The sequence below is a fragment of the Tatumella sp. JGM94 genome (genome assembly GCF_018257595.1).
Classification (GTDB): domain Bacteria; phylum Pseudomonadota; class Gammaproteobacteria; order Enterobacterales; family Enterobacteriaceae; genus Tatumella; species Tatumella punctata.
The window spans coordinates 1-47680 of sequence record NZ_JAERJN010000025.1; the positions used below are offsets into that span (position 1 = coordinate 1).

Genomic DNA, 47680 nt, shown 5'->3' on the forward strand with positions numbered 1-47680 from the left:
AAATACGTTTCATGTGTCACTCCATGCCCTCAGATTGATTTTTCAGAGGGGGTGACAACTATGCTGACACTGAGGGTCTGGCGCTTCACTGCGAATAGTTCTGTTTGCGTCAGAGAGCTACCCTGGCTTTTGTTATCCAGATGAGCGACAAGCTTGTTCAGCTTCTGTGAAATTTCGCTCAGAGATTTCCAGGCTTCTATGTTGATGGCAGGAACGGACAAAGGAAGCTTATCCAGGGACGCTAAGCGAAGCCACTCTCCCTTGCTTTTATCACCGCGTTTCGTGTTGAGAAGCTGTAGTTCTTCATGGTTGAATCGGGCGCTGACACAATGAGTACGCAATGATTTAGCTGGGACTTTGTTGTTTTTCTTACAGAATGGTAATCCTATAGTTTCTTTCATAGAAGCTCCTTTTCGTATATTAGGTTTTGTATTACTTTTATTGTGAGCAATTCCGTTGCAGCACTTTGTACATTTATATTTCAAAAATGTGATATGTCAATATTTTGAATTTGACCCGGATCTTCTTTTTCAACCGTAGGGCGAAAAACAAGGGAACTCAAAGAAGCGTAGCTTCGATGAGTTAGCCCTTGCTTTATTGACATTGATAAAATAAATGCTATTAAAGAGATGTTATTAATAAAAGGGGGCTGATATGAGAAGTTTGAAAGAATTATTAAGATCGAAAATAAAAAGGCTGAGTTTAATTCACTTGAGCTACATTTTACTATCTTTATTAACTATTATCTTGTTATTTTCGATCGTTAAATTGATGATAGAGCTAACGGTCTAATCGTTTATAAATACCTTGGTTAGTATCTGGATTCTCGGTTTTATGATTATCCATGTAAAAGACTATTGAGTGGATTAAAAAATACATTGGAATTGAAACGAAAAAAGCAAGTTTAGCTTTTTTATATTTATCATATTTGTCAAAATAGGAGAGGTTTTGTTTTTTAAAATGATTGTAAATAAGAAATATAAATAAAACAATCAAAGTTGTTATAGTGATGAGTGGCTTGTTTTCCGTAATGTAATTTACTAAATTATGGTGGGTAATGATTTCCATTTTTTAAGATCCAGAGTTTAGATTGCACTAATATTAATTTTAGCATAACGGCAAATCAATAATAAAAATAACACTCTTTTATACCAATTGATTATAAGATATAAAAATTAAACTCCTATTGGTTATTAGTGGCTGCTAAACTCTTTTGTTAGTTCGTTAAAAATTAAATTATTTAAATCCAAAGTGTTGACAAAATGAATAATAACACTGCTTTAGTTCTTCATTTCTATTGGGATTAGCCACAGATGAATAAAAAATATCGAAATACTTCGAAAATATTTTCTTGTCCTTTCTTAGATCTCCTGTCCAGTCATATTGTTCAGCAATACCATCTAATAATAGGTTAAATAGTTCATCATTCACTTCCTTCACAACATTATCACAGACAGATGCAATTGATTGGATAGCTTCATAACTAATTATAATTGGTTTTTCGAGGAATAGATGATGTCGTTCTAATCCTAACTTTAACGCATTTTTGGTTCCAAACAAACCAGATCTATGAACTATACAGTGTCTTAATTGGCATATTTGCTCATATTTTTGCAATGCGGCAATTACTGAAACTGATTTTTGTTTATCAATGCTTAATCCTGTAAATGTCTTGATAGTGTCAAGAATGTTTTTTTCCGAAATAAATGATGCGTCTTCAAGTAATGCCTCAGGCAAAATTTCTTTTTTATGATAAATAGCCGCAGCATAACTTACATTATTTTTAAAACTATATGACATAGCATTTTTATCAACAAGTAAAATTCTGCGGATAATACATCTGCAATAACTTTCAACAAGGGATACAAATCCTAACATAACCAAGTTAACTAAAAGCTTCCATTCGGAAGAGTCTTGAGGTTCACCCAGCAGCCTAAAATGTATATCTTTCTTTTGATTATAAATATCTATAGCCGTTATATTTGGTTCTTCGTAATGCTGATCAAAAAAATCAATAGTATTAATGTTTGGCGTTACTTTTGGACCTGATATGTTATAAGTAAATTTTTTGTTTGCCATTATGAAATCCACAATTAAGCTAAAAATTCGTTTACCCAAGTTCTAACTTTAAATTCAAGCATAGCTGCTCTTTTTTGCGCAACCTGTTTAACCTTCATAAATTCTGTTGCAGTATTTTTTGAGGAAATAACATCTTCTACTGTCTTAAAATTTGTTTGTTTAATAACTGACATTTGGAAATCTGTCAGTGGTAATTCCAACAGATTCTTCTTCATACACGACCTAAATGCGGATTCATCTATCAATTGATTTCCACATTGGTGGCAGAATTTCTGGTTGTTTGCTAATCTTTTCGCGCCACAATTAGAACAGTTTGGTAATGTGAGAGTGATAGCTTCAAGGTCTTCTTTGTTAATTAAAGAAAGTAATGTTCTCCTTAAAGGGTGTTTTTCCGAAGGTGAAGTCAAAATTTTTGCTAAATTGGTTGCGCTGAAACCTCTACTAATCGAAAAAACTTTCTCTTTTATGAGAAATGCATAGTGTGGAATGAATCTTCTTAAGGTTCTACCTACACCATGTGAAGTACTTGGAAGTTCGTATAATAAACCAGCCTCAATGAGAAAACTTACCACTCTTTCAATTTTGTCTGAATTTAAATCTTCAATGCCAATTGAAACTGTTTTTTTATAATTTAAACCATCTTTTCTGATGTTTGTGTGGTTGATCTCTTTTAATTCGGAAACTATTTTATGAAATATATTCCACCCAGATTTTATATATATGTTATATTGGGGGAGTTTGTCAATTATTGACATATACTCATCATTAAGATATTTACATCTTTCTTCTATTACGCTATTAAATTTAGCTTGCTTAGTTTTCATTGATGATTCTGTGTAAGCTCGAACTAAATTTATATATGCTCGTGGGATACCGAATGATGCATAAATAAGAAGTTGGTTTATTTCATTATCAACTTCAACAACCTTGTTAAATCGCTCTCTTACAAGTTCCTGCATGAAATTAATATAATCGTTTTGGTCAACATCCTGCCATATCATCACAGGTTCAGCATCTTGACCAACATGGAAACGTGGCCCGTATTGTGTAGTACCCGGATAAACTGAGGCCTTAGGAGAAATTCTGGCTGTTTTGATGCTTCTGAAGATATCAAAAAACTCAACCATATATTCTTTCGTAAGAGTCAGGGCTGCATCATCAAAAAAAAGCACACTGCGTTTTCTTCCTTCTTTGCTTGCACAAGAATCAATGAGGTTTTTAATTGACTCAATATTTAAGTTGGTTATGATTTTATCATGTTCTGATTTATAATTTTGCTTTTCAATATCTATAATAAATTGTTCGATTTCATTAATATCTATCGAATCATAAGTAAAAATATTATAATCGTCATTACATGCTAACACAATCTTCGCTAAAACCCAGGCGTGGAATATTTCAATTGCATTGGACGTTTCATGTATGTAGGTTTCAAGACGTAAATAATGATTGAATGAAATGTAAAGAGGAAGAGGTAAGTTTTTATCGCTCAAACAACTTTGATAAGCATGTCTCATGTAGTGAGTTTTACCCGCACCACGCGGCCCAATCAATAGCTTGGCACCTACTTGAGTAAGTTTTCTTTGGATAGCCCTAAAGTGCGCACTATCAGGGGACCATTTTGAAATTATTTCTAAAGGAAGATAGTCAGCGCGCTCTTCAAATTCGAATCCGTCGACTCCTTCAAAAAGTTCGGTAGATATCTGTTGCTTCATACTTTAATCCCATTGATTTTTAACGCTATTGACGATAACATACCACAACCTTTTTTTAAACGGTATAAGTTATTTAAGTGGTTGAATATAAACAGTTTTACACCGAGTTGGATGTTAGCGTCAAATTGTCCAATTCTATTGAAGCCACTAATCCTGAACGATGCCTGGAATTGAGTGCGGGGGAGGGGGCTTTGATAACCGCTATTTTGGATAAGTATCCTAAAATTAGCGTTACTGCTGTTGATATTGATAACAAAAATTCTTGTATTCTTGAAAGTAAATTTCGTGGAATTGAAGTTATCTGTGGAGATTCAACTTCGTCAGAAGTCTGTGAGTCTATCACAGATGAATCCTATGACGTCGCGCTTTGCAATCCGCCATTCAAAAATATACCCACTTCTGATTTTATTGATAGTGTGGTAAATGCAATGGTTGGTAGAAATAAAAAAAGTAAACACATTAGAGCTGAAATTGTATTTTTGCTAATAAACTTAAAAAAACTTAAACCACTAGGTGAGTTGGCTATAATTTTACCAGATATGTTCTTTACATCATTGAATTATCTGTGGCTAAGAAAGTATCTAATAAGTAATTTTAGCCTAATGAAAATAATTGAGTGTGAACATAACTCATTTAAAAAGACAGAAGCCAAAACACACATTTACCACATAATAAAAAAAAGACCAGAAGGTTTTTCATTGATTGATTTTTGCTCTGGAAATGAGTGTTCAAAGATTAGCTATGATGAGTTTATTTCCAACGAAAATAACAGTGGTATTTCTAAAGAATTTGACGATAAATTCTTTTTGTTTCGCGGGAAATTATCAGGAAAGGACTGCAAATTGTCAGGGTTGCCGTATTTCCATACTACCTCTTTTAACTCTATTACATATTTTCCTGATCCTAAGGTTCGGGAGTTTGATAGATGTGCAATTGAGGGAGATATATTAATTGCTAGGGTTGGAACGAGAGTTGTTGGAAAAACTTTCATTTATAACAGCACTCCTGCTTTGATCAGTGATTGTATCTTTTGTCTGAGAATTGAGAATGTAAAACTGAGAGAATTTTTTTTAATGCGTTGGAATGCTGACAAGGGAGACTGGCTTTTCAAAAATGCAAAAGGAACTTGTGCAAAAAATATTAGCTTGACGGCTTTCAGAGATTATATCAGGAATGTCTTGATGTTATTTTATTCTAAGCAAAAAATAGGATGAATGTGATGCCTATAATTTTATCAGTCATCACGATATTAATACCCCTCATAGTTTTATTTTGGGATTGGTTTAACGCCAATGCTAATGTTATAGGGACAATAACCACATCCTTGGCTTTTTTTGCGGCTATATGGACTGCTTTGGAAGGGCGAAAAAGTGCTAAGGCTGCATTCCTTGCGGTTAGGGCAGCAGAGAACTCTTTAGATGATTCACGGAAAAACTTTAAAAAAGAAGCCTTCAATCAAAGGTTTTCACTCCTTCTTGAACAGCATAATAATTACTTAAATAAGGTAAATGAGTATTTAAGAAGCGCTGATGGGTGGCAGTTTTTAAGCAAAGTATTTAATCACAGTATACATACTGAATCTTTTTACATGCTTAAAGGACACTTCGCGTTAAGTCCTTATATGAGAATACTTTATCATTTACTTAAGTCTATAGAAGATGATTATTATGGTGATAAAGAAGATTTTGTAGGAATGAAAAAGTATTCTTCACTCGTGCGATCACTGATAAGTAATGATGTCCTTTATCTTATCGCTGTTAATGCAAGTATTACATATGAGCAAGGAAAGCGAACTCAGTACGAAAGATATCAGAATTTATTACATCGATTTGATTTTTTCGAACATGCAGACTTCTATCGTATAAATGATCAAATTAACGCATCTAAAACTATAGAATGCCAATCCTCTTTCTATGATTTAGAAAGTGATATAAAGATGAGGTTTTCGAAATATTGCTTGGATGGAATATATAATATTCTAGATGATTATGAACCAACCCTTCCAGTGTCAACCATTTTATCGTATATGTATTCCTCCCCAAAAAATGAAATGGTTCATAAATATTTCGCGGACATTGATTTGAATATCAACAATCTGTTTGTCAATGAGGTTAATAAAAAATCTTATCAGGAATTATTTAAATCTTTTTTTAGCTTCAAATTCATTAATACCTATGTTATCAAAGAGTCATTGGATGAGCATGAAATGCCCGATGAAATCACTGAGGATATGTTGTTATCATACTCAATGATTAAGAGTATAATTCGTGGCATCAAAAGTAAGCGTTTAACAAAAATGGGTAATCCACAATTTAGATATGTAAGACTATCTGTAAATAATAATAAAGTTATTTTTCATTCCCTTTTCGAACAACTTTTCGATGCCGTCAATGAGTATTTGATTGAAGTTAATAGAAAAAATTATGTTTCTTTTATGAAAGAGCATCTCCCTGTAAACAGAGTAATTCTAAAAATTAATGAGATGGAAAAGCAGCTAAAGTCTCAAACAATCGAGAGTATTTAGCTGGGATACAGATCAGAAGTTGTGTGGATTATGTATCAATGATGCTACCATAATTTTTAATTTTTAATTTTTAATTTTTAATTTTTAATTTTTAGATGTGGTGTTTTTGTTTCGTTAGGCCTCTTTTAAATTTATCACAGAATGATGTTGTTTACTTTTGTTTAAGTCTTCTTAGCTTCATGCTTTCTAATGAGAATAACAAGAGAGTTGTGCTGTATATAAAACCAGAGTTAGTCAATAACTTTAAATTTAATGCTTCAGGGTTTTCACTGAGAAAATGAAAGGCATAAACCAAGTATACAGCTAAAGCAGCCGTTCCAATTGTTGGTCCAATATCGCCTTGATCATGAGGTTCGAGGTTTACATTGAACTTAAAAATTAGCCATTCAAATCCCCAAGTTAAAAAAACAACTAATATCATCGCAGCAAATAATTTGGCGATGTTATCTGCTGATGGATTCATTAGAACAGATTGTTCCTGAAAAAATTCACAAAGTGAGAGTCCAAAAAAAATAAAAAAGAGGGGTCTGGAACTAAATTTTTCAAAAACTTTGAATAAGGTTTCCATTTTCTGCACCTTCAGGATTATATTACATTAGCTATTATTATGCTTAGGCTACCAGAGCATTCAATCTTTGAGCTTGAACGTAATCACTCCACCATTGCATCAAACTCTGTCGCTCTATCAGATATTCTGCACGATTGTATGCTGCGATAATTTCATCTTTTTTAGAGTGAGCAAGTGCTGCCTCAAGAACTTCAGATCTGAACTTACCGGACTCTTCTGCCGCTGTTCTTGCAATAGAACGCATACCGTGAGCTACAAGCTCACCTCCAAACCCCATTCGGATGATAGCTGCATTGGCGGTTTGTTCATGCATATGATTAAGCGGCGCTTTAATGCTGGGGAAAACCCATTCTCTATGCCCACTTATTGATTTCATTGATTCAAGGATGCGCAAAGCTTCTTTACTCAAAGGAACTTTGTGAGGCTTTTTCATTTTCATGAAATCAGCAGGAATGTTCCAAATGCTGTTGGTTGTATCAATATCAGACCACCTTGCGCGAACGGCTTCACCCGGACGAACCCATGTCAACAATTGCCATTCAATTAGCATACGTGTTTCCAACCGGATTGACGCATTCGTCAAAGATTCCATAAACCTTGGCAATTCGCTTGGGGGAAGGGCAGGCATATTTTGCTTTTTTGGTTTACTGAATCTTTGGCCAAGGTTGTCAGCCGGGTTGAACTCAATAAGCTCTTCAGTGGCTGCCCACCGGAAGATTTCATTCAGACGGGAAATAATGCGGCGTAGAGTTTCCAATACGCCTCGTTGCTCAATAGGATCAAGGTGTTGTTTTAAGAGCTTAGGTCGGATCTCATTGATAGGAACATTACCCAAGGCAGAAAAGATATTTCTCTCCAGGCTTCGCCAGATGTCTTCTGCATGGTCTTGTGAGATACCTGAGGTCTTTACCTTCTCATCTAACCATTTCCTTGCCACGGCTTGGAGAGTGTGTTCAGTAGCATTCTTTAAGGCATTAGCTTTATCGTTATTATGGACTTGAGGATCGATGCCATTGGCAAGCAAAGAAAGGTATTCATCTCGCAAGGTTCTTGCTCTTGCCAGTGTAAGGTGAGGGTAGGTCCCAAGGCTCATTTTGGTTCTTTTCTTGCTCACTGGTACTGCATACCTGAAATACCAATTTTTCTTGCCTCCTTTCGCCAAAGGAGCGATTCGTAGAATCAGACCATCACCGTCAAACAAGTTGATTTCTTTATCGGCTGGCTTGGTGCTTTTGATTTCAGTGTCAGTGAGCTTCTTAGCGATTTTTGCCATTTTGGGACCCTCGGTTTTTGGACCCTTCTTAGTGGGTCCCATTCAGGGTGCCATAACTCGTAGTTCTCAGCAATTCTCACTGGACGACAATAGACGTAAAAAAGCCCGCAGAGCTTGTGCTGTGCGGGCTTAGTAGACTTCATTGAACTTCAAACAACTAAAAAGTGGTGGAGCTGGCGGGAGTTGAACCCGTGTCCGAAATTAAATAATAAGTTGATTAATAAGGAGAATTATTCATCTAAAATCATCGGGGCTCTTTTACGGCTCCTTTCATGTCCTGCTACTGGCTACGCGTGGTTTGTTTTCTGTGTTGCCGTCGTACTCTTTTAAATACCGACCGTAATGCCTGAAAAGCATTTCAGGTCCCTTATGGCCCATTTGAGAAGCAAGCCAAAACAGATTTGCGCCGCGGCTTATATGGCTGGTGGCAAATGTATGTCTGGTCTGGTAAGGATTCCGGTACCGGATCCCAGCTTTACGCAATGTGGGTACCCATGCTTTTTTTCTAATAGCATCGGCACTGGCCCATGGCCGACATGTTTTTGGGTCTTCAAAAATCATGGATTCTTTCATAAAGGTAAATGGTTTTTGATCTGCCAGAGCGATCATTGCCTCCGGTGTTAATTCTACCTTTCTGGTTCCGGCTTTAGTTTTTGTACCTTTGATAACCCCGACCACACTGGCACTCCTGACGTATGCTGTTTTCCCTATAAAATCTATGTCCTGCCATGTAAGGGCACACAGCTCAGAACTCCTTAAGCCTGTCTGTATTGCAAACCGGAATAAATTTTCCCACTGCTTGTTACCGGCAGATGACAGTAATGCAGACACCTCTTTAGGCGATAGGGGATCAACTATATAAGTGCTTCCTGAATCAGAAAGATCGCTCTGGTACCGAGAAGCAGTAACAAGTGATACGGGATTGATTGCCAGTAATCCATCAGTGACAGCTTCATCTAATGCAGAACGCAAAAATGAAAGTTGGTTACGTATAGTTTTTAGCGTGGTGGATTGAGCCTGGATCCAGTTTTTTATCAATGCAGGTGTCAGCTCATTAGCCGGTATATTGTGCAGGGCTGATAATGCGCTTTTACACTTTTTATAACCTCTGATGGTGGATGGTGATAATCGTCTTGTTTCGCAGATCACCAGGTAGTCATCAAGATATTTAGCGACCGTTTTACCGGCTGCTGCGTTACCAAAAACTTTTAGTCGGCTTGAACGAGGGAAATGCTCAGCATAGACAAATGTCCCTCTCTCAATTTTATTATGTATTTCACCGAGCGTACGCTCGGCGTATTTTATATTTTTCGCAGTCACATCCAGATTGGATAGTGGCTCACGGCACTTAATCCCACGAAAAGTAAAAGTGATATTAATTGTTTCACCCTGGCGGTGCTTACGAATGGTTACACCACGTGGGAGTTTTTGCGATTCTGTCTGGCCCATTTGGCCACCTCACTAAGATCAATCCATCTTTCCTTCACGCCTTCCACTTTAAGGACCTGTACTCCTTCCTGCCAAACACCACGCTGTACACGTTTAGTTATAGCATCACAGGTTTCCCCGGTTTCTTTGCAATAGGTTGAGATGGGAACACAATCGAGGCTCAGCATATTTTTCTCCACATAATCCGCTGCAACGGTCTAATTTAATCGCTGGTTGTATTTCATTGGGAGCTGGATCCTATTTCAGAATCAGTTGCCCATTAATCAGTGCATCCACTATTGCGGTGAACTCCGGGCACCATACGCGACTATCAACGAACACTCGTAGCCCGTCGGGGTAGTCGTGAGACTTTCGTTTAATAAACGCCTCGGCTGATTCACGGGTCAGATGAGAATTAACGTACTGCCAGTCCTCCTGGTAGCCATAGAGATTAAGATAATCCCGATCCCCTAAAAACTGCCATTGTCTATCCTCGGCTAAATCCAGAAAAAACTGCGCCTCTGACTCCAGGCATTCCTCATTCAGATGCTTTTTCTCATCCAGGTCCAGCGAGTCCCAATACTCTTTCGGGGAAAACCACTCAACCTCATGGTCTGAGTCGGTGAGCATACGCAGCGGATCAAATGAAAGGTCTATACCACTAACGCGCCGTAGCCGTTCAACGTTAAAGATGGCATCGCGCGTACAGTGATGTTCAGCCCCTTGACCTACCACGTCATGCTTTAAGCGGGTAAGGAAGTCAGCAAAGGTTTCCGGTGTTAATTTTGCACCCGTTGCCAGTGTCTCCAATTTATTCTCTTTCGCTTGCTCTATGGGATTAGTCATTGGAATTACTCCGGTGTTTAATCAGCTGCATAACACCTTGTTGTGCGCTACCGGCATTAATACCGGCTTCAGCCAGCTGGTGGTTTACGTTATCCAGCGAAATATGCATAACCTGCAGATCTGAAACATGCTGAGAATAGAGCTCATAGAAGCGGTTCAGGAACTGGCCCATTGCCTGGCGTGGTGACAGCGGACTGATCACACTGGCCAGTGGTTCTATACCGTCAAGGATCGGCCATGGGGTACCATCATCCATATCAAAATCCCTACGTTCGGTTGCCAGCAGAGTAAGGTCTGCATGTTTTACAACTGAGCTCATAACAACGGGCAGACCATAATTAGTCCGAATCACGATTTCAACGACACGCTCAATTTGTCGGTAATCCGGTAGCAGCCCTTTAAGAGGCGAGGACACATCACCCAGATACGCTTCAGCGGCATCATGCATTAGTGCTTCAAAGGCGAATTCCGGCGGTACGATATTGCTTGCCAGTACCGAGTGCTGAGCCACACTATAAAATTCATTGAGCTGGCCAGTGAACCGGCAAATATTCGATAGCCCACAGGCTATATCATCGATACAGATTTGCTCAGGTCTTGGGTTGATCAGGCTGAAATGTTTACCACTGTTCGTATTAATCCAGGACATAGTTAATTTCTCCACTAAACGACTGCAATCGTTGATTTTTGGTTGCACGAATCTCTCACCAGTCAGGTGATAAATTCAATCGGTTAAAAGTGGCTGGTGGACTACTGCAACAATCCACAGCCGGCGGTTCTCCACACTGGAGTAGGTTATGCCTGTCTTTTCACCACATCAGGCTCGGTGGATCCTGCTATTCCCCAACAACAAGGATCTGGTGTAATCTGGATATCCCCAACAACAAAGGAGCTGTTATGAAAAACGTTGACTATGAAGAGCGACACATGCCTCCCTACAAAAGGCCTGAACCGCCGCCAAAACCAAAAGACTAAGATTGAGGTAAAAATGAACCGACATGACATGATTTTTGATATTAATCACTCTTATCATCTTGAAAAAATGTTCGCGATACTGACTGGCCGAGTTGATCGCATCATGACCTATTTAATTATTCTCTCTGGATGTGGAGTGTTTGTTTCAATATCTGGTTATGTATGGTTTGGTGCACTTATTGCGGCTTTATCTATTAGCCAAGTTGTATATCAATTCTCAAAAGCTTCAGGGGTTGCAACCGAGCAAGCGCGCTTATATCTGGAATTAATAACAGATGAGCCTGAACTTGATGACAGTGAGCTATCTGAACGATTTAAAAATTTACAAAAATACGACTCTCAACCTTGGGCATGTTTGGCACTTCCCGCCCAAAAAATAGCAACTACTGCGCTAGGTCTCGAAGACACCACCAGAGAGCTCTGCTGGCAAGAAATTCTTGCCGCTCGAATTGTTGGATATTTACCGAGAAAAAAACATGACAGAAAAACCCGGCACTCATAGACCAATACACCCAAGACCTCCACAACCAGTTAGCCGATCGCCAAAAATCTAGTTGTTGATGGATATTCAAATTATTAAAGAGCATAGCGTCCAAAGGGCGTTTTTTTTGCCAGTTACGCTGGCAAGTCGGTGACATCTCAGAACGCTGAGGCCGTATGGATGAAGTCTATCACCGGCTGGGCATCATGGATTTTTTTGCTTAAACATAGTTTAACTAATCAAACCAAATAGTCAATATGTGTTTTGTTATTTAAACCTAAAAGGTTTGGATATGAAAAAACCAGCCGTAGCTGGTTTAAAAATATTTAGTAAAATGCTATGGGAGTGCCATTTCAAGCCTGACACATACCCCGACTATCTCGCAGTTAGTGTCTACAGGTATTGGCATATATAACGGGTTTAATGGCATTAAGTATGTATTAGGCCCATCAATAACTAGTTTTTTCACGGTGGCTTCGCTTGTGCCCCGCAGTCTTGCAACAACTATTTTCCCGTTAACAGGCTCAATCTGAGGATCAACGATTACTATAGATCCATTTGGAATGGAAATGCCGTGACCAGCAGGGCTAGACATGGAATCCCCACTGACCCGCAGTGCAAAAGAGTAGGAAGAGACTTTCGCAGTGGTATCTATCCATTCTGTGACATCACCTAATGTTCCATCAATCATTTCTCGCCAATGTCCTGCTTGAACTGTTGACAGCAAAGGAACACGCCTTCTTAAGTCAGGACCAGGATAAGCATTCGATGTCGTCTCTTCTATCAACCCACCATCATTAAGCCACCTCTCAGTTACACCGAGTACTTCGCATAATCGGCTTATGTATTTTGCCGACGGCTCAGTACCACCGTTAACCCATTGGCTAACAGTTCCTTTAGATGCTCCGGTCGCCGACGCAAGGTGACTGCTCCTCAAATTCAAAATCTTCATACGACTTTGAATTCGGTCACTCATAGTTTCGTTTTTCATGTTTAAAAACTTAAACCATATGCAGTTTAAAGTCTTGACTGTTTTTGGTTTGGAAGATTAAACTTAATTTATTGAGTCCGATGAGGGAATAACGTGAAAAAGTCAGAATTAATCTCCTATTTTGGAACTACTACAGCTGCTGCAAAAGCGCTTGGTGTTTCTAAATCAACAGTTTCACTTTGGAAAAAAGTAGTCCCTTGGCAGTACGCGCTATTGGCAGAAAAGGTTACCAATGGGGGGATTAAATGCTCAGAAAGTGAATACCCGAACATTACTCGAGTTAAGTAGTAAGAAATACCACAGAAAAGAGGCACTAACCGTGGATCAGAAAAACTGGAAAGTAGAAAAGCAACCTGATTGGTACATCCAGTCGGTAAAGAAAAGCATCACCGATTTACCCGGCGGCTATGCGGAAGCATCTGACTGGATAGGTGTCACGGAGAATGCACTGTTTAACCGGCTACGTCATGTTGGTGATCAGGTATTCCCGATGGGTTGGGCTAATGTGTTGCAAAAAGCTGGTGGCACTCACCACGTGGCACATGCAGTGGCCAGAGCTTCCGGTGGTGTGTTTGTACCAATGCCGGCGGATATCAGTGAAATCGACAACGCAGATATTAATCAGCGACTTCTTGAGGCTCTGGAACAGATCTCTGCGTATTCAAAGCAGGTCAGGGCAGCGATTGAAGATGGCGTTATTGAGCATCACGAAAAAGAAGCGATAGACGATGAACTTTACAGGGTTATCAGCAAGCTGCAGGAGCATACAACGCTTGTTTACAGGATTTATTGCGAGTCAGAAAGGTTGAACGCCCCAAGTTGCAGCTCAGGGCGTTCGGGTGCGACCAAAACTTGTGTGGAGAAATAATCGCATGAGCATTGTAACAGTAGATCGAAGACTCCCGCAACTAAGGGCGCTCCCCGTCACTGGAGGAAAGACTCCGGTTATTTACTGCTATGTGGTGATGGTACATGGCGAATGGGTACCGGTGAACCACAGCTTTGCGGAGTGGGCTGTGGGTGATGTGGCCAGCCTGAATAAGCAGGAGGTCGTATGTGGAAGACGAGATCATTAAACCATGGGTTGAGAATTATAAAGACTGGCGTGGTGCCGAGGTTAAAACAGTCGGTGTCGACATCGTCAATCAGCGGGTTATATACCGGCGCCCTGGTTATGAGTTTGAGTGCGTCTGTCCACGGCGTGACTGGTCAAAGAAGTTCAGGAAGGTAGAGCAATGAGCGTGAAATTAAGTTCGTACGTCTGGGATGGTTGTGCAGCATCTGGTGTAAAGGGTACTCAGTTACTGGTTATGGCCCGTCTGGCTGATTTTTCCAGCGATGAAGGGTCCTGTTTCCCGGGGATAGATACTATTGCTCGGCAAGTCGGAGCTGGGCGCAGTACTGTAATCACTGCAATCACCCAACTGCAAAAGGCTGGATGGCTTACTCGCAAGGAACGGCGCACCGGTAACCGCAATAAAACCAATATGTACTATCTGAACGTGAAGAAACTACGGACAGCAGCTACGGCTTACTGTCCTGATAGTCCGGAATCTGAACATTCAGAATCTGTACGTTCAAATCTGGAACATTCAGAATCTGAACGTACAGAATCCAGAGAAAACACCGGTTTTGACCGTTCAGAATCTGGAGGGGATCCATCAGTAACTTCAAAACAAGATCCATCAGTAAAATCAAAACCCATTTGTCAGGTTGCGCCGCAACCCGACCCGGATGTGGCGATTACTGACCAGGCCAAGGATATTTTAAAACACCTGAATCAGGTCACAGGTTCACGTTTCACAGCCTCGAATTCATCGCTGGAAAACATCAGGGCCCGCCTGCGGGAGAAATACACACCTGAAGAGCTGCAGCTGGTTGTCGATTACAAAACCGAGGACTGGCGGGGAACAGAGCAGGAGCAGTATCTCCGGCCGGCAACGCTGTTCATCCCTAAAAACTTCCCGGGCTACCTGCAGCGGGCGGGCAAATGGGATACGGCAGGGCGCCCACAGAAATTAAACGGTCGCTGGGCCAAGCCCGGGGATATCACCAAAATCGATACACCGGACAGTGCCACACCGGCTGGTTTCAGGGGGGCATGATGGAACTTGAAAACAGAATTATCACTGTGATTGCAGAGAAACACCCAGTGAAGTCCTGTGATATTTACGCCGCTGTGGGTGGGGCGTAAATTGGTGATGATGGCAACTTGTTGATATGGGCCTTGCTTCATCGTGCCCCAAACCTTTACTTACGTGGCTTTGTTGCTCTAATCGATGATGCCAATCAACAGATTGGTATCATCACCAATCACCCATGCAATACTCCTTAGTCATTAATTAAATTGATAAACAATCATTAGCCTATAACCCATTGATAGTTAAGACGCATTTAATTTATGGCAGTAATAATTATTTAAATAAACAATAATTTTCATTATATGTTGTGTGATTAGTGAGTAAGGCTTTCTTTGTGTTTTTTTTGCTGTTAGATATGTTTTAACCATAATTATTGGTGGTTTTTTGGATGATTTATGTTAAGCGCTCTAGATTAATTAATTCGCTATGTTGTATAAGATACGATACCTAAAAATCATGATTATGTAGCATCAGTGAAACTCTGATTTTTCTTAATTTTACTAACTCAGAGAATCTACTGATTGAGATATTTTTTAATTATTCTCGTTGTGAAATAGTGGTTCTGGCAATACTGGTGGGCTAGAATCCTCATAACGAAGCCAGTTTTGCCATTGGTTATGGATTCGGAGTTCAATCAGGGTGATTTCACGGCCAATAGCTTCAGAGCTACGAATAGTACCTTCTCCCCATTTTATATCGGTAGCGTGGGTTGCAGCATCAATCAAACTATCCCACGCTTTATTTTCTTCATCAAAAGCCTGAAGAGTCTGCTGATCCTGTGTCTCAGAGATACGGTTGCGAGCTGCATTTACATATTTCAACTCCACAGACTTAACTGCATCAAGTTTGGAACTCATACAATTGTCAATGTCAATTGTTGTCTGCTGGGGGTTTTTAGGGCAAGAAATATCAAAAGTTTCAGAATTACCCTTAAGTACACTGCTTGGCAGTGGAACGTCAGCGTAACTCTGAAACCCGTAGCCGAATAAAAGAGCTAGTGGGATAAGGTGATGATTCAGTTTTAACATACAATGGCTTATTGAGATTAATGAATATATCAATACTAACCGTACTTTTAGATTAAAAACAATTAGTTTCTGAATGTTCACTACCTCAGCGGCCCAGGTTCCCAGAGTGCTATTTTATGAGTGCTTGGAGTGTCAGTGGAGTCCGTATAGAAAGACCCAGCATCCACAATCAATTCCATCACATCTTTAAGATTCGGGAAATCAGCTCGCGTATTCCTGTCGCATTTTCAAATTCAGGCGCGGTATTTTCGTAGGCCTCAATTTTTTAATTGACATACTGAGTAGTAAATCTGCAACTCATTACTGTTAACGCTCATTTTTTCTATAAGTGATTTTTATGGCTTTAACTGATACACAACGCATGGGTGATGATGGCAACTTGTTGATATGGGCCTTGCTTCATCGTGCCCCAAACCTTTACTTACGTGGCTTTGTTGCTCTAATCGATGATGCCAATCAACAGATTGGTATCATCACCCGAAAATTGAATACAACCGAGCGATTAAGGCGCTGATCAAGACCGGCCGCATTGACCGTGACAAACAGCACTACTTTCCTGCAGAGGATCCGGCCGCTACAAGTCCGAATTATGTTGCTCATGCTGTGGCAGCGGAAGGCCTGGAGAAAAAACAGCTCTGGAACCGCGCCGCTACGGAATGGCTGACCGCATTTGATTCGACCAACAGTGATCACCTGCGCACGATTGCTGCCCGGCACCGGGAAGAGTGTCTGACCAAAAACAAATGCCGGTATTACGTATCTGAATGCCCGCTGGCTGGCCGCATCAATGCAACAGAACAGGTAGCGGGGTATCTGGTTTGACCTCCAGCATCAAAAACTCGATTAAATTTCAAAATTATCCTTCCCACAGCATCTGAAAATAATATTATAGCCAGACAAATGGATTGAAATGCATGTGAGATAAAAATGAAAAATCAGCTAGTGAACGACTATCGTCGAAGTTTTAGTCGAATGATGAGCAGTGGAGAGTTTGAACCTTTTATACAGCATATTAGATTTCCTTATTTCAAAAATTTAGAATTAAATGCAAGGATTGATTTCAGTTTCCCAATAACTGTTTTAGTGGGGCAAAATGGAACTAATAAAAGTTCTGTGATAAAGGCCTTGCTAGGGTGTCCTCACGGGAAAAGTATAACTAGATACTGGTTTACAACAGAAACAGATGATGTTCCCGATTTAGTTCGGGATGATGGTTTAGTACTGAAACCGAGGTATATTTATGGTTATAAAAATGCTGACCAACGAGTAATTGAAATTCTCCAAACGCGAGTAAATGCAACCAAACAATCTCTTGATTATTGGGAAACAAGTAGGCCATTAGTCAGTGATGATATGGATAGTGTAACAGAAGTCTCGGGTGCAAATAGCAATGCTACACGTTGGAAGAAGATAAAAAAAGGTGTTGTGTATTTGGATTTTAGATCGGAGATTAGTGCGTTTGATCGATGTATGTATCACTCAGACTATAAAGTTAAGGTTTTAAAAAATGGAAGGAAGTCCACAAAGCAAGATTATATTAGAAGTAAATCAAAATATATCAAAAAGGCTTTTGATGAAAACTTAAAGAAATTGCGCTTATGGAATTCTGATATGATTGTAAAAAATGTTACTTTGAATCAAAACCAAGTTGTAGAAGTTTCATATATATTAGGAAGAAAGTATAAAAGTATAAAGTTTCTTGAACATCGTTTGTGGGGGGCTAGAGGCGGAACGGCAATGTTATCGACTGATAAGCTTAGTTATACGGAAGCATATGCGGGAAGTGGGGAGTTTGCTGTTGTTTCTCTGGTGATGAACTTATTTTCTGCACACGATAAATCATTAATACTTCTTGATGAACCTGAGGTTTCCTTACATCCTGGAGCTCAGAAAAGGATGATGGAGCTAATCTATAGGTTGGTGGAAAATAAAAAGCATCAGGTTGTTCTATCGACTCACTCCCCTGTTTTGGTTAACATGCTACCAAAAGAAGCGGTCAAGCTTTTCATTTATGATGAAGATACTGAGAGTGCGAAAATAGCACAGGGTATATTTCCAGATGAAGCATTTGTTGAATTGGGGCACGATTTATCACAAAGAACAATCATAACTGAGGATAAGATAGCCAGCGAATTTATTAAGCGTGCAATTAAAGAAGAAGCCAGCCTTAAGAATTCTTTAAATGTTCAATGTATTCCAGGCGGTGCAGAAACAATTTTAGGAAAACACTTGCCCAGTCATGCCGCTGTGGGACGTAGTGATATTTTATTTTTACTAGATGGTGATAAGGATCCAAAATTAAAAAAACCAAGAATTGATAGCGTACCTGATACGGAATTAGTTAATAAAATGAAAGAGTATTTTGGTTGCGAATTTACAGTGAATGCTAGTGGTGCAAAAAATATTGTAAATAGTAGTGAGTTGATAGCTTTGAGGCGCCATGCATTAGAGTATGCATTCAAAAAAGTCTTTTATCTGCCGTTCGAAACACCAGAGGAAGTATTAATTCAGGAGTGTTGTACAATTGAACAGAGTGAAGAGTTAAGTCAAGTTACATGGAACTTTTCTGATGTGGATGTTTATAAAAAACAAATTGCTTTTCTTACAGAAAAATCCCTAGGGCAAGATTCCGTTAATGGTGAAGAAATTTTCTTTTTTCAAAGGCAAATGCTTAATAGACTAGCATACGATTCACAACATATGATTTCTATAAGAAAAACACTTACCCAAGCGTTTGAACGTGGTATCATAGAATAAGTTTATCTGTAGGTGAAAAAAATGAAAAAAATCAGAGTTTTTGATTTCTTCTCAGGGTGTGGTGGGACAAGCCAGGGGTTTAGACAGGCAGGTCTCGAGGTCGCATTCGGACTTGATTTTGATAAAGATGCTTCTGAATCATTCAGGTTGAATTTCCCTGAAGCTGAATTCGTAAACGATGATATCCGTACTATTGATTGCGATGCTATTTCGCATATTTTTAATAAAAATAAAAATAAAAATAAAAATAAAAATGATGAATACTCTTTGTTTTCCGGATGCGCTCCTTGTCAGCCTTATTCAAAACAAAATTCTAATAAAAAAGAAGACGATCCTCGGTTGGACTTATTATCAGAGTTTTGTCGATTTGTAACCTATTACCTTCCTGATTTTGTATTTGTGGAAAATGTTCCTGGTATTCAGAAATTTAATGAAAATGAGGGTACTTTTAAAAAGTTCATCAATACATTATCCAATTATGGTTATGATTTTGATTATAAAGTAATACCAGCGGCTTGGTATGGTGTACCTCAAACTCGTGAGCGGTTGGTTTTGCTTGCTTCAAAAAATCATAAGGTAGAGCTACCAGCTAAAACACATGGTACTGAGGATACGCCGTATTCAACAGTTCGTGAATGGATTGAAGACCTCCCTCCTATATTAGCAGGTACAAAACATATTTCTATACCGGATCACGAGTCTGCTAAGCTTACAGATCTCAATATCAAAAGAATAAAGGCTACACCTGAAGGAGGTGGTCGAGAGGCTTGGCCATCGGATCTGGTATTGAAGTGTCACCAGAACCATAAAGGGCACACTGATGTGTACGGAAGATTATCATGGGACAAACCTGCAAGTGGTCTTACAACTCGTTGCATTAGCTACTCAAATGGACGCTTCGGACATCCTGTTCAGAACAGAGCACTTTCTCTTAGAGAAGCTGCTTGTTTGCAGACATTCCCTATGGATTACTTGTTCTCAGGTTCTTTACAGTCCCGAGCAAGACAAATAGGAAATGCTGTTCCACCTAAAATGTCGGAAGCAATTGCTAAACAGATAATCAAGACTATTTCACCCCCTCGTATGTGAGAGGGGGCTGTTGATGAACACATCGATTTTTCGTGGGGGATTTGCACCCGTTGTAGTTCAACTCTTCGGGGAGCTTAGGATGGTAACCTAGGAGCCCCTTCTGAAACTGTTATCGGTCTTTAATTGTGGCTGCTGACAAACAGACATTGCTACCATTTTCAATTCATATCACTCTGTCCTAAACAACTAGCTTCGTGTTCAGTCGCTTTATCAAAAACTGCTTTTGAATATTCATGTGCGATGCTTTGATATTCTCGTAGCAGCCAGAGTGACTTAGTCAAAGTTAGTCTAGGATAACTATCACTATGTTTAAATAAATCTTCACCTAAAATTTTTTCGCATTTTTCTTTATTAAAATCAGTATTTAATGTTCCATTGCTGTGTACCACCGAATTACGTAAAAGCGTTATCATGTTAATGACATTCATTCTTTTTTTCTGGTCTCTGATATTGATATTGTGTGCATGCAATAGCGTGTTAATTAGGCCGCTCAATTGTTTAGGTTTCTTCGTGTTTTTATTTTTTAGATAGAACTCGTATTCTTCATGGAAAAAACCTTCAAGCAATGAATGGGACATGATGATTGCAGTGTCGCTAATTGCATTTCTTGCAATCATATCATTGGTGTAACTAAACGTTCCACATGGATGGCTTGTAACGTCTTTAAAGTTATCAATCATATTCGAGAGGATCATATCAACGCCATGGAAAGTTTGTGTTCCAGTCATGAATGTATAATGTGCATAATCAAAATTTTGTTCTATTTCTGTTTTTTTCATAAATTAATATTAAAATTATTTTAGGTGTAATATTTGTACCTTACTGGATGAAGGAGTGCAATAGTTTTATCTAGCTTGAAAATATATGAGTTTTTAGTTGGGTCCGTTAGTGATTTATTACTATGGTTATATACCTTTGGTTATTTATTGAGTATGAAAAATGACGTTATAAAAATTATTTTGGCGAAAAGTAGAATTAGTGGTTGGATGTTTAATCAGCATCTGTAGTAAACTTATAGTACTGGTATATTTGCATTACCACCAGCAAAGGTTGGTCCCGTTCATTTGCAGATGATGGGGCGGGACCGATACAAAAACAGTGTGGAGAAAACTATGTCCTTACCTACGAATGGGGCTGTCACGCCCGAGAACCGTCTAAATTCTGTTGCGCTTTCTGGCGTATCAGCAAACCTTCCAGTCTTGTCCTATAAGGGCATGCGCGTTGTCACAACGGAAACCCTTGCTCATGGCTATGGTACTGATGAAGGAAACATCAGGACAAATCTGTCACGCAATATCGCCAGGTTTGAAGAGGGTATCCATTACTTTAATGTGTCAGGTCAGTCTCTGAAAGATTTGAGAGTTACTAATAGTAACGCACAAATTTCAAGCAAAGCTCGTTCTGTCACTCTATGGACAGAGAAGGGCGCCTCTCGTATGTCCAAGATTGTTGATACCAATCAGGCCTGGGATTTCTTCGAGAAACTGGAAGACAGTTACTTCAATCTACGGGAAGTGTACGGCGTTATGCTACCCAACATAGATGACCCGATACAACTGGCCAGAGCCTGGGCTGATGCCATGGAAGCGAAACAGCAGGCTGAGCGAATAACTCACCAGCAGGCAGAATACATCGAACACCTGGAAGATTTGTTTGCTGAAGGTCTGTCACCGGTCCAGTTCTGTAAACGTCTTAATGGTGTGAACACATCAAAAATCAGCGCCTACCTTCAGGAATCCAGCTGGCTGTACGACGACAACCCTCAGGGCCGACATGCTCAGTGGCGTGTGAAGTCAGCTGCCAGAGATAAATATCTGACAGAGAAATCAGCACAGGTTACCCCCAACTCCGCAGCCAGTTTTACTACCTATCAGCCGGTACTGCTTCGGGCCGGTGCGGTATGGCTGTACCGGAAATACCTCAAAGGCGCACTTCCTATGAAGAGGGACTGGGATGGTGAGCATACGCACGATAAATACCTGGTAGCAGAAAACAAATGAGAGCGATATTAACGCCTGACGTGGCGCCACGTACTGGGACCGTAATTTTACGGCCCGGAAATGATCTGCTCTGGATGTTCCGTGGACGGGTTGTTGTTTCAATGGAACCTGAATACCTGAAGTCGGTACCGTCTGGCCGTTTACATGATTCAGAACAGCCATTGCTGGATGATCCTGATCTACATCTGTTCTGGCACCATCCGCGGGTAATAGCTGCTGCTGGTGGTGAAAGGGCACTTGAATCGTATGTTACCGGCCTGGACTGCTGCCAGTTTGTTGCTGACGAGTATCACCACCATCATCACACCACGCTTAAAACGGAGCATGGATATCTGTGCCTGTGCTATACGCACGACAATAATTTCCGTGATGTTCATGTGCCAGAGCCGCTTCACTCTGTCGCCAGGCAGAACACAGCTGAGTTCGTGATCCGTAAAGTGGTATCTGAGCTGTCGTTATCGGCAGGTCATCTGCTTTCAATGCCGGAACTGTGCTGGTGGGCTTTAACAAAAGGAGTCACTGACCTGATCCCAGAGGCTCCCGGGCGTCGATTGTTCAGAATGTCAGCCGGGCAGGAGCTTCGTGGAACCATGAAAGAGAGCGATATTATCGCCTATGACGACAGCGCCGCTGCCGCCATGGAGAAAACGGCGAAGAAAGCAAAGCAGGTTCTCAGGTTACAGATTGATCCGGAATCGCCGGAATCATTTATGCGACGTCCGAAGCGCCGGCGGTGGGTTAACGAGAAATACACCCGCTGGGTAAAGTCACAGCCTTGTGCCTGCTGTGGTAAGCCAGCAGACGACCCTCACCACATCATCGGACACGGTCAGGGGGGAACTGGAACTAAGGCCCATGATATATTTGTCATACCGCTTTGCCGTGTTCACCACGATGAGTTACACAGGGATCCGGCTGCGTTTGAAAGTAAATACGGCAGTCAGTTATTGCTGCTTTTAAGAATCCTCGATCACGCCTTTGCAGTGGGTGTCATCGGGACCGATAAAAAATAAGTGTGGAGACAGATATAATGCGTGATATTCAGCAGGTGCTTGAGCGATGGGGAGCCTGGACGGCAGACAATCCGGAATCAGTAACGTGGCCACACATAGCCGCCGGGTTTAAAGGGCTGATACCGGCGAAAGTCAGCAAACGAGATTCATGTACTGACGGCGATGGGCTGATAATTTCAGAATGTATAGCGAAACTGAAAAAGAACAATGACGATTTACACGATCTGTTGATTGATTATTACGTATTCGGAATGACGTTCATATCACTGGCTCGTAAACACAGCTGCTCTGATGGTCACATAGGTAAGAAGCTTCAAAAAGCAGAGGGCGTTGTTGATGGCATGTTAATGATGCTCGATATATCGCTTGAAATGGATCGGCAGGTCAGCAGGTAAGAAAATACAATCAAATAGGCCCGCATTTTGCGGGTTTTTTATTATCTGTAGTTTACGTACGTAAAAATATGAATAAAGTGATAAGGGTGGTTACTTCGCCACGCCGCTTATCATCGTCTCAATTCCCACACTCCAATAAAACACACACTTTCCCCTCATTCTGAGAGGATTCACAGCTATTGAGGGGGCGTAATGTCCGAACCCATATCCGGTACCGGAGCTGCTGCAACAGCTCTGACCGGAGTAAGTTTGTATGGTCTGCTCACAGGGGCAGATTACGGCGTATTGTTTGGCGCGTTCGCCGGCGCAACGTTTTATATCGCCACGGCACCTGACCTGAGTCATCCGCGGCGCATCGCTTACTTCATCGTGTCATATATTCTCGGCGTTCTCTGTTCCGGGCTGGTGGGCGCAAAGCTTCAGTCCTGGACCGGATATTCTGATCATCCGCTTGATGCTCTGGCTGCAGTTATTGTTTCTGCCCTGGCCATTAAGCTGTTAACCCTGCTGAGCAGTTATGACTTAAACATGTTCTTCGCACGGTTCCGCGGGGGAGGCAGTAATGCAGACAAGTGATATTACTGCACTGATGAATACGATAGTCAGCCTGACTATTGTGATTGTTCTGGCGTTCTATCGCCGCAAAGATGCCTGCCACCGTCCGGCAGTCAGCTGGCTGGCATATCTGATTGTACTTGTGTACGGCAGTATTCCGTTTCGTTACCTCATCGGTGAATACCATTCATCACACTGGCTGATTGTTACCATGAATATCGTTATATGTGTCGCTGTACTAAGAGTGCGGGGCAATGTGGCGAGGTTACTGGATTTCCCGGGACGATAACTATGAATCAACAACAATTTCAAAAGGCGGCTGGTATCAGCGCCGGGCTTGCTGCGCGCTGGTTTCAGCCTGTCACGGCAGCAATGGCAGAGTTTGGTATTACTGCCGTGAATGATCAGGCCATGTTTATTGCTCAGACGGGGCATGAATCGGATGGTTTCAGTGCTCTGTCTGAAAGCTTTAATTACACACCAGCTGCATTACTGACAACGTTCGGAGCGCGTATCACGAATCAGCAGGCCTATGCGCTCGGGCGCTCTAATGGCAGACCGGCACAGCAGCAGGCAATCGCCAACCTCGTTTATTACAACCGCATGGGTAACAAGGCAGCAGGTGATGGCTGGAAATACCACGGGCGCGGACTGATACAGATAACCGGACTGGAAAACTACAGAAAGTGCGGCGTGGGACTGAAACTTGATCTGGTTACCAGTCCTGAGTTACTCGGGCAAGAGCGAAACGCGGCCCGATCGGCTGCATGGTTCTTCAGCTCCAAAGGCTGCATGCTTTACAGCAGCGATATTGACCGTGTGACACAGATCATTAATGGCGGGAAGAATGGCCTGGATGATCGGAATAAACGCTTTTCAACGGCGCTATCTGCTCTGGCCTGAGGTGACCTGTGAAAACAGAATCAGTGATTGCTGCAGCGATTATGTTTTTGCTGGTGGGAGTCGTGTCGGTATCGGCAGTGATGGCATACCAATACAAAAGTGCTATCGACCGGGCTGATAAAGCAGAAAGGCAGGTAAATACTCAGGCCGCTGTTATCGCTGCTCAGCAGACACAGATCGTAGCGTTTAACCACCTTTCGGCCAGTGCTACGCAGCAGAATGCGACCGTAGTAGCCAGTTCAGAGGAGAAAGTCATTGAATACCGAACGATTCTCAGGACTGAGAAAACGTGTAATTTGCCTGTGCCTGCTGATGTTACTGGCGGGCTGCTCAGCTACACGAACAGTTTACGTGCCAGCGCAATGCACACCACTGCCAGCGGAACTGACGCAACCAGTACTGCCACCATTACCACCAGCAAACTGACATATTGCCAGGCAGTTCTCTGGATACATCCACTTCTAACGGCTATTGCTCAGGCTAACAACCAACTGTCTGCCATCAGGCAGGCTGAATTATTAAGACAAGGAAAATGAAATGACGATTGAAACACTGATGCTGTACTTCAGTACGGCAGTATCTGCGCTGTATCTGGCTGCTGGTGGCTACAAAGTTATCCGTACCTTCATCGCGGCAAAATTTGAAAGTGCGGTTGCTGAAAAAGCAGCAGCTTCCGCTGCCAGTAAACAAGCAGAGTAAACAACGGGAATCCCCGTAGTTTCAATTCATTACCCTATTTACATCAATCCGCCATCTCTGGCGGGTTTTTTATTGGCGCAACGCAATGCGCTGTTTAATAACACCGGATCCAAACCCTTTGAAATGAACCTTCGAGGAAGTCAGTTTGTGCTGGCGAGCCTTCGGTGGGCTGATTTCCATTGCGGCGAAGGTTCATCTCAAAGTAAGGGTGTACGCTATGCAATTAATCGAAACGACAGAAATTAACTTTCATCAATTTGTCACTGCAAGCTCGGGCGATGTGCAGACAGATACTTTCCAAATAGCCAAGGCGTTCAATAAGCGCCACGGTGACGTGTTAAGAGCTGTAGAGAATTGCCACTGCTCAGATGATTTCAGGATGGCGCACTTTTGCGTTTCCGAGAAAATCAATGACTTAGGAATATTCGATAAAAAGCAGAAATATTACACCATGGACTTCAGCGGATTCGTAATGGTTGTTATGGGGTTCAATGGCAAAGCTGCGGCGGTAATCAAAGAGGCCTATATCAACGCTTTTAACTGGATGGCAGAAGAACTGCGCAAGTTAAAGCATGATTACGAAGCAGAGCGAAATGCCGTGATGCTCGAATACATGAAAGAGAAAGACGTAGCCAGTATGTCGGGCCGATTGCTTAATCGCTGGGGAAGGGTAAAGAAGCCGGTGCTGCTTGCTAAAATCGAGCGACTGGAACAGCAATCACAAATCTGCTTGCCAGGTATTACGAGTTGAAACCAACGCGAGAGCCACTCCCGCAACGACTATCAGCATTACAACAGGCATTCAGTGAGTGCCTGTGATAATGCCGATTAATAGGAAGCAACAATGAAGCCACAGATCGCCCATATATATCGCAATGGCCGTTTCTTTGGGTATGGACTCGCCGTGAATGGTGAGCTTATCGACTGGCAGCTTTCTGCTGACATATCCTCGAAACCCAATGAACTTCCAAAAATGACTGTAGAATTCGTCATCGATAACCAAATGACTGAGAATCCAGTCAGAATAGATTTACCAACCGATCCGATCAGAACCCACGTCTCACCGGTCGACACATGCCGGCGCTGATTCCACGTGCATGCCGCAAGCGTGGTTGCTCCGGCATTACCACTGATCGCTCTGGTTACTGCGAAAAGCATCGTAATGAGGGCTGGCAGCAGCATCAGGCTGGCAAGTCTAGGCACCAGCGTGGTTATGGCTCGAAGTGGGACAATATCCGCCCACGAATACTGAAGAGAGATAACCATCTTTGCCAGTCCTGCCTGCAGCAGGGAAAGATAGTCACTGCAACCACAGTTGACCACATCACAGCGAAGGCTCACGGCGGTACTGATGCTGACCATAACCTGCAATCTCTCTGCTGGCCATGCCATCGACGCAAAACCGCAACCGAAAACAGAAATTGATATTAATTCTCATTTGCATTAATTTGCACCAATCAGGTGCGAAATTTTAACAGGGGGGTGGTGAAATCTCTGGGGCCTTTTGCGCTAGGGACCGCGCCCTCAATCGTTTTTTTATACCCGCGAAAAATCAAAATTAATCCGGAGAGCTTATGGCTGGATCGGCGGGCCGTTCCGGGCGGCGTCCGAAACCTACAGCACGTAAGGAGTTAGCGGGCAACCCGGGCAAAAGGGCCCTCAATAAAGACGAACCTGTATTCTCGCCCTTGAAAGGCGTAGCTGTCCCGGACTGGATTGTAGAGGCCGAGCTCCCCCTGGCGGCCACCATGTGGCAGATGACTACAAAAGAGCTTTGTGGACAGGGCCTGATTTGTGTGACGGATCTGGCTGTGCTGGAACGCTGGTGCGTTGCGTATGAGTTCTGGCGCCGTGCTGTGCTGAAAGTAGCCAGTGAAGGGCATGTGGTTACCGGTGCTACCGGTGGCCCGGTAAAAAATCCCCAACTTACAGCGATGAAAGAACATTCATCCGAGATGAGCACCACCGGCTCCATGCTCGGACTGGATCCCAGCGCCCGCTCCCGTCTTATCGGACTGGCCGGCAAAGGGAAATCTGAAAACCCGTTTATTAAGATGATCACCTCATGAGCCGCAAATCCTATCCCAATGTGAATGCGGCGAATCAGTACGCCCGGGATATTGTGAAAGGAAAAATTCCGGCATGCCGCTTTGTCATTCAGGCGTGCCAGCGGCATGTTGATGACCTCGCCGAAGAAAAGGGCAAAAAGTTCCTGTTCCGGTTTGATAAAGATCTTGCAGAAAAAGCTGCGCGATTTATCCAGCTGCTCCCACACACTAAAGGTGAATGGGCTTATAAGCGTATGCCTATCACGCTTGAACCGTGGCAGTTATTTATTGTGTGTAGCGCTTTTGGCTGGGTGCATAAAGGGTCCAAACTCCGAAGGTTTCGCGAGGTGTACACCGAAATCCCCCGTAAAAACGGGAAGTCCGCTATATCGGCCGGTGTGGCATTATTTTGCTTCACCTGTGATGCTGAGTTCGGGGCTGAAGTCTATTCCGGAGCGACAACAGAGAAACAGGCCTGGGAGGTTTTCAGGCCGGCAAGGCTGATGTGTAAGCGTACACCGCTGCTGGTGGAGGCATTCGGGATTGAGGTTAACGCATCAAATATGAACCGGCCGGAAGACGGTGCCCGGTTTGAACCGCTGATCGGGAATCCCGGTGACGGGTCATCACCACACTGTGCGATAGTCGATGAATACCATGAACATCCGTCAGACTCACTCTATACCACCATGCTGACAGGGATGGGGGCCCGGCGTCAGCCGCTAATGTGGGCTATCACTACCGCCGGGTATAATATTGAGGGCCCTTGTTACGATAAGCGCCGCGAAGTCATAGAGATGCTGAACGGTACTGTACCGAATGATGAGCTTTTCGGAATTGTGTTTACCGTGGACGAGGGCGAGGACTGGACTGATCCGCTGGTACTCGAAAAAGCGAATCCGAACATGGGCGTTTCGGTTTACCGTGAGTTTCTTCTCAGTCAGCAGCAGAGGGCTAAAAATAACCCCCGACTGGCATCTGTATTCAAAACAAAACACCTGAATATCTGGGTATCGGCCAGAGAGGCATTTTATAACCTGGTGAACTGGCATGGTTGCGAAGATAAAACGCTGACACTGGATCATTTTGAAGGGCAGCCCTGCGTTCTGGCATTCGACATGGCCAGAAAGCTGGACATGAACAGTATGGCGCGGTTATTTCACCGTGATATTGACGGTAAGCGGCATTATTACTCTGTGTGCCCTAAATTCTGGGTGCCATATGACACAGTATATGGCAGTGAAAGCAACGATGATCGCAGGACAGCTGAGCGCTTCCAGAAATGGGTGGAAATGGGTTTTCTTACTGTCACAGACGGCGCTGAAATTGACTATCGGTATATTTTGGAAGAAGCAAAAACAGCGAATAAGCTGAATCCGGTTTCAGAATCACCTATAGACCCCTTCGGCGCCACCGGTATTTCTCACGAACTGGCGGATGAGGGACTGACGCCAATCACCATTATCCAGAATTACACCAATATGTCGGATCCGATGAAAGAGCTGGAGGCAGCTATAGCCTCCGGGCGCTTCCATCATGACGGCAACCCGATCATGACCTGGTGTATTTCTAACGTAGTCGGCAAGTACCTGCCAGGTAATGATGATGTTGTGCGTCCGATTAAGGAACAGAACGAAAATAAAATTGACGGGGCAGTAGCCCTGATTATGACGATCGGTCGCGCAATGCTAAATGAACAGCGTGACTTTCTCTCCGGCCTGGACCCAGAAGACGACCTGTTATTCCTATGAAATCACTGATTATCGATTTATTTGGCCTGTCGGGTATCGGCCTGACAACGGCCGGCGTCTGGCTGCGCTTCGGAATGGCCGACGCGCTGATTTATTTGGGGGCCGTTTTGCTCCTGGGAGCTGTTTTTACGGCGTGGAGGGCGAGAAATGCTGTTTGATACGATATTTCGGTCCGAATCTCTGGAGAATCCGGCTAATCCTGTGACGTCAGAATCGGCTGATCTTGACGGAATTTTCGGTCCCGATGTGTATGTCAGCCCTGAAACGTCTATGAAGCTGGCAGCAGTTTACTCCTGCATCTATGTGCTGGCGTCAAATATTGCCCAGATGCCGCTGCATGTTATGCGTCGGAATAATAATCTGGTTGAGCCGGCACGTGATCATCCGGTGTTTTACCTTATTCACGACGAACCGAACGTCTGGCAGACCAGTTATAAATGGCGCGAGCTGAAACAGCGTCATATTTTGGGCTGGGGGAACGGGTATACATGGGTTAAGCGTGACCGTCGTGGGCAGGTTACAGAGCTGGAAGCATGCATGCCCTGGGAAACTACGCTGCTGCAGACCGGCAACCGGTATACCTACGGTGTTTATAACCAGGAGGGTTCTTTTGCAGTCAGTCCGGACGATATGATCCACATCCGTGCCCTGGGGAATAACCAGAAGATGGGGCTCAGCCCGATACTTCAGCATGCGGAAACAATCGGCATGGGTATGTCGGGTCAGAAATACACATCAAGCTTCTTTGGCGGTAATGCGCGTCCGGCAGGCATTGTGTCTGTTAAGCAGGAACTGAATGACAACAGCTGGCAGCGTCTGAAAACAATGTGGCAAAAGGCCAGTGCAGCATTACGCAGTCAGGATAACAAAACGATGCTGTTACCGGCTGAGTTGGATTATCAGGCACTGACCGTATCACCGGTTGATGCTCAGATCATTGAAATGTCGAAACTGAACCGCTCAATGATTGCCGGGATATTTAATGTGCCGGCCCACATGATTAATGACCTCGAAAGCGCCACTTTCAGCAATATCACACAACAAGCAATTCAGTTTGTCCGTTACAGCATCATGCCGTGGGTGACCAACTGGGAGCAGGAGCTTAATCGCCGGTTGTTCACCCGCTCAGAACTGGCCGCCGGCTATTACGTCCGCTTCAATCTTACTGGCCTGTTACGCGGTACCCCACAGGAGCGTGCCAATTTTTACCACTTTGCAATTACTGATGGCTGGATGAGCCGGAATGAAGCCCGCGCCTTTGAAGACATGAACCCTGTGGCTGGTCTGGATGAAATGCTGGTTAGCGTAAATGCAGCCAGCACGGTAACGCCGAAAACTGATGAGGATAAAAATAATGAGTGACCGTGAAGTACGGTGCTATTCCGGAGAGGTCCGGGCGCAACAGCCTGCAGAGGGAGGCACAAAAATCAGTGGTTACGGGTCGGTATTTAACAGCCGGTCCGAGCCTATGTGGGGATTCAGAGAAATTATTAAACCAGGGGCTTTTGACAGCGTACTGACAGATGATGTTCGTGCACTGTTCAACCATGACCCGAACTTTATCCTCGGGCGCAGTGCTTCCGGCACCCTGCAGTTATCACTTGATGAGCGGGGGCTGAAATACGATATCAATGCCCCTGATACCCAAACAATCCGCGATCTGGTTCTTGCTCCTATGTTACGGGGGGACATTAATCAGTCGTCTTTTGCATTCAGTATCGCGCGTGATGGCGACGACTGGTACGAGGATGATGAGGGGATCGTTATCCGGGAGATTAACCAGTTTTCGCGGTTGTATGACGTCAGCCCGGTAACTTATCCCGCTTACCAGGATGCTGATTCCGGCGTCCGTTCAATGAAAGCCTGGCAGGAGGCGCGTGACAGTGGCGCGTTGCAGAAAGCCATCAATGAAAAAATGGCGCGAGAGCGTCTTCTGACTCTGATCAATGCGTAAGGAAGCATTATGAAACTGCACGAAATGAAAGAAAAACGTAACACCATCGCGAAACAGATGCGATCGCTGCATGATGCTATCGGTGAGGCCTCATGGACTGAAGAACAGCGTAAGCAATGGAAAGATGCCAAAACAGAACTTGATGCGCTGGATGATAGTATTAAACGCGAAGAAGAGTTGCGCCATATCGACCAGAGCTTTATTGAAGATCAGGAAGGTGAGCAGCGGCATCAGCAACAAAATCAGGATCCGGAAAAGCAGTCACAGGAGCGCCGTGCTGCAGCATTCGATCGCTTTCTTCGTCACGGCCTGGGGGAGATGTCAGCAGAAGAGCGCCAGGCGCTTCGTGAGCTTCGCGCCCAGGGAACTGCGCCGGACGAAAAAGGGGGGTACACAGTACCGACACAGATGCGCAATATCATCATCGAAGCTATGAAAGCTTACGGAGGTATTGCCAGTGTGGCGCAGATGCTGAATACATCCAATGGCCAGCCGATTGACTGGGCGACTTCTGACGGCACCACTGAAGAAGGCGAACTGTTAGGAGAAAATACAGCAGCTTCAGAGGAAGATGTTTCGTTTGGGTCGGCTACCCTGGGAGCTAAAAAACTGTCATCAAAAATCATCCGGGTGTCTAACGAGCTGTTGCAGGACAGTGGGGTTGATATGGAAGCCTTCCTGGCTAACCGGATCGCTCAGCGTATAGGTCGGGGCGAAGCCAATTACCTGGTACAGGGGACGGGTACCGGCACACCTCAGCAGCCAGCCGGTCTGGTAACCTCAGTTACCGGAACCGTGAGTACAGCATCAGCGACGGCGTTCACCTGGAAAGAGATGAATGCGCTTAAACATGCTCTGGATCCTGCTTATCGTGGCGGACCTCAGTTCCGCTGGGCTTTTAATGACAGTACGCTGCAGGTGATCGAAGAAATGGAAGATGGCCAGGGGCGGCCGTTGTGGTTGCCAAGTATTACCGGTGGTACTCCGTCTACGGTTCTGAATATTCCGTATGTTATTGATCAGGCTATTGACGGTATTGCCGCCGGTAAAAAGTTCATCTTCTGCGGGGATTTTAATCGTTTCATTATCCGCCGTGTTACCTATATGACCCTGAAGCGACTGGTTGAGCGTTATGCTGAATATGATCAGACAGCATTTCTGGCCTTCCACCGTTTTGACTGCATCCTGGAGGATACAGCAGCGATTAAGGCGCTGGTGGGTAAACCGGCAGCGGGTGGTTGATGCTCTGAACTCTGGATTTAATAACGCCGCGTAATGCGGTTTTTTTGTGCCCGCTTTCCGGCGGGCATAGGAGAAGCTATGTCACCGACCGTTGAAGAGGTCAGGCTCCATTGTCGTATAGATGATGATGCAGAGGACAGTCTTCTGACTGCCTATATCACTGCGGCTGCAAGCAGGGCCGGGAATTACCTTAACCGGACGCTTTATGCAGATGAAGTCCCTGATACCGATAGTGATGGTCTGCTGATCGCCGGTGAGATAAAACAGGCTTTACTACTGGCGGTTGGTTTCTGGTACGGGAACAGGGAGGCACAGGCATTACCTGATGGGTTTTATCTTCTGCTGGCACCGTACCGTTATATTCCGTTATAGGAGTGGTTATGGCCTGTACAGGTTGTGAGCGCCGGCGCGAATGGCTGGCACACTGGATGAGGGTTGCTAATGAACGTATTACAGGCAGACGAACTGATCGCCGCAGTCAGGGCACAGACAGTTGCACAACGGGAGCAGGCGGAAGCGATAAACCGGCTGGCTGAGTCCAATCAGGCACTGGTGCATGTTTTGGTCAGTGATGCTGACGATCCCGAAGAGGGCCATCATGTTCCGGCTGCAAGTCTGTACCTGAGTGGCCCGCCGCGAGGAGCATAAAAGTGAATGCCGGAAAGCTCAGGCACCGAATTGTGCCTCAGAAACCGGTGGCCAGTCAGGACCCGTTCACCGGTGAAGTAATTAAAAGTTGGGTAAATCTGGTCACGTCAGCCAGTGATGGGGCTATCTGGGCAGAGGTTTACCCGCTGTCAGCCCGGGAGTTTATCAGTGCCCGGGCATCTCAAAATGAAGTTACAACACGGATAACTATTCGTCGTCGTGATGATATTACCGGGCAGTGCCGGATCCTTTACCGCGGGAAAATTTTTAATATTGAGGGAGTCTTGCCTGATCCGGCCTCCGGGCTTGAATACCTGACTCTTCCATGCTCTGAGGGTGTGAACGATGGCTGATAACGTCCGATTTAAGATTGATGGTCTTGCGTCACTCAAAGGCAAGCTGGCTGAAATCTCGGATGATCTGAAGCGGAAAAGTGGTCGTTCTGCACTCAGAAAAGCTGGTAGCGTTATCGTGAATAAAGCAAAACAAAATGCCACCCGCATAGATGATCCGGCAACAGGCCGTAGTATTGCAGACAATGTTGCCATGCGCTGGAACGGTAAATTATTCAAGCGTACCGGTAATCTGGGCTTCAGGATTGGTGTAATGCATGGTGCAGTTCTGCAGAAACATCCGGATAAAGGGGTAAATGCCCCCACACCACACTGGCGTCTGCTCGAATTTGGTACCGAGAAAATGAAAGCTGAACCTTTCATGCGTCCTGCAGCAGAATCCAGTATTCAGGAAGTGGTTAATACCTTTGTCAGTGAATATGACAGGGGGATTGACAGGGCTATCAGGCGGGCTCAGAAAAAAGGGGCAGATAATTGATTGCACCAATATTCACCGTATGTTTTCAGGACCCGGCTCTTTTGTCGCTACTGGGATCATCACCAATGAGAGTTTATCCGTTTGGCGAACATTACGATAACCCGGTTTATCCGTATGTGGTCTGGCAAAATATTTCCGGGGAACCTGCAAACTACATGGGAGAACGGCCCGATATTGATAGTTTCAGTATCCAGGTTGATGTTTATGCCGACACTGCCATTTCGGCAATGTCAGTAGCGAAAGCAGTCCGGGATGCCATTGAAGGGCAGGCATATATTACACGATGGGGTACTCAGGAAAGGGACTCCGAAACCAGAAAATATCGCTATTCATTTGATATTGACTGGTTTGTAAAACGCTAATCAACAAACAACACACAGACCCGCTTCGGCGGGTTTTTTTATTGAGGAAATGACTATGTCAGTCGTGACACAAGGTACCCAGCTTTACATCCTGAATGCCGGGGTTGTCAGTGAAGTGGAATGCATTACTGGTTTCACGCCGGGGGGTAACCCTGCAGACCAAATCGAGGACACGTGTCTCAGTGAGCGTGATTCCCGTACTTATAAAAAAGGGCTTAAGACTCCTGCATCTGCAACGGTTACGCTTAATGCTGATCCGGTCAATGCCAGCCATATAGCACTGCATCAGTTGTCCGAATCCAACGATGAAAGGATCCTGACCTTTGCTGTTGGCTGGTCTGATGGAAGCGCGGCCCCGGCAGTAGCAGCGGCAAATGCAGATAAAGCTGTTGATGGGCTGACTCTGCCAGATTCGCGGACCTGGTTTGTTTTTCAGGGTTATGTATCCGATTTCCCATTCGATTTTCAGGCTAATGCGGTTGTAAGTACATCCGCCACCATTCAGCGTTCCGGCGGCAGCGTCTGGGTACCTAAAGCACCTGCATAATTGCGACTGCCCGATTTTTGGTCGGGCTCTGGAGGAAAAATGAAACTAACTATCGATAATTTGAAAGAAAAAGGCGCTTTTACCGGGCGTCCGGTACCAAAAGAAATCATCTGGAAGCAGGGGGATGAGGAAATTACCGCTACAGTATTTATCCGGCCTCTGGGCTATTTCTCTGCCAAATCTGATGTACTGGCATGGAATGGACACATTGATAATGTGGCCGGGCGCATTGCAGCGTCGATTTGTGATGAGAACGGCGTACCGGTATTTACCCCTCAGGATATTACCGGAGAATCAGACCCTGAACGTGGTGCGCTCGATGGAGGACTGACGATTGCGCTTCTTCTCGCGATCACGGAAGTTAATGATATGGGAAAGGCGAAGACCTGACGCCGGAGGATGAGTTCTGGTGTGAACTTGTCATGAATGGTATCGGGGGAAGGACTATTGCAGAAGCCCAGGAACGTATCAGCATCAGTGAATATTATAAATGGCTGAACTATAGAAATCGTACCGGCGGTTTAAATCCGGTAATGCGTACTGAGTGGGGAGCTGCATTGATCTCATCTGTCCTGGCTAATGTGAATAAATCTGCAGCTACTCAGCCTTATATGATTGAGGATTTTGCGCCAAATTTATCAGCAAGGCAGAAAGGTAAGGGGATAAGCCTTGACCAGGCGAAAAAAGAGTGGATTTAACGAAAAAATAAGCAGTCTTTTTTTGAGGGTATTTTTCCGGAAACATATCTAATGTTTCTTTTTTAATCCGGCATGATGAGGCGACAGCTCCCCTCGCTATAGACAATGATATTTCAGATGATATCGATAAGGAGTATCGGAAATCGTCAAAAGTCTGCCATGTAAAATAGTCAGCCCGCTTCGGCGGTTTTTTCATTGGAGATATAATGGCTGGGAAATCACTAGGTACACTGACAATAGATTTAATTGCTGAAGTTGGCGGTTTTGTCAAAGGGATGGACCAGGCTGAACGGGCAGCGGATAAATGGCGGCAAAATGTCATCAAAGATGCCGCTAAAGTAGGGACTGCTTTTGGTGCTGCAGTTTCAGCGATTTCCGCCGGTACATTATCTCTGATCAAGTCAACATCAGCTCATGTCACGGAAACTGATCGCTGGGCTAAATCTCTTGGCATTTCTACGTCGGCATTAATGCAGTGGCAGTATGCCGCTGAAAAGGCGGGGCTGTCAGGAGATAATATCTCCGACATTTTCAAAGATTTGAATGATAAAATCGGGGATGCCGTTCTTAACAATTCAGGGCAGGCTGCACAGGCACTTGATACACTCGGGTTATCTGCAAAGAAACTTCAGACGTTATCGCCTGATAAACAGTTACTTGAAATATCCCATGCAATGCAGGGTATGAATAAAGCTCAGCAGACAAATATATTTGAATCTCTGGGTAATGACTTAACAAAGCTCTCCCCGCTTCTGGATAATAATGCTGAAAAGCTAAAATCCCTGATGCAGAATGCGACCGATTTAAGTATCGCACCGAAAGATACAGACGTAGAAAAATTGCTGAGAGTTAATCAGGTTTTTCAGGATATCAGTGACAATATTGATGGGTTTAAGAATCGTTTTGCTATTGCACTAAGTCAGATTGATTTGTCGCCAATGCAGGAATCTTTAAAAAACATCCAAAATGTATTAACTGATCCACAAACGCTTAATGGTATGGCAAATCTTGTTGATGGGGCACTTCATCTGGCAAATTTCGTCACTAAAGTGGCTGCGGGTCTGGGGAATATAGCTGCACTCACTGGGTCGAGAACCCGGGCGATATCCGGTAAATATGATCAGTCAGATGTAAATGATGTGCAGAAAAGGCTGGATTACGTTCAGAACTCCGGGAATGCTCAGCCTGGAGAATTAGAGTTTCTCCAGAAACGCTTACATTTCCTTAACGCCTTAAAAAAGGCAGGAGATGATATAAACCCGGGAGCCGGGAAAGGAATGGGATCCTTACTCGCTGCCATGGGTATTAATTCGGGAGGGGATTATAAACTTGGTGCAGGAGAACATAATCAGAAAGTTAATACACCAAAACCTAAAACTGATCACAATGCCCTGAGACTGGATAACTCTTTCAAAAGCACAGAGCAGGCATATCTGCGTCAGATTTCTTTGATAGACACGACTGGGAAAAAAACAGCAGTAGTCACTGAGCAGCAAAAGCTTGCTTTTGAGTTATCAACGGGGAAGCTTAATGGGCTGAATTCTGCTCAGCAGGACCGGTTAAAATCGCTGGCTACGGAGGTTGACCGGTTAAATCAGCTGAAAAAAGCCAATGAAGATAATGCGAAAATTACTGCTTATATTGCCACGCTTCAGGAAAGTAATTTCAATAATAAGAAAGGTCTTGATATTGATTTTATTGGGGCCGGCATGGGCGATAAAACCAGGGGGGAATTAAAAGAAATAGTATCAATACGACAAGAGTTTAACAGTCAGCAATTAGAATTAAATAAGCAGTACAGTAACGACGGTAATAAATATCTTTATGATAAAGAAACCTCTGCATTAAATGAAGCAATGAATCAGAGACTTTCCGACCAAAAAAATTATTATGAAAAACTAGATGCTTTACAAGGTGACTGGCTCCTGGGCTTTGGTGACGGTTTAAGAAATTCAGCTGATGAGTCAAATAACCTTTACCAGCAGTTAGGGACTTTTGCGCAGGAAACGTATGAGGGTATGTCAGATGCGCTGGCAAATTTTGTTCTGACAGGAAAAGCAAATTTCAGGGATTTTACTCGTTCTGTTTTAAGCGATATTGCAAGAATATCGATGCAAAAGGCACTGGCAGGCCTGGTTGGCGGGGTTTTTAATAGTTTCAGTCCTATTGGTGCAAGCAGTAATGCAGCTGTCAGTGGTATGAGTGCAGGCAGTAATGCTGCTGTCGGAGGGATGGGATTATCACTTAATTATAGCGGCTATGATGGCGGCGGGTTTACAGGAAATGGGGGGAAGTATGATCCAGCAGGGATAGTACACAAAGGTGAGTTTGTTTTTACTAAAGAGGCGACTAGCAGAATTGGTGTGGACAAGCTTTATAACATGATGCGCGGATATTCTGAGGGTGGATATGTTGGCAGAATAGCCAGTAATACACCAACTTCGGTGGGGCAGGTTTCGACGGGTGGAGTGTTCCAGATCACTGCACCGGTGACTCTGAATATTGGCTCTGATAATAAAAGACCTTCGATTGATAGTGATGGTATGTCCCGGCAATTACAGTCAGCAATGATTAATGTAGTTAACGAACAGGCAATGAAACAAGGCACACCACTCTGGCGGGCAATCAAGGGGAAATAATGACTACGGATATCTTTGATTACAGTGTGAGTATAGGTGCATCAGGCACACAGCCGGTTAATACATACTCCGCACAATTCGGGGACGGCTATAGGCAGGTCGCCGGAACTGGCCTGAATAACCCCCTTGAAACCTGGGATCTCATTTGTAAAGGTCGCCCGAATCAGATGATTGATGTGCGGAATTTTTTGAGCAGCCATTGTGTTCATTCCTTTTACTGGACTAATCCCTGGGGAGAAAAGAAGCTTTATCGGGTTAAGGCTGACTCGATTGCCCCCTCTTTTACTTATGGTGACTGGGTCGAAATATCCTTCACATTTGAAGAGGCCGTAGCACCGTAAATCCGATAACAAACAACAGGCCGCCTGCGGGCGGTTTTTTTATGGGTGAAATATGAGCTTTACAGCCGACTTACAACACCTGGAGCCTGGTTCGCTCGTTCAGCTTATTGAAGTGGACGGTACCGAATTTGGTATGGATAAAGTGCTTCGCTTCCATGCATACAATATTTCTGAAGCAGGCTGGCAGTCATTTGCCGCCGAAAATTTACCGTCGATCATCTGGCAGGGGAATGAGTACGACCCGCACCCGTATGAGCTGCAAGGCGTCGCGGTATCCAGTGAGGGTTCACAACCCACGCCGACCCTGTCAGTGGGTAACGTGATGAACTCTGTCACAGCGCTGTGCCTGCAATATGATGATATGGTCAAAGCAAAGGTTCGCATACATACCACATTCAAAAAGTATCTCGATGCTGCTAACTGGGCGAAGGGGAATCCTGATGCCAACCCTCACGAAGAGCGCGTACAGCTTTTCTATATCAACACTAAAACCTCGGAAACACGTAGTCAGGTAGATTTCGAATTGTGCTCACCTTTCAATCTGCAGTCTCTGCAATTACCGGCGCGCCAGATTACGTCTGTCTGTACCTGGTGTATGCGTGGCTGGTACCGATCCGGAACAGGCTGTGATTATACGGGGAGTAACTACTTCACCAAAGATGGCGTGGCAACGAATGATCCGTCGAAAGACATCTGTGGTGGCCGGCTTGATGATTGTAAGCAGCGGTTCGGGACCAGCTCTCCGCTGCCTTTTGGTGGTTTCCCGGGCGCTAACCTGCAGGGGAAATAATAATGCGAAGAAAACTGCTTGATACGATACGTCAGCACGTTATCGCTGAATACCCGAAAGAAGCCTGTGGTGTGATTATCCAAAAGGGAAACAAACAGACCTATATCCCTTGTCACAACGATGCCTGTGACCCGCTGAACACGTTTGTGATGCGCGAGAGTGATTACTGGTCAGCAGAGCAGCAGGGGGAGGTGATCATGATTATCCACTCCCATCCGGATGTGCCTGCGCTTATCCCTTCAGAAATGGACAGAATACAGTGTGATCACTCAGGTCTGGAGTGGGGAATTATGTCGTGGCCGGACGGTGATTTCTGCACTTTCTCACCGCGCACTGACCGCGATTACGTCGGGCGGCCGTGGGTGCTTGGCCATGCGGATTGCTGGTCCCTGATTATGGATTACCACAAACGAGAGTATGGTATAGAGCTGCGTAACTGGTCGGTACCCTATGAATGGTGGGTCGCTGGTAAAGAGAACCGGTACGAGGATAACTGGCGGGCGGAGGGGTTTATCGAAGTTCGGTACCCGCAGCCTGGAGACATGATAATGATGCAAATCGGTGCGCCGGTCACCAATCACGCTGCCATTTGTCTCGGCGATAATCTCATTTTACATCACAACCTCGGCAATCTCTCAACGCGTGTCCCTTACGGTCAGTACTTCCGTGACCGGACAGTGCGTATCGTCAGACACAAGGATATTCCTGATGCTTAAAACGCTCATTCTGAAAGGCCGGGCGGCTAAAAAATTCGGTAAAACGCACCAGTTCAATGTTGCCGATTTAAACGAGATGATCCGCGCTATGTGCTCACAGGTCACAGGTTTCAAAAAGTATCTGGCAACAGCTCACCATGACGGTATTCATTTTGCTTTCTTCTCTGGCAGAACGAATGTCGGTTTGGAGGGGTTTGACCTTACGCGGTCTGAAGATACCTACACTCTGCAGCCGATCCCCCGGGGCGCGAAAAGTGGCGGATTACTGCAGGTGGTCATCGGCGCGGCGGTACTTGCCGGTGCATTTTTTGCGCCTGCCGGCCTTATTGCTTTAGGCGTCAGTGCATCCACTGCTGCAGCCACAGGCGCTGCCCTGATGGGCATTGGGATCTCTATGTCGCTCGGCGGCGTGGTGCAGATGCTGACCCCGCAGCCTAAAATGAATGTCGGAGCATCCTCCGGTGCTGACAACAAACCTAACTATGCTTTCGGCGCACCAGTCAATACCGTGGCAATGGGTTACCCGGTGCCGCTGCTTTACGGCGAGCGTGAGACGGGCGGGGCGATAATCAGTGCGGGGATCTTCTCCGGCGATCAGCAGTAAATTAACGAATTCAGTCAGGTCACTTCGGTGGCCTTTTTTTATGGGTGAAATATGTCATTTGTTAAAAGTTATCCGGTACAGGGCCGTAAAGGCGGGGCAGCGAAAGCCCATACTCCGGTTGAGCAGGCTGATAATCTGCTCTCTGTGGCAAAACTAAAAATGTTACTGGCCGTCTGTGAAGGCGAGTCTGAAGGTACGGTCACCGCACAGCAAATTTACCTCAACGATACTCCGCTTGCGAATAATGACGGCAGCTATAACTTTACCGGGGTTAAATGGGAGTTTCGGCAGGGCACGCAGGACCAGGAATATATTCAGGGGATGCCGGAGATTGATAACGAGCTCTCTGCCGGACAGACTATTACTACGGCGAACCCCTGGACGCGGCAGTTCACCGATACCACGCTTGATGCTATTCGCATTAAACTCAGCTTACCCGCTCAGTATCAGTACAAAGATAACGGAGACATGGTGGGTACCGTCACTGAATATGCGATTGATCTCTCTACCGATGGCGGCAGTTATCAGACGGTGGTTCAGGGTAAGTTTGACGGAAAAACCACCTCAGAATATCAGCGGGATCATCGTATTGATTTAGTCAGCGGAGCCTCATCCTCGGCGGTTCGTGTAAGACGTATTACTGCTGACTCTGCAGATACCAGGCTGGTTAATGCCTTTAAAATTTTTTCGTTTGCAGAGGTGATTGATAGCAAACTGCGTTATCCCAATACCGCTCTGCTTTACGTAGAGGTCAATGCCGAGCAATTCACTGGCGGCGCACCGAAAGTAACAGTAAAGATGAAAGGCAAAGTTATCAAAGTCCCTGATAACTATGACCCAGTGACACGCTCTTATTCCGGCAGCTGGTCCGGTAATTTTAAGCTGGCTTACAGTAATAACCCGGCATGGGTGTTCTATGACCTGATTCTGGATAAGATTTACGGCATGGGCAACCGAGTTGATGCTTCAATGGTTGATAAATGGAGTCTGTATCAAATCGCGGTGTACTGCGATGAAATGGTATCGGACGGGGCCGGCGGTACAGAGCCGCGCTTTACCTGTAATGTTTATGTGCAGTCACAGGAAGATGCCTTTACCGTGATGCAGGACTTCGCGGCTATCTTCCGGGGAATGACTTTCTGGGGAAATTCTCAGGTTATCATTAATGCAGATGTGCCTGCAGAGGATACAGAGTGGACTTATGCAGCGGCTAACGTGATTGACGGGCTGTTTAACTATGCCGGCGGCTCGTATAAGAACCGTTATACATCTTGCCTGGTGAGTTATTCAGACCCGGCGAATCACTACTCAGACACAGTCGAGGCAGTGTATGACCCTGCGTTAGTTGAGCGCTATGGTGTACAGCAAATGAGTCTGACGGCTATCGGCTGTACCTCACAGAGTGAGGCGCACCGGCGGGGGCGCTGGGCACTGCTTTCTAATGCGAAAGATGCGACAGTCTCGTTCAGTGTCGGTCTGGACGGGCATATTCCGTTACCGGCGTCAGTGATTGGTGTGGCTGATCCGTACCGCGCCGGAAAACAAAATGGCGGGAGAATATCAGCAGTCAGCGGCTTACATATCACTCTCGACAGAGAGGCTGATTTCGCGGCGGGTGACCGGCTCATCCTGAATTTACCTGACGGCACTTCTCAGACCCGAACGATTGCCAGTATTGCTGATGACAAAAAAACCGTGACGGTTAATACCGCGTATAAAACGCCCCCCGTCCCCGGGGCTGTGTGGGTTATCGACAGTGACAATCTTGCTGTACAGCGATTCCGGGTGACATCGATTACGGACAATGGCGACGGCACCTTTACGGTCGCCGCGGTGCAGTATGACCAGGAAAAGTTCCGCTATATTGATGACGGAGTAAAAATTCAGCCGGCACCGGTCACCGTCACGCCAGCCAGTGTGATGAGTGCGCCGCAGAATATCGTAGTCACTGAGCAGGACCATATTGCGCAGGGAGTGACGGTTGCCACGCTTCAGGCGTCATGGGATAAACCGGAAGGCGCCGTTAACTACACGGCACAGTGGCGTAAAGATAATGGCGACTGGGTGAATATCGGCCTTACCAGTTCGCAGGGCTTTTCTGTACAGGGAATTTATGCCGGTGTTTATGATGTGCGGGTCAGGGCTGTCAACGCGGCGGATATATCCTCACCCTGGGGTTATGCTCAGGGTGTGGCATTATCAGGAAAAATCGGTCAGCCCGGCACCCCTTTAAACCTGCAGGCAACGGATAATGTTGTATGGGACATTGGTCTGACATGGACATTTCCTGATGATGCCGGTGACACTGCGTATACAGAGCTGCAGGTTGCAACCACACCAGACGGACAAAACCCGCAACTTCTGACACAGGTACCTTATCCTGCTGCCGGATATCAGCACGGGCCAATGGCTGCAGGCGTTACAAGATGGTACCGGGCTCGCCTGACAGACAAAGCCGGTAATAAAGGCCAGTGGACAGGCTATGTGACCGGGCAGTCGTCTTCCCGTGCCAGCGATGTACTGAGCTATATTTCCGGAGAAATCAGCAAAACAGATTTAGCTAAAGACCTGACTACTGAGATTGATAATAAAGCGGAACAGTCGAAAGTTGATGCTCAGATATCCGGGGCCAGTACTGCCGCCAAAAATTCACTTGATAGTGCGATCTCCGCGGTAAATCAGCAGCTGGCAGACGCGAAGAAAGACGCTGCCGCGGCTGTTGCCGCCGAAGCAGAGGCCCGTGCAGTCACGGACCGGGAAAACGCGAATGCGATAATTAAGGAAGCACAGGACAGAACTGCTGCTGTTGCGGCTGAAGCTCAGCAAAGAGCGTCAGCGGATAAGAATAACGCCAGCGCAATATCACAGGAGGTGAGTGACAGAGCGGATGCTGTCAACGCTGAAGCTCATGCCAGGGCTGACGCCCTTCTGAATGAGCAGAATTCACGGACAGCAGACATCGCGACCGTGAAAACGCTGATTCAGAACGGTGATAACTCCCTTGCTCAGCAGATAGCCAAAGTCGCCGCCGGTACCGGTGAACAGTTCGACTCCCTCGATATCTGGTATTTCGACAACGGAACCCGCGAGGGATGGACAAGCCACGGCGGCGATCCTGTTATCTCAAGAGACGGCTGGATGCGTCCGGCGGTCAGTGGTGATGAGTATATAAACTCACCCGCGGGATTAAACATCAATTCATCGGCGTACCGATTTCTCAAAGTCAGACTGAGAAAGACAGGAACACTGCATTGGGACGGGCAGCTACGGTGGAAAGACAGTAAGGGGTCATTTAATGACACCAATATGGTCACTGTTGCAGAGCCTGAATGGGACGAAAATAATACAGCAACGATCACATTTCATGATGTACCGTGGACCAATGTTTCCGCCGTTGACCAGTTCCGCTTCGACTTATCAACCGCGGTTGATGCTAATAATTACATTGAGTATGACTGGATTGCTGTTGGCCGGCCAACACCGGGGGCCGGGATGGCAGCATTACAGAGTGAGCAGGCAGCGCGTGTGAATGCGGATGCCGCCGAGGCAACGCAGAGGACCACGCTGGCCACTCAGCTCCGCGGGCCATATACGGGGAGTGATGCCTCTCAGTTAACGTCCGGCCTTATCTACAGTGAGCAGCAGCTGAGAATTACCGCGATAAAAGCGGAGGCCACCGCCAGACAGGCGCTTGAAACTAAGCTTGATGGCAGTGTGTCTGACATAGATAAATCACTGGACACGCTGAACACAGCAACTCAGGCCAACGCATCAGATATTACGAAGCTTAATAGCAGCCTCAGCACCACTGACAGCAACGTGGCAAAAAAAGCCGAAGCAACGGCTCTGAATGCTCTGCAGCAGACCGTCAGTCGGCAGGGAGACACCGTTACCTCGCAGGGTAATTCCATCACTACTCTGCAAAACAGCCTGACACAGACTAATAAGAATGTGGCGACGAAGGCAGATGCTTCTGCACTCAGTGCATTGAACAACACCGTCAGCCAGCAGGGGAGCACACTCTCATCACAGGGCGCTGCCATTACCAGCCTTACCGGCCAGTTAACTTATGGATCAAACCTGGTCCCTAACCCGCAGATGCAGAATAACGCCGCAGGCTGGTCAGCTGTGTCTTCTGGAATAGATAGCGTAAGGAGTTACGTTCAGTCGAACTCTGCTTATGCTCCATCTTCTGCGTACTTTGCTGTTATAGAAGGGCAAGTGTTAGTTGTTACGGCAGATCTCTGGATAAATGTTTCCACCCCCATAATGATCAGATTTAGATTTGACGGGCCTAATCTTAGCAATAATGCTTTCGCTGTATTTGTTGAAAATTCGCCCGTTATTAATACCTGGTTTCAGGGGGTGGGTAAAGCAACCGTTCCATCCGGAGCGACTTCTGCGCAGATACAGATTTATCACGGTTCGGGTAATGCAAGGTTATCAAATCCGCTCGTCTATGTTCAGACAGCAAGCGCTGATGCATTGCAATCCCTGGGGAACAAAGTAACTCAGCAGGGCAACACGCTCACCTCGCAGGGTAATTCTATCACCAGCCTGCAGAACAACCTGGCGCAGACCAATAAAGATGTGGCGACTAAGGCCGATTCATCGGCGCTCAGCACACTGACTAACACGGTGAAAAGTCAGGGTGACAAGATAACGTCGCAGGGTGATGCGATCACCAGCCTGCAAAATAACCTCGTGCAGACCAATAAGACCGTGGCTACAAAGGCGGATGCCTCAGCACTGAGTAATCTGAGTAATACCGTTACTCAGCAAGGAAACTCATTAACCACGCAAAGCAACGCTATCACCAGCCTGAATAACAGCCTCAGCCAGCAGCAGGCAAAAGGCGGGAATCTCGTCACAGACCCCGGCTTTGAGTCTTTCACCGAGTCACGGGATGGCGTTGGCCTTATTACTGACGGGACGCACCATTCAGGGAGTAAGTGCGCTAAGTTACGCAGAACAGCTCCGACAGGCTCAGGCGGGAATAATGATGTCAATTATGGCGGATGGTTTAACGTCAGGCCCGGGCAGGTATTCTATGTCGAAGGATGGTTCAGGTATGACGCGAATAGTACCAGCAAGAATGGTTACGCTAACGTGGGGATATGGACAAATAATTTCGCCGGACAAAACAACTGGTCGACGTGTTTTCAGGTGAAGATTGCAGACTTACCATCGGATATCTCATGGAAGAAATACAGTGGCTACGTCACCGTACCCGCTGACAGCATTAAAGGTGTGCTTTGGTTCGCTATTCCGCAACAGCCAGCCAATACGCAAGGTACATCAATGCTGGTTGATGATGTATATGTCTGTGATGCAACTGAAGGGTACAAGGCTCAGCAGTCAGCTGATGCTAATGCGAAGACGATCAGCACTCTGAGTTCAACTGTAACCAGCCAGGGCAACACGCTCACCTCGCAGGGTAATTCTATCACCAGCCTGCAGAACAACCTGGCGCAGACCAATAAAAATGTGGCGACTAAGGCCGATGCATCAGCACTGAACACACTAAACAACACGGTGAAGAGTCAGGGCGACACGATCAGCTCTCAGGGTAACGCTATCACCCAGCTGAACAACGGCTTATCTCAGACCAACAAAACTGTAGCCGCTAAGGCTGACGCTTCGGCACTGAACAATCTGAGCAACACTGTTAATCAGCAGGGTAATACAATTAGCGTCCAAGGGCAGCGTGTCACTGCGCTTGAATCGAATATTACCGCGGGGGATAACCTTCTGCCTAACCCGCAGTTCCTTAACGCAGGACAAGGCTGGAACGGTGTGCTGACTACTGTCAACGGCTATTCTGCAATTACTACCGGTGCCGGTGGTGGCTGGTCGCCTAACGCGGGTAAATTTACGGTCAGCCCGGGTGATATTCTTGATGTGTCGTTGATGTGTAAAGCAAATATTAACTTTACTAATGTAGGCTTCGCTATCCGTTTTGATGGCCCTGGCGTTAGTAACAAAGGTATAGGGTCTGCAAGGCAGAACTTTAAATCGGGGGATATTAAAGCGATTTCCTGGAGCGTTACGGTGCCTGATGGTGTTACAACCGGACTGCTTCAGCCCGATCAGAACTGCGCGGCCGGTTCGTTAACAATATACAATATTGTGATAACCAGGAGGGACGCAGGGACCATCGCAAACTCATCAGCAATTAACACGCTTAATAGCACGGTAAAAACTCAGGGAGATACCATCACCTCCCAGGGTAACGCGATCACTCAGCTGAATAATGGTCTGACACAGACAAACAAATCTGTGGGAACAAAGGCTGACGCTTCTGCCCTGAACAGCCTGAGTAACACGGTCACTCAACAGGGCAGCACCATCAGCTCGCAGGGGACGGCGATCGCCAACCTGAGTAACAGCCTTACGCAGACTAATAAGGACATGGCGACTAAGGCAGATACCAGTGCGCTGAGTAACCTTAGCAATAACGTGCAGGCGCAGGGGAGCCACCTGACAGCTCAAGGTCAGCAATTAACTGTCCTGTCTTCCAGCATCAGCGCCGGGGATAACCTTGTGCCTAACCCGGATATGCTGAGTAGTGCTCAGGGGTGGAGCTATCAAAAGCTTGGCTCTATGAATGGTCAGCCCTATGTTCAATCGTCAAGTGGTTATAACCCAACGACTCCGAAGTTTTCGGTATTAGAGGGTGATATCTTAGATGTCAATTTGATTGCCAGAATGAGTCTGGCAGCAAGTGGAATATCATGGCAAATCAGGTTCGATGGTGATGGCTTTACGAACAGGACTGTAAATCTCTCCACCGATAACTATGCAGCGACAGAGCATAAGTCAGTCAGTGGGTCAGTCACTGTTCCGTCCGGGGCCAATACTGCATACCTTCAGCCAGGTCAGGCGGTTCCATCCGGCAATGACCTCATGCTTTGGGCTGTTCGTATCACCCGCAGAAGTGCCGCAACACTCGCAAATGCATCTGCGATTAACACTCTTAGCAACAAGGTGACGCAGCAGGGTAATACGATAACCTCTCAGGGGAGCGATATTACTCAGTTGAATAACAG

Annotated in this window: 51 protein-coding genes and 2 pseudogenes; 41 read left to right on the forward strand and 12 right to left on the reverse strand. The window is 45.1% G+C overall.

Annotated elements, in window-relative coordinates:
* Positions 1 to 29 precede the first annotated feature (29 nt).
* The 3 genes from JK216_RS15025 to JK216_RS15035 form a co-directional block, all read right to left on the reverse strand.
* Entirely contained in the window at positions 30 to 401 is a 372-nt protein-coding gene (locus tag JK216_RS15025; RefSeq protein WP_212711236.1) for a hypothetical protein, read from the reverse strand.
* An 835-nt stretch (positions 402 to 1236) separates the two neighbouring features.
* Positions 1237 to 2079 carry a hypothetical protein gene (locus JK216_RS15030; RefSeq protein ID WP_212711237.1) on the reverse strand — a complete coding sequence of 281 codons (843 nt, stop codon included), beginning with the start codon at positions 2077 to 2079 and terminating at the stop codon, positions 1237 to 1239.
* A 14-nt stretch (positions 2080 to 2093) separates the two neighbouring features.
* Positions 2094 to 3794 (reverse strand): zinc ribbon domain-containing protein, encoded by a 1701-nt coding sequence (locus tag JK216_RS15035; protein WP_212711238.1) that lies wholly within the window; start codon positions 3792 to 3794, stop codon positions 2094 to 2096.
* A gap of 77 nt (positions 3795 to 3871) precedes the next feature.
* Between JK216_RS15035 and JK216_RS15040 the strand changes: the two genes are divergently transcribed.
* On the forward strand, positions 3872 to 5008 hold the full coding sequence (locus tag JK216_RS15040; RefSeq protein WP_212711239.1) for a methyltransferase: 1137 nt from the start codon (positions 3872 to 3874) through the stop codon (positions 5006 to 5008).
* Positions 5009 to 5013: 5 nt separating this feature from the next.
* On the forward strand, positions 5014 to 6318 hold the full coding sequence (locus tag JK216_RS15045) for a putative phage abortive infection protein (protein WP_212711240.1): 1305 nt from the start codon (positions 5014 to 5016) through the stop codon (positions 6316 to 6318).
* A gap of 151 nt (positions 6319 to 6469) precedes the next feature.
* Here JK216_RS15045 and JK216_RS15050 read toward each other — a convergent pair whose 3' ends face one another.
* From JK216_RS15050 to JK216_RS15070, 6 genes and pseudogenes are all read right to left on the reverse strand, one after another.
* Positions 6470 to 6886 carry a hypothetical protein gene (locus tag JK216_RS15050; protein ID WP_212711241.1) on the reverse strand — a complete coding sequence of 139 codons (417 nt, stop codon included), beginning with the start codon at positions 6884 to 6886 and terminating at the stop codon, positions 6470 to 6472.
* A gap of 43 nt (positions 6887 to 6929) precedes the next feature.
* The gene (locus JK216_RS15055) at positions 6930 to 8159 is read right to left on the reverse strand and encodes an integrase domain-containing protein (protein WP_212711242.1); all 1230 of its coding nucleotides are present in this window, start codon (positions 8157 to 8159) and stop codon (positions 6930 to 6932) included.
* A gap of 270 nt (positions 8160 to 8429) precedes the next feature.
* Positions 8430 to 9608, reverse strand: coding sequence for a site-specific integrase (locus JK216_RS15060; RefSeq protein WP_212711243.1), 1179 nt, complete (start codon positions 9606 to 9608; stop codon positions 8430 to 8432).
* On the reverse strand, positions 9569 to 9775 hold the full coding sequence (locus JK216_RS17060) for an excisionase (protein WP_249213179.1): 207 nt from the start codon (positions 9773 to 9775) through the stop codon (positions 9569 to 9571). Before JK216_RS17060 ends, JK216_RS15060 begins: the two co-directional genes overlap by 40 nt.
* A 70-nt stretch (positions 9776 to 9845) precedes the next feature.
* Entirely contained in the window at positions 9846 to 10433 is a 588-nt protein-coding gene (locus JK216_RS15065) for a hypothetical protein (protein WP_212711244.1), read from the reverse strand.
* Positions 10434 to 10572: 139 nt separating this feature from the next.
* A pseudogene (locus JK216_RS15070) lies at positions 10573 to 11082 on the reverse strand (HD family hydrolase); the annotation flags it as partial.
* 264 nt (positions 11083 to 11346) lie between these two features.
* Here JK216_RS15070 and JK216_RS15075 point away from each other — a divergent pair.
* A complete protein-coding gene (locus JK216_RS15075; RefSeq protein WP_249213180.1) occupies positions 11347 to 11910 on the forward strand; it encodes a hypothetical protein in 564 nt (187 codons plus the stop codon).
* A gap of 316 nt (positions 11911 to 12226) precedes the next feature.
* On the opposite strand, the gene JK216_RS15080 is transcribed toward JK216_RS15075, so the two are convergent.
* A complete protein-coding gene (locus JK216_RS15080; RefSeq protein ID WP_249213181.1) occupies positions 12227 to 12880 on the reverse strand; it encodes a LexA family transcriptional regulator in 654 nt (217 codons plus the stop codon).
* A gap of 93 nt (positions 12881 to 12973) precedes the next feature.
* Between JK216_RS15080 and JK216_RS15085 the strand changes: the two genes are divergently transcribed.
* The 4 genes from JK216_RS15085 to JK216_RS15100 all read left to right on the forward strand — a co-directional run bounded on the left by JK216_RS15085 (position 12974) and on the right by JK216_RS15100 (position 14985).
* The gene (locus JK216_RS15085; RefSeq protein WP_212711245.1) at positions 12974 to 13168 is read left to right on the forward strand and encodes a Cro/CI family transcriptional regulator; all 195 of its coding nucleotides are present in this window, start codon (positions 12974 to 12976) and stop codon (positions 13166 to 13168) included.
* Positions 13169 to 13199: 31 nt separating this feature from the next.
* Complete coding sequence (locus tag JK216_RS15090; protein ID WP_212711246.1) at positions 13200 to 13748, forward strand: YmfL family putative regulatory protein; 549 nt, start codon at positions 13200 to 13202, stop codon at positions 13746 to 13748.
* 188 nt (positions 13749 to 13936) lie between these two features.
* Positions 13937 to 14119: a DUF4222 domain-containing protein gene (locus JK216_RS17065; protein ID WP_212711247.1), complete on the forward strand. Its 183-nt coding sequence runs from the start codon at positions 13937 to 13939 to the stop codon at positions 14117 to 14119.
* Complete coding sequence (locus JK216_RS15100; RefSeq protein WP_212711248.1) at positions 14116 to 14985, forward strand: conserved phage C-terminal domain-containing protein; 870 nt, start codon at positions 14116 to 14118, stop codon at positions 14983 to 14985. Before JK216_RS17065 ends, JK216_RS15100 begins: the two co-directional genes overlap by 4 nt.
* Before the next feature lie 569 nt (positions 14986 to 15554).
* On the opposite strand, the gene JK216_RS15105 is transcribed toward JK216_RS15100, so the two are convergent.
* Entirely contained in the window at positions 15555 to 16049 is a 495-nt protein-coding gene (locus JK216_RS15105; RefSeq protein WP_212711249.1) for a lysozyme inhibitor LprI family protein, read from the reverse strand.
* A gap of 603 nt (positions 16050 to 16652) precedes the next feature.
* Between JK216_RS15105 and JK216_RS17175 the strand changes: the two genes are divergently transcribed.
* The 3 genes from JK216_RS17175 (at position 16653) to JK216_RS15120 (ending at position 19895) form a co-directional block, all read left to right on the forward strand.
* Positions 16653 to 16871, forward strand: coding sequence for a PerC family transcriptional regulator (locus tag JK216_RS17175; protein ID WP_349290168.1), 219 nt, complete (start codon positions 16653 to 16655; stop codon positions 16869 to 16871).
* A 120-nt stretch (positions 16872 to 16991) separates the two neighbouring features.
* Positions 16992 to 18806: an AAA family ATPase gene (locus JK216_RS15115; protein WP_349290169.1), complete on the forward strand. Its 1815-nt coding sequence runs from the start codon at positions 16992 to 16994 to the stop codon at positions 18804 to 18806.
* Positions 18807 to 18827: 21 nt separating this feature from the next.
* Positions 18828 to 19895, forward strand: a complete 1068-nt coding sequence (locus JK216_RS15120; RefSeq protein ID WP_212711251.1) for a DNA cytosine methyltransferase — start codon at positions 18828 to 18830, stop codon at positions 19893 to 19895.
* 158 nt (positions 19896 to 20053) lie between these two features.
* Here JK216_RS15120 and JK216_RS15125 read toward each other — a convergent pair whose 3' ends face one another.
* The gene (locus JK216_RS15125; RefSeq protein WP_249213183.1) at positions 20054 to 20674 is read right to left on the reverse strand and encodes a hypothetical protein; all 621 of its coding nucleotides are present in this window, start codon (positions 20672 to 20674) and stop codon (positions 20054 to 20056) included.
* 333 nt (positions 20675 to 21007) lie between these two features.
* Here JK216_RS15125 and JK216_RS17180 point away from each other — a divergent pair.
* From JK216_RS17180 to JK216_RS15275, 31 genes and pseudogenes are all read left to right on the forward strand, one after another.
* Positions 21008 to 21331, forward strand: a pseudogene (locus JK216_RS17180) (ORF6N domain-containing protein); the annotation flags it as partial.
* Positions 21332 to 21895 carry a hypothetical protein gene (locus JK216_RS17080; RefSeq protein WP_249213186.1) on the forward strand — a complete coding sequence of 188 codons (564 nt, stop codon included), beginning with the start codon at positions 21332 to 21334 and terminating at the stop codon, positions 21893 to 21895. It abuts the pseudogene before it with no gap.
* Entirely contained in the window at positions 21892 to 22908 is a 1017-nt protein-coding gene (locus JK216_RS15135) for a DUF968 domain-containing protein (RefSeq protein ID WP_212711253.1), read from the forward strand. The genes JK216_RS17080 and JK216_RS15135 overlap by 4 nt, the downstream gene beginning before the upstream one ends.
* Before the next feature lie 17 nt (positions 22909 to 22925).
* On the forward strand, positions 22926 to 23303 hold the full coding sequence (locus tag JK216_RS15140) for an antiterminator Q family protein (RefSeq protein WP_212711254.1): 378 nt from the start codon (positions 22926 to 22928) through the stop codon (positions 23301 to 23303).
* Between the two features lie 192 nt (positions 23304 to 23495).
* Entirely contained in the window at positions 23496 to 23879 is a 384-nt protein-coding gene (locus JK216_RS15145; RefSeq protein ID WP_212711255.1) for a phage holin family protein, read from the forward strand.
* Positions 23866 to 24147 carry a phage holin family protein gene (locus tag JK216_RS15150; protein WP_212711256.1) on the forward strand — a complete coding sequence of 94 codons (282 nt, stop codon included), beginning with the start codon at positions 23866 to 23868 and terminating at the stop codon, positions 24145 to 24147. Before JK216_RS15145 ends, JK216_RS15150 begins: the two co-directional genes overlap by 14 nt.
* A gap of 2 nt (positions 24148 to 24149) precedes the next feature.
* Positions 24150 to 24761: a glycoside hydrolase family 19 protein gene (locus tag JK216_RS15155; RefSeq protein ID WP_212711257.1), complete on the forward strand. Its 612-nt coding sequence runs from the start codon at positions 24150 to 24152 to the stop codon at positions 24759 to 24761.
* A gap of 8 nt (positions 24762 to 24769) precedes the next feature.
* Positions 24770 to 25297 carry a hypothetical protein gene (locus JK216_RS15160; protein WP_212711258.1) on the forward strand — a complete coding sequence of 176 codons (528 nt, stop codon included), beginning with the start codon at positions 24770 to 24772 and terminating at the stop codon, positions 25295 to 25297.
* Between the two features lies 1 nt (position 25298).
* Positions 25299 to 25460, forward strand: coding sequence for a DUF1378 family protein (locus JK216_RS15165; RefSeq protein WP_212711259.1), 162 nt, complete (start codon positions 25299 to 25301; stop codon positions 25458 to 25460).
* A gap of 217 nt (positions 25461 to 25677) precedes the next feature.
* Positions 25678 to 26211: a Rha family transcriptional regulator gene (locus JK216_RS15170; RefSeq protein WP_212711260.1), complete on the forward strand. Its 534-nt coding sequence runs from the start codon at positions 25678 to 25680 to the stop codon at positions 26209 to 26211.
* A gap of 323 nt (positions 26212 to 26534) precedes the next feature.
* Positions 26535 to 26885 carry an HNH endonuclease gene (locus JK216_RS15175; protein WP_212711261.1) on the forward strand — a complete coding sequence of 117 codons (351 nt, stop codon included), beginning with the start codon at positions 26535 to 26537 and terminating at the stop codon, positions 26883 to 26885.
* A gap of 149 nt (positions 26886 to 27034) precedes the next feature.
* Positions 27035 to 27529 (forward strand): phage terminase small subunit P27 family, encoded by a 495-nt coding sequence (locus JK216_RS15180; protein ID WP_212711262.1) that lies wholly within the window; start codon positions 27035 to 27037, stop codon positions 27527 to 27529.
* Positions 27526 to 29259, forward strand: a complete 1734-nt coding sequence (locus JK216_RS15185; RefSeq protein ID WP_212711263.1) for a terminase large subunit — start codon at positions 27526 to 27528, stop codon at positions 29257 to 29259. The genes JK216_RS15180 and JK216_RS15185 overlap by 4 nt, the downstream gene beginning before the upstream one ends.
* Positions 29256 to 29417 (forward strand): hypothetical protein, encoded by a 162-nt coding sequence (locus JK216_RS15190; protein WP_212711264.1) that lies wholly within the window; start codon positions 29256 to 29258, stop codon positions 29415 to 29417. The genes JK216_RS15185 and JK216_RS15190 overlap by 4 nt, the downstream gene beginning before the upstream one ends.
* Positions 29407 to 30621 carry a phage portal protein gene (locus JK216_RS15195; RefSeq protein ID WP_212711265.1) on the forward strand — a complete coding sequence of 405 codons (1215 nt, stop codon included), beginning with the start codon at positions 29407 to 29409 and terminating at the stop codon, positions 30619 to 30621. The genes JK216_RS15190 and JK216_RS15195 overlap by 11 nt, the downstream gene beginning before the upstream one ends.
* Positions 30614 to 31213, forward strand: a complete 600-nt coding sequence (locus JK216_RS15200; protein WP_212711266.1) for an HK97 family phage prohead protease — start codon at positions 30614 to 30616, stop codon at positions 31211 to 31213. Before JK216_RS15195 ends, JK216_RS15200 begins: the two co-directional genes overlap by 8 nt.
* A 9-nt stretch (positions 31214 to 31222) precedes the next feature.
* Positions 31223 to 32455, forward strand: coding sequence for a phage major capsid protein (locus JK216_RS15205; RefSeq protein WP_212711267.1), 1233 nt, complete (start codon positions 31223 to 31225; stop codon positions 32453 to 32455).
* A gap of 78 nt (positions 32456 to 32533) precedes the next feature.
* On the forward strand, positions 32534 to 32827 hold the full coding sequence (locus tag JK216_RS15210; RefSeq protein ID WP_212711268.1) for a head-tail connector protein: 294 nt from the start codon (positions 32534 to 32536) through the stop codon (positions 32825 to 32827).
* A 69-nt stretch (positions 32828 to 32896) separates the two neighbouring features.
* Complete coding sequence (locus JK216_RS15215; protein ID WP_212711269.1) at positions 32897 to 33103, forward strand: hypothetical protein; 207 nt, start codon at positions 32897 to 32899, stop codon at positions 33101 to 33103.
* 2 nt (positions 33104 to 33105) lie between these two features.
* Entirely contained in the window at positions 33106 to 33456 is a 351-nt protein-coding gene (locus JK216_RS15220; RefSeq protein ID WP_212711270.1) for a phage head closure protein, read from the forward strand.
* A complete protein-coding gene (locus tag JK216_RS15225) occupies positions 33449 to 33934 on the forward strand; it encodes an HK97-gp10 family putative phage morphogenesis protein (protein WP_212711271.1) in 486 nt (161 codons plus the stop codon). The genes JK216_RS15220 and JK216_RS15225 overlap by 8 nt, the downstream gene beginning before the upstream one ends.
* Positions 33931 to 34296 (forward strand): DUF3168 domain-containing protein, encoded by a 366-nt coding sequence (locus tag JK216_RS15230; protein WP_212711272.1) that lies wholly within the window; start codon positions 33931 to 33933, stop codon positions 34294 to 34296. Before JK216_RS15225 ends, JK216_RS15230 begins: the two co-directional genes overlap by 4 nt.
* A gap of 55 nt (positions 34297 to 34351) precedes the next feature.
* Entirely contained in the window at positions 34352 to 34843 is a 492-nt protein-coding gene (locus JK216_RS15235; RefSeq protein ID WP_212711273.1) for a phage tail tube protein, read from the forward strand.
* Between the two features lie 39 nt (positions 34844 to 34882).
* On the forward strand, positions 34883 to 35233 hold the full coding sequence (locus tag JK216_RS15240; RefSeq protein ID WP_212711274.1) for a phage tail assembly chaperone family protein, TAC: 351 nt from the start codon (positions 34883 to 34885) through the stop codon (positions 35231 to 35233).
* A 32-nt stretch (positions 35234 to 35265) separates the two neighbouring features.
* Positions 35266 to 35541, forward strand: a complete 276-nt coding sequence (locus JK216_RS15245; RefSeq protein WP_212711275.1) for a phage tail protein — start codon at positions 35266 to 35268, stop codon at positions 35539 to 35541.
* Positions 35542 to 35747: 206 nt separating this feature from the next.
* Positions 35748 to 38180, forward strand: a complete 2433-nt coding sequence (locus JK216_RS15250; RefSeq protein ID WP_212711276.1) for a phage tail tape measure protein — start codon at positions 35748 to 35750, stop codon at positions 38178 to 38180.
* Positions 38180 to 38521, forward strand: coding sequence for a phage tail protein (locus tag JK216_RS15255; RefSeq protein ID WP_212711277.1), 342 nt, complete (start codon positions 38180 to 38182; stop codon positions 38519 to 38521). Before JK216_RS15250 ends, JK216_RS15255 begins: the two co-directional genes overlap by 1 nt.
* Before the next feature lie 52 nt (positions 38522 to 38573).
* Positions 38574 to 39311: a phage minor tail protein L gene (locus JK216_RS15260; protein WP_212711278.1), complete on the forward strand. Its 738-nt coding sequence runs from the start codon at positions 38574 to 38576 to the stop codon at positions 39309 to 39311.
* Positions 39312 to 39313: 2 nt separating this feature from the next.
* A complete protein-coding gene (locus tag JK216_RS15265) occupies positions 39314 to 40027 on the forward strand; it encodes a C40 family peptidase (RefSeq protein ID WP_212711279.1) in 714 nt (237 codons plus the stop codon).
* A complete protein-coding gene (locus tag JK216_RS15270) occupies positions 40020 to 40631 on the forward strand; it encodes a tail assembly protein (RefSeq protein ID WP_212711280.1) in 612 nt (203 codons plus the stop codon). The genes JK216_RS15265 and JK216_RS15270 overlap by 8 nt, the downstream gene beginning before the upstream one ends.
* Positions 40632 to 40682: 51 nt before the next feature.
* Positions 40683 to 47680: hypothetical protein (locus JK216_RS15275; RefSeq protein WP_212715388.1), on the forward strand; the 6998-nt coding region annotated here is incomplete at its 3' end.

What these genes read in the sequence shown, in the direction of transcription:
- JK216_RS15215 (WP_212711269.1), top strand. Translation starts at nt 32,897, where the DNA reads ATGAACGTATTACAGGCAGACGAACTGATCGCCGCAGTCAGGGCACAG.
- JK216_RS15180 (WP_212711262.1), top strand. Translation starts at nt 27,035, where the DNA reads ATGGCTGGATCGGCGGGCCGTTCCGGGCGGCGTCCGAAACCTACAGCA.
- JK216_RS15055 (WP_212711242.1), bottom strand. Translation starts at nt 8,159, where the DNA reads ATGGCAAAAATCGCTAAGAAGCTCACTGACACTGAAATCAAAAGCACC.
- JK216_RS15125 (WP_249213183.1), bottom strand. Translation starts at nt 20,674, where the DNA reads ATGAAAAAAACAGAAATAGAACAAAATTTTGATTATGCACATTATACA.
- JK216_RS15200 (WP_212711266.1), top strand. Translation starts at nt 30,614, where the DNA reads ATGAGTGACCGTGAAGTACGGTGCTATTCCGGAGAGGTCCGGGCGCAA.
- JK216_RS15235 (WP_212711273.1), top strand. Translation starts at nt 34,352, where the DNA reads ATGTCAGTCGTGACACAAGGTACCCAGCTTTACATCCTGAATGCCGGG.
- JK216_RS15100 (WP_212711248.1), top strand. Translation starts at nt 14,116, where the DNA reads ATGAGCGTGAAATTAAGTTCGTACGTCTGGGATGGTTGTGCAGCATCT.
- JK216_RS15255 (WP_212711277.1), top strand. Translation starts at nt 38,180, where the DNA reads ATGACTACGGATATCTTTGATTACAGTGTGAGTATAGGTGCATCAGGC.
- JK216_RS15205 (WP_212711267.1), top strand. Translation starts at nt 31,223, where the DNA reads ATGAAACTGCACGAAATGAAAGAAAAACGTAACACCATCGCGAAACAG.
- JK216_RS15170 (WP_212711260.1), top strand. Translation starts at nt 25,678, where the DNA reads ATGCAATTAATCGAAACGACAGAAATTAACTTTCATCAATTTGTCACT.
- JK216_RS15050 (WP_212711241.1), bottom strand. Translation starts at nt 6,886, where the DNA reads ATGGAAACCTTATTCAAAGTTTTTGAAAAATTTAGTTCCAGACCCCTC.
- JK216_RS15190 (WP_212711264.1), top strand. Translation starts at nt 29,256, where the DNA reads ATGAAATCACTGATTATCGATTTATTTGGCCTGTCGGGTATCGGCCTG.
- JK216_RS15105 (WP_212711249.1), bottom strand. Translation starts at nt 16,049, where the DNA reads ATGTTAAAACTGAATCATCACCTTATCCCACTAGCTCTTTTATTCGGC.
- JK216_RS15120 (WP_212711251.1), top strand. Translation starts at nt 18,828, where the DNA reads ATGAAAAAAATCAGAGTTTTTGATTTCTTCTCAGGGTGTGGTGGGACA.
- JK216_RS15265 (WP_212711279.1), top strand. Translation starts at nt 39,314, where the DNA reads ATGCGAAGAAAACTGCTTGATACGATACGTCAGCACGTTATCGCTGAA.
- JK216_RS15140 (WP_212711254.1), top strand. Translation starts at nt 22,926, where the DNA reads ATGCGTGATATTCAGCAGGTGCTTGAGCGATGGGGAGCCTGGACGGCA.
- JK216_RS15260 (WP_212711278.1), top strand. Translation starts at nt 38,574, where the DNA reads ATGAGCTTTACAGCCGACTTACAACACCTGGAGCCTGGTTCGCTCGTT.
- JK216_RS15075 (WP_249213180.1), top strand. Translation starts at nt 11,347, where the DNA reads ATGAAGAGCGACACATGCCTCCCTACAAAAGGCCTGAACCGCCGCCAA.
- JK216_RS15195 (WP_212711265.1), top strand. Translation starts at nt 29,407, where the DNA reads ATGCTGTTTGATACGATATTTCGGTCCGAATCTCTGGAGAATCCGGCT.
- JK216_RS15225 (WP_212711271.1), top strand. Translation starts at nt 33,449, where the DNA reads ATGGCTGATAACGTCCGATTTAAGATTGATGGTCTTGCGTCACTCAAA.
- JK216_RS15210 (WP_212711268.1), top strand. Translation starts at nt 32,534, where the DNA reads ATGTCACCGACCGTTGAAGAGGTCAGGCTCCATTGTCGTATAGATGAT.
- JK216_RS15060 (WP_212711243.1), bottom strand. Translation starts at nt 9,608, where the DNA reads ATGGGCCAGACAGAATCGCAAAAACTCCCACGTGGTGTAACCATTCGT.
- JK216_RS15245 (WP_212711275.1), top strand. Translation starts at nt 35,266, where the DNA reads ATGAATGGTATCGGGGGAAGGACTATTGCAGAAGCCCAGGAACGTATC.
- JK216_RS15145 (WP_212711255.1), top strand. Translation starts at nt 23,496, where the DNA reads ATGTCCGAACCCATATCCGGTACCGGAGCTGCTGCAACAGCTCTGACC.
- JK216_RS15150 (WP_212711256.1), top strand. Translation starts at nt 23,866, where the DNA reads ATGCAGACAAGTGATATTACTGCACTGATGAATACGATAGTCAGCCTG.
- JK216_RS15025 (WP_212711236.1), bottom strand. Translation starts at nt 401, where the DNA reads ATGAAAGAAACTATAGGATTACCATTCTGTAAGAAAAACAACAAAGTC.
- JK216_RS15080 (WP_249213181.1), bottom strand. Translation starts at nt 12,880, where the DNA reads ATGAAAAACGAAACTATGAGTGACCGAATTCAAAGTCGTATGAAGATT.
- JK216_RS15135 (WP_212711253.1), top strand. Translation starts at nt 21,892, where the DNA reads ATGAGAGCGATATTAACGCCTGACGTGGCGCCACGTACTGGGACCGTA.
- JK216_RS15185 (WP_212711263.1), top strand. Translation starts at nt 27,526, where the DNA reads ATGAGCCGCAAATCCTATCCCAATGTGAATGCGGCGAATCAGTACGCC.
- JK216_RS17060 (WP_249213179.1), bottom strand. Translation starts at nt 9,775, where the DNA reads ATGCTGAGCCTCGATTGTGTTCCCATCTCAACCTATTGCAAAGAAACC.
- JK216_RS15270 (WP_212711280.1), top strand. Translation starts at nt 40,020, where the DNA reads ATGCTTAAAACGCTCATTCTGAAAGGCCGGGCGGCTAAAAAATTCGGT.
- JK216_RS17080 (WP_249213186.1), top strand. Translation starts at nt 21,332, where the DNA reads ATGTCCAAGATTGTTGATACCAATCAGGCCTGGGATTTCTTCGAGAAA.
- JK216_RS15250 (WP_212711276.1), top strand. Translation starts at nt 35,748, where the DNA reads ATGGCTGGGAAATCACTAGGTACACTGACAATAGATTTAATTGCTGAA.
- JK216_RS15030 (WP_212711237.1), bottom strand. Translation starts at nt 2,079, where the DNA reads ATGGCAAACAAAAAATTTACTTATAACATATCAGGTCCAAAAGTAACG.
- JK216_RS15240 (WP_212711274.1), top strand. Translation starts at nt 34,883, where the DNA reads ATGAAACTAACTATCGATAATTTGAAAGAAAAAGGCGCTTTTACCGGG.
- JK216_RS15155 (WP_212711257.1), top strand. Translation starts at nt 24,150, where the DNA reads ATGAATCAACAACAATTTCAAAAGGCGGCTGGTATCAGCGCCGGGCTT.
- JK216_RS15035 (WP_212711238.1), bottom strand. Translation starts at nt 3,794, where the DNA reads ATGAAGCAACAGATATCTACCGAACTTTTTGAAGGAGTCGACGGATTC.
- JK216_RS15165 (WP_212711259.1), top strand. Translation starts at nt 25,299, where the DNA reads ATGACGATTGAAACACTGATGCTGTACTTCAGTACGGCAGTATCTGCG.
- JK216_RS15065 (WP_212711244.1), bottom strand. Translation starts at nt 10,433, where the DNA reads ATGACTAATCCCATAGAGCAAGCGAAAGAGAATAAATTGGAGACACTG.
- JK216_RS15045 (WP_212711240.1), top strand. Translation starts at nt 5,014, where the DNA reads ATGCCTATAATTTTATCAGTCATCACGATATTAATACCCCTCATAGTT.
- JK216_RS15175 (WP_212711261.1), top strand. Translation starts at nt 26,535, where the DNA reads ATGCCGGCGCTGATTCCACGTGCATGCCGCAAGCGTGGTTGCTCCGGC.